The organism is Vibrio profundum (genome assembly GCF_050337555.1).
GTDB classification, from domain to species: domain Bacteria; phylum Pseudomonadota; class Gammaproteobacteria; order Enterobacterales; family Vibrionaceae; genus Vibrio; species Vibrio profundum.
The window spans coordinates 1-57,671 of record NZ_JAKJTA010000004.1 but is presented as its reverse complement, the minus strand read 5'-3'; the positions used below and the strand labels follow the sequence as shown (position 1 = coordinate 57,671).

Here is a 57,671-nt window from a genome sequence, read left to right as displayed (position 1 = left end):
AGCAACTACCATGCGCTGATACTGAGACAGGATCTTCACCTAGAATAAATCGAGCCATATCTAAATCATGAATGGTCATATCGCGGAACATACCACCTGACACCTTTACATAATCGGCATGTGGAGGCTCGGGGTCACGAGAGGTAATGGTTAAGGTGGCTGGCGCACCGATAACACCTTGCTCTAGCTTATTCTTTAGCTGGCGAAATTGGGGATCGTAACGGCGATTGAATCCCACTAAGAATGGCACTTCTTGACGGTCAACCACGGCAAGGCAATCACGCACTCGGCTCAGTTCTAGATCAATCGGCTTCTCGCAGAAAATGGCTTTGCCTGCTAACGCCGCCAGTTCAATCAGATTAGCGTGGGTATCTGTTGCAGAGCAAATACAAACCGCGTTAATGGAATCATCTTGCAGCACTTCTTCAACCGTCTGGCGCTTCGCATGGTATTGTTCGCAAATCAAATTCGCGTTGCCGTCAAATGGGTCGACAACGGCGCTCAGTGTGGTTTCTGGGTGGCTAGCAATATTAGCGGCATGCACTTGGCCGATTCTTCCTGCACCAATTAAAGCAATATTAAACATGTCGAGTTCCTTTATAAATATTATTCATTATTGGAAAAAACGTTGGATACTTGTCGTTTAGGTTACTGGTCGTTTAAGTAACCTGATTCTTTGTCTTGTGCGTAATTAGAGGTGTTAATCCATTCGTGATCTTTTTCCCACTTAAACAACCACTTCCTAGTGGGGCCAGCCATGACATTAAGGTAATAGCTGTTGTAACCCGCTAACGTTGCCACTGGGTGGTAGCCCTTCGGCACCATAACCACATCCTTGTTATATACGGCCATGCATTCGTCTAATTCACGGTCGTCGGTATACACCCTTTGCATACAAAAGCCTTGTTCTGGGTTAAGGCGGTGGTAATACGTTTCTTCAAGGTAGGTTTCATTCGGCTCTGCATCTTGGTCGTGCTTATGGCTTGGGTAAGAGCTAGTGCAACCTTCATCGGTGTACACTTCCACCACTAACAAGCTGTCTGCCGGTTTATCGTCGGGCAAAATGTTGTGCACATAACGCTGGTTATTCCCCTTACCGCGATGCTCAGCCTCGATGTCATTTGGAGTAATCAAGCGAGTGGGATAGCGGCCTTCACTCGGCGCTTCGCACACAGCCAATTCCAATTGAGTGTTGGCCACTACATTAATTTCTTCCTCAGGTGCAACATAAACCGCATAAGGTTTTTTCTTCTCGAATGGCGACATACGCTCGCCGATGTTTTCAAAATTTGCCGAGGGCGTTGAAATGCTGGCTTTACCCGCAACCAAAACCAAACACAACTCTCTGTCTGCCGAATTCAATTGCAACGATTCACCAGCAGACAATTCATACACTTTAAAGCCGACGTATTGCCAACCAGCGTTTTCAGGCGTAATAGCTTGAACCAATCCACTTTCTTTTGGAGAGTATTTAGACAACAAATAAGACATAGCAACGAGCTCCATGCTCAAAACGAATACCGTGGCCATCATCCTATTTTAATGGAATATTTATTTCATCAAGAATAACTGGTGAAATTTTTGTTTTGTGCGCTAACTAACAGTCAGTGGTTGGACCAAGATGTTGTAACTACAGGTAGTCAGAAAGCTCGAGCTTGTATCGAGGTCTGTTTGACTCACCTCCCCAAATACATGTAACTTCATGGCTTAATTCGGAATTTTACGCAAGCCTTGACGATAAAAGCAGGTTACCTGGACATGAATATTCTGCCCAATTATCGACTAGGACGACAAGTATGATTTTGTAAATTACCTAGCGTTCTGGTTTTTAGCACCAGCGAGTGTATCAAGATCAGCTTCATCGTAATCGAAGAAGAACCGAACAATACCGACACTTTTTACTTCCCTTCTAATGAGAATCGGTGCACAGCTGCAGGCATTACATTTGCGAGAGCATGCAGTTATGAGAAGGACACCAATCTGCGAGATAGTGATGAGTATCTCGTGCATCGTTGATAAGAACCCATGGGAGAATAGAATCATGATTCGGTTGAAGTACTCGACTTTTCAGTTCTTTACACCATTCGTAAGTAATCCGTAAGAAAAGGTCATCGAGTGTTGAGGTTTCTCACGTTAGCTATACTGGAGTAATGCAGTCTCTATAGGTTCGAATAAACAATGACCTTAACTAAATATGCGGCTTTTTTCTTTATCTCCTTTTTAGGCGTGATGGCTAATGCAGGAGACTATACTTTGAAAACCGCTGAAATTCCGCCCTATAGCAGTAAAAACGAAGCGTCAAGTGGCCTTATTTTGGATTTAATCGAAGAAATGTTTAAACGCGCTAAGCTAGATTTAGATGTTGAGTTCCATCCATGGGCACGAAGTCAAAAAATTGTAATTCAAGCAAAACAAGAACAAAAACTTCTGGCATCTCCCCTTACACGAACGCCGGAACGCGAGCCCCACTACGACTGGATTATCCCTCTTTACCAATATCAATTACAGTTTGTTACTAACGATATAACAATTCCTATTAAGAGCTTGGAATCTCTAAGAAAAATTTCGAGTATCTGTGTACTTAGAGAAACCCCCGCGGAGTACAAGCTAAAGAGCTTGGGGTTTACAAATATTCATAATATGGTGAATGAAGTAAAATGTATGAAAATGCTGAATTTAAAGCGCGTACAAGCGGTCTTGGTTCATGGCAGGATAATGGGCAACTATAATTACCGGATAATTGGCGCTAATCCAGAGGAACTAATCTACGGCTACAATTCCGGGGCCAACACTATATATCTGGGCAGCACCAAAGGCGTGATGCCTATCTCGGATAAAATTAAGCTTGAAGCGGCATTGCAGAGTATTAAATCTGATGGTACTTATGACAAAATAATTAGTAGATACCTTTAGCTGTTAATGTCGTTTTTTGTTCTCAGACTTACTCTGTCCAAAAACACGGACAGCACCCGAGAGGTATCCAGAGGTACCGTTGTTTAGAATGTAAACGGTGCTTCCTCCTCAATTACACTGCTTATGAAGCCTTGTTGTCGGCCAATGTCTCAACACAAGCTTCACAGGCTTCATCACAATCAAAGAAAAATTGCATGAAACCATCACTTTTTATACCCTTTTCTATTGCGAACTTTTGAATTTCTTTTGAGAAAACATAACAAAACAAAATACAGTTATGCTCATGCATCCAGTCGGTGATGTAGCTGATGTGCTCCCAAGAGTCCAAAGACGCCATATTCCAGCTTTGAACATCAATTAGGGCCACCCAAGGCTCAGAAATATTCCGTTCAGAGGCGAGAATGAGCGACTTTAGTTCTTCAAACCATTGTTCTGCGGTTTCTTTATTTGTAGAACCGTCCACTTTAGATCTGAAAATCTGGTTTTCAAAACACATGGTCCAGCTACCATGTGCTCTCATTCCGTCGGCCATATACGGTACCCTATCCAATATTTACTAATTTAAGTATATACCCAAGTGATTTAAACACGCGGTATACCGTACAGATTCAACCTTCCTGATAACACATCAAGCTCACTGCCAATGTTTGCGCCAAATACATCGAGCTGCTGAGGGAGCGAAACCCCATAATTTCGCCTTCTTGTACCTCAAAGCACACTTCATACTTATCACCAATATCCGTCATTTGATTATCAGTAATAGCAACAATCGGCACATCACTCTGATACGCATATCCAACGAGATCCGTGGTTTCAGTGGCGTATGGACTAAACGTGACACACAGCAACACATCCTTACGAGTCATCCGCTTCGCCATTGCTTGCAACATACCACCATGATCGTCGAGCAAAACGACGTTGGTCTCCGACTTCATCAACGCGTACCATAAATAAAACGATATTGGGTAAGCCCGCCCCATACCTTGGATATATATGGTTTCCGCAGAATCTAGCAATGCGATCGCTCTATCCAGTTTTTCCGGCGACACCGCGACCTGAAGCTGTTCTATTGCTTCTATATTCGCATGCCCGAAATCATGAAAAATGGTCATTGGCGACCCCGAGCCAATTCCTTCTTGATCACGGGCTTGCTTGACTCGCTCTTTGTAGTCTCTCGGTCGATTCAGGTATTGATCGCGAAATAAGGCCTGCATCTGACTAAAGCCCGAAAAGCCTAACGATTTCGAGAACCGGCTGAGCGTCGAGAGCGGCACGTTTGCTTGTTCAGCAAGAGTAGCCATCGTTTCCACCGCGACTAACATCGGCTGAGCCATGACAAAATCGGCGACCTGTTGCAAGCGCTGACTAAAGCCATCATAACGTTTCACGACCTTATCTCGCAGGGTATCTAAGTCTGCAGGGACCACATCAAACGGGCTATCTTTCACCGTAACCTTCTGTTGTTCATCTAAATAGCTGTAAATCATACCGTAATGCTCTGAGGCTGTGTATATCACAGGGGAAATTAGTGGTGTAAGGAATCAATGTAATGAGGTAAGGCCTTCCCTTACCTCATTGAATGTACGCAATCAGCCAATAGAATGTTTCTATTGGAAACTCACCGCTGAAGCACGTATCTGTTATTCAGTTAGAAATAGTATCACGACTTATAATCAACCCAAGCCGCTTTTTGATCTGCGGATTCAACGCATTTCTCACACAAACGCACACCTTCGATACCTGCATCCACATCTGGGTACCATAGGCTTGATAGCGCTTGTTGGTCGTCATTATCCGCGGCTTTAAACGCCAAGGCGAAACGATGGTAAAGATTCGCCCACGATTCAAAATACCCTTCTGCATGCCCACCCGACACTCGATTGGATGCGACACCGTCTACTTCGTTGTAGAGATAATCCATTCCTCGATCCAGAATGCGTGGCGGCTCACCCTGAATTTCATATTTCAGTTGATTAGGGTGCTCATCCCACCATTCAATGGAAGCCTTTTCACCGACAATTCGAATTTTTTGTTGATGCATGGCTCCCGCGTTCACGGCTGACGCCCACAAAGTACCGACCGCTCCGCCTTCAAACTCCATCATCACATGCGCGTTATCTTCTAGAGGCTCTCGAGATGAAATAAAGCTCTGCCTCATGCACGCCAAGCGCTTAACTTGAAGTCCAGTCATCATCTCACAGAGATAGTAAACGTGCGTACCGATGTCTCCCAACACGTAAGTTGGCCCCGAAACCTCTGGGCTTACACGCCATTTAAGGCCGGGGCTATTTTTTTCGTGTTCGACGTTGTGAAAACCATGCGCAAAAGTCATGTTCACCACTCGAATTTCTCCCAAGTCACCGCGCTGCACCATTTCACGAGCCTGCTGGACCATTGGAAAACCAGAATAGCCATACATCACTCCCAATACTCGGTTATGCTTAGCGGCAATCCTTTTTAGCTCTTGTGCTTGCTCAGTGGTAAAAGTGATCGGCTTTTCACACACAACATGTAAGTTGGCCTCAAGGGCAGCTTTACAGATTTCATAGTGCGTTGAATTCGGCGTGGCTATTGAAACCGCTTGAATCCCGTCTGCTCGCTTAGCTTCCTCGGCGAACATATCTTTATACGTTGCATAGCATCGTTCCGCGTCCAGCTTTAAATTCGCGCCAAACTCTTTACCGCGCTCTACATCCAAATCAAACGATCCCGCAACCAACTGAAACAGTCCATCGCGCTGCGCCGCGTTGCGGTGAGAGTAACCAATTTGGCTGCCACGCCCCCCGCCAACCATTGCCCATCGAATTGGTTGTTCAAAACGCTTCTCTTCATTAAACATGATTTTTCTATCCCCTCCAAATGCATCACTACAAAAATTCAATATTCCTATGCCCAGCCGAGATTAAGCAAACTTTGTCTTAATTTGAGGATTACCATAACCAAACAAAAATAAAATGAAAAATATTTTTCATAAAAACAAGAACCAAACCCAGTTGTTCAAAAAACACGCCAGCCCAATAGGCACTAAGTCTTAACGTGTAATTTGACCATTATCACAACAAAACACAACCCAATGTTTTTAAAGCAAAAAATAACAAACAAGGCATGATGTCTGAAATATTATTTACAATTTGAAGGAGATAACACTTCTTCGAGAAACGACAAAATCAGACTATCCGGATGCACTTCAAGCCTTTAGGATGAAAACACAAAATGAAAAATAATTATCAAACACAACATATAGGCGCAGTGAAAGCACGCTATGCAAACTGTAACTGCACCTCAATCACCAAACCTGCTGAAGTGCTCATATATGGGTAGTTCATGTGATCAATTCATATAGAAATACGTATGAGCAGCAGTAGCGTGGTCATCAATAAAAAGGAGTCAATACATGTCATCGGGCAATCCGGCGGAAACGAATCAAAGGAATTTACGCTATATCATCAAGATTTGCTGCGTCGCAGCGCTAGGGGGAATTTTATTCGGTTACGATACTGCCGTTATTTCTGGGGCAATTGATCCAATTACTCGCTACTTCCACCTTTCTTCAGCAGAAAAAGGCTGGGCTGTATCCAGTGTCGTACTGGGCAGTATCATCGGAGCCGTCAGTGCTGGGTGGTTTTCATCAAAATACGGCCGGCGCACAACGCTATTCATCGCTGCCATCTTATTCTCTATTTCCGCTGTCGGAGCTGCCCTTGCCACCACTTTTACCTTCTACATTTGGCTACGTATCGTCGGTGGAGTTGCTGTTGGTCTCGCTGCTGTAGTATCGCCGATGTATATGTCTGAGGTCGCCCCGAGAGAGTTCCGTGGCAGAGCAGTCAGTATGTTTCAACAGTCCATCGTTGTTGGGCAAACTGTCGTGTTTTATGTCAACTTTGTGATAGCAAAAGGTATGACGGAAATGTGGCTACAAGATCTTGGTTGGCGCTGGATGCTAGGCTCAGAAATTATTCCTGCACTTTTGTTCGGCGTACTGTTGTTTACTATTCCAGAGTCGCCACGTTGGTTAGTACTCAAAGGTAAAACCAAGCGAGCACATGAAATCCTCGCAAAGATCTCTGATGCAAACCATGCCCATACTGTCATCGCCGAAATCGAAAATTCTCTTGATGAAAGTCGAGGATCCGACGTAAAACAAGCCAGCCTGAAATCTCCTCTCATGCTGTCTATTGTGGCCATCGGCACCTTCATTGCAGCCGCTCAACAATTTACAGGCATCAACGTGGTGATGTACTACACTCCCGACATCTTAAAACCTATAGTCGGCGGAACACAGAACGCCCTATTCCAAACCACGTTCATCGGTGTCGTGTTTGTGATGGGGAACTTCTTAGGGATGTACCTAATCGACAAAGTCGGTCGTCTACCTCTGATGAAATGGGGTACGCTGGGATGCGCTGTCAGCATGAGCTATGTGGGTTTCGTAATGTACAATCACTCAACGGGCTATTCAGCCATGTTCGCTTTATGCCTATATGTCGTCTCATTCGCTACGTCTTGGGGCTGCGTATGTTGGACAATGATCGCCGAAATATTTCCAAACAGCATTCGCTCTCGCGCCATGGCGATCGCAGTCGGCGCGCAGTGGTTTGCAGGATTCATCGTCACACAATCTTTCCCAATGCTACACAGCAACGCGTTTCTCAAAGAGCATTTCCACGGCGCGTTTAGCTTTTGGCTATTTGCTGCCTTCTCGATGGCCTGCATGTACTTCGTGATCAAGTATGTACCGGAAACCAAGGGCGTGGCGCTGGAAGACATGGAGCGAGTGATGGCTGAAAAACTCGGCAAACGTCTGCCTTCCCCTTCAGCCAAACCTCAAGTTGAGAACGTATCGGTGTAACGCTTATCAGCATGACCAAGCGAGCGAAGATCCCGCTCGCTTTTTTCTACTGCCTTTATCCACTGACTATAGATGAAGCTTCATTCCTTGATGACTTGCGTTAAAGCCAAGCCGCTGATAAAAACGCATTGCCTCAGGACGCTGCTTATCTGTCGTAAGTTGTATCAAAGAGCAGCCTTTTTCCTTGGCTAAGACTATCGCACGTTCGAGCATCTCATTTCCCAGCCCCATACCACGGCACTCAGGATGAATACGAACCCCTTCAACCGTACATCGCCAGCTCCCAATATGAGTCAAATAGGGTGTTAAAGTTAATTGCAACATGCCTACGATTCTTTCTTTAACAACGGCGATAAGTAAATGGTTATTGGCATCCATCATTATCGCTTCAAACGCATCAATATAGCGCTGATTTAATGGCTGAGACACATCTTCACGTTGTTTGCCTAGGCTATCGTCAGCAAGTAAGTGCACCAGTTGCTCTAAGTCGCTTCTTTTTGCTTCTCTAAAATAAGCCGTCATATGATTACCCATTTTCCGAGGCACGAGTAAGCGCGTTCCATTCGCTTCTGAGCACACCATATTTTACTGAGTCATAGTAGTCACCATTGAAATAGCGCACCTTACGTAATCGGGCTTCCTGTTGAAACCCAAGCTTCTGCGCGCAAGCCATCATTTGTGGATTCCCTGACCAAGTTGTTAGCCCTACTCGATCAATTTCAAGTAATTGAAACAAATGATCGACCCAAAGTATTAACGCTTTTCGGGCGATACCACGCCCCCAATAACTCGAATCATAAATCACGACACCCGCCTCCAGCCAACGAGTGGACTCACACTCCCAGTAATAACTCACCGAGCCGACTGGCTGACCATCCAAAACTATCAACTGAGTTTTTACTCCTTGGCACAAACGAGTAAACGAACCAGCTTCGAACTCTGTCAACGTTGGCGTTAAGTATGGAAAATACGGCCCATTAAACTCTGTCCATGTTTCATCACAGGTCACCAAATGATAAATTTTTTCTAGTTCCTCTACCTTTGCTGCTCTTAAGCTAACACCACCACCATGCATACTATTTCTTCCCTATTCCATGTTCGGGCAAACCAAAGTCCCGTTATCGCAAGCAACACGTCATTAATGTTGCTTTCCAGCCACCGCATTTAATATTACACTTGCGCCAAGTTAAAGAAATGCGACAGATAAAATGAATGAATACGACGGTGACATTGATCACCAAGAAGAAGTCGAAATAGAAGCAATTGGTATTGAAGTTTCCTCTCAACCGATTGAACTGTACAAGGTTATGAAGATTGCTAATTTAGTCGGTGGTGGAGGCGAAGCCAAGCACGCGATCGCCGAAGGCTATGTGGCAGTTAACGGTGAATTAGAAGATCGCAAACGCCGAAAAATGTACGATGGCGACTTTTTTGAGTTTAATCAGGAATACTATGTCGTGCTCTGCGATGCGCCAGTGACAGAACCTGCTGACAAACCGGAAAAACCTGTCAAAGAAAAATCTAAGAAAGCTAATTCTGAGAAAACTACTCCGAAGAAAGCTACTCCTCAGCAAACTAAGGCTGAACCTACTAAAGCTGAAAAAACTAAAAAGCCGCACCAGCAAGCTGATAAGAAGCCAAAGAAAGCCAAATCTCCAACTAAGGCTAAAAAAGAGAAAGAAACGAAAGCACCAACTCGTGACGAAACGAGTGGACGTAACTCTATCGAATTCTTTTAATCTTTGTTATTTCGTTTCTCACAAATGGCCGTACTCTAACGCACGTTGCTAAATTATAACAAGCTAACGTAGACGGCCTTTTAAACCATACTCCGATAAAATCTCTCTGTATTGCTTTGAATCTAAGAACTGATTTAACGCCTTATTAAGCTCTGGGAGTTTCTCTACCAGCGGTGATTTTTTCGATACCATCACGTGCATTGCAAACGGGTCGAAATGAACTTCGGTCTGCACAATTTTATCCTGAAGCCCCAGTTCTTTTATCTGATAATCGGCGACGATGTTACCGCCAATATAAATATCCGCACGCTTTAACGCCACAAATTGAATCGCAGCGCCAATCCCATTCAAAAATGTTGTTTTCACTCCTTCTGGCACAAAGTGCTTTTTATACCAACCATTACCCAAATACGTTACGACCGTGAGATTGTTCGTTGCAACATCTTTTGGCTGTTTAATTTGGTTGATAAGCTCCAGCTTGTCGTGATCGGGGTGAGTATAAACGCTATTGTAAATATCATAGACTGCGCGCTCAGAAGCAATGGAATATTGACCGCGTTCCTCTGTAGGCACAGTAATCATAAAATCTATGTAGCCAATCGAGACATAACTTTGGCAGCGCTTCCACGGTAAAAGTACATACTCCACTTGCCAACCGAGCTTTTTCTCAAATAAAGCACGGACCACATCGATGAACACGCCTACAGGCTCGCCACTTTCAGCTATAGAATGAACAGGAGGCCAAGGATCAAAACAAAAAGAAACTTTTGACTCGGCATTGGCATAACCCGTCATAAACCATAAAAGCAAAATTGTAAGAGTAAGCTTTTTCCTCATATCCATACCCTACTTCCCTTTATTTAAAGGTATACGCATTTTCACCAAATTGGCAATTTCCGAGCCAAATACACCGACTTCTTCTTTCTTAATTTTCTTTTTAATTCTGAGACATAGTCAACTTGATGCCCATTAGCACTCAGCGTAGTCTTGAGGTCTTTTCAGAAACACCTCCATTCATCTATATCACCAAAGGGAAAGCTATGATTTATACACAGCCTAACTCCGCAGATTCCATCATCACATTCAAGCCTCATTACGATAACTTTATCGGTGGTGAGTGGGTTAAGCCGAGAAATGGAGAGTATTTCGCCAACACGTCCCCCGTAAACGGCGAGCGCTACTGTAAAGTCCCACGTTCAACACAAGAAGATATAGATTTAGCATTGGATGCAGCGCATCAAGTGCGCGAGTCGTGGGCAGCAACATGCGTCACTGAGCGCGCCAATACCCTACTAAATATCGCCAGTCGCCTTGAAGAGAATCTTGAATACCTTGCCCTCGCTGAAACATGGGAAAATGGCAAGCCGATTCGTGAAACCATGGCGGCAGACATTCCACTCGCTATTGACCATTTCCGCTATTTTGCTGGCTGTATTCGAGCTCAAGAAGGCACCGCTGCTGAAATCGACCAAAATACGGCCAGCTATCATTTTCCAGAACCCGTTGGTGTTGTGGGGCAGATCATCCCTTGGAATTTCCCGATCCTCATGGCAGCATGGAAACTCGCTCCAGCGCTGGCAGCGGGCTGCTGCGTAGTGCTAAAACCCGCGGAGCAAACTCCCACGTCGATTTTAGTCTTGATGGAGTTAATTGAGGACCTTATCCCTGCTGGCGTCATTAACGTTGTGAACGGATTTGGCAGCGAAGCGGGCCAAGCATTGGCGACCAGCGATCGCATCGCTAAATTAGCCTTTACAGGCTCAACAGAAGTTGGCCAACACATTCTTAAATGTGCAGCAGACAACCTGATCCCATCGACGGTTGAGCTTGGCGGCAAGTCACCGAATATCTATTTCCCCGACATCTTCAACCATGAAGACGAATACCTAGATAAATGTGTTGAAGGGATCTTACTCGCATTTTTCAACCAAGGGGAAGTGTGCACTTGCCCATCACGCGTCCTTATTCACGAATCTATCTATGACAAATTCATTGCTAAAGTCGTCGAACGCGCAAAAACCATCAAACAGGGTAATCCGCTCAATACTGACACTCAGGTGGGTGCGCAAGTTTCAAGCGAGCAGTTCGACAAGATCCTAAGCTATATCGAAGTCGGTAAAAATGAAGGCGCAGAAGTGCTACTCGGAGGGGAAGCTAAATCGCTATCGGGTGATTTAAATGATGGCTATTACATCCAGCCAACCATGCTCAAAGGCCACAACAAGATGCGAGTGTTCCAAGAAGAAATCTTTGGTCCTGTTATCGCCATTACAACCTTCAAAGATGAGGCAGAAGCGCTAGAAATTGCTAATGACACTGAGTTTGGGTTGGGTGCTGGCGTGTGGACTCGAGACACCAACCTCGCCTACAGGATGGGACGCAAGATTGAAGCGGGTCGTATTTGGATCAACTGTTACCACGCCTACCCAGCTCATGCTGCGTTCGGTGGTTACAAAAAATCTGGTATTGGCCGAGAAACTCATAAAATGATGCTCGACCACTACCAAAATACCAAAAACCTACTGGTTAGCTACGACACCAACCCACTGGGCTTTTTCTAACCCAGATTGCGCTTTCTAATCCGGACTACTTTGCCTAGTCCGGACTACTAGCCGAGTAACCCACGAACGAATAGAGGCCCGCTCAAGCAGACCTCTTTTTTCATCTATCTTAACCGTTAATATATGGCAGTAGCTCAGTCACTAACCCTGTTGTGATGGCTCCATCGTGAACATTAAATGTGCTCACTTTGTCGATTCTGGAGTTTGTTGCAACGGATACCACCATATCCTTTTGCTTGATATACAACACAATACTCGAATAGCCCGGTTCCAAGCCATCGTGCGAAATGACCTTACCTAAATTAGGGTACGTATGGACGGTCACACCGAGCCCATAACCCGCGTCATTGTATTTACCATTTGGCACCACATTCACTAACTCTTTGCGGGATGCTTCAGTCATCACACTGTGCCCTTTTAAAAGGACCTCATACCAATTCACCAGAGCAGGTGCGCTCGCTATGACTCCGCCTCCAGCGGGCGAAAATATGGTGTAAGCGTCTTTAAACTGATAATTTTGGGCTTTACTGCTAGGTAATTGTACGACCGGACTATTATCAAAAGCTTTAGTGATGCTATCGGTCGAGCTTACTGGTATATAACCGTTTGCTAGACGACTACTAAGCCCTTTAGGTATGATCCCACGATTGGCAAAATAGACATTTTCCAGCGATAGGCTTTCCATTAACTGGCTAAAATTATCGGCGAGAGAACGTCGTGTGACATCCTCTATAACCAAACCTACCAATACATAATCTGTATTCGTATAGCTCCATTTACCTTTCGCCCCCGGTTTAAAGTACACAGCGTGCTGCATAGCAATGTTCATCAGCATCTCCGGCGTATAATACTTATGTGGGTCTCGGGAAAACTCCGTTTTAAATGTCTTGGTGTTAATTGATTGCGGAATGCCACTAGTATGATTTAGCAACTCCCGAATCGTCATTCCCCGCAGCGAAGGGGATTGACTGACAAGGCGGCGAATATGACCTGGATAGACTTCAGCTATCTGCCCTAAACTCTCATCCAGAGATACTTTTTGTTGATCAACCAAATGTAAGACTAAAGCGGAAGTGAACGACTTAGTGATACTGCCGACCAAAAACAGAGTATCGTCCTTCATTTTCTCTTTAGGAGAGAGTGAAGCGTAACCAGCAGGGATCGTGACAATTGGCCCGTTACCAATTTTATAAGACAATACTGCTCCCGGGATATCATATTGAACAATGAGTTGTTGAAGTTTCTCCTGCAGCACCGCTTGGCTTTGGGGTGCTTTAGTTTGTGCACAAGCACGGCCACTTACTAATGATATTGCCGTGAATAACACCAGCCCAGTCAAGGTCATAGAAGACTTTAGGTTGAGTAAAAATTTCATATTTGTCCTTAAAGTAGGTTACATCTTCCATACACATCGAAATACGACAATGAGGGCAAAGCGCCCTCATTGTTTAAAGCCCATGTCGTTCAGGCTTATGTTGTCTAAACTTAATTTGTTTAAGCTTATCTTGCTTAAGCTAACGTAGTTTAAGCTAACCTAGTTTAAGCTAATATTGTTTAGCTCTTAGACGTTAGGCGTTGATTATTCGAATAACGCCAAGCGATGCCGCCACCGCACGTGTTTTATCTTCTGAACAGTCATCCAGTAGAATGATATTCGGATAATAATTCACATTGAGCGTTCCCTCATCGACCCATTGGCTAATAGTCGAGATCAAGGCAGCATTGGCCTCCTCCGCTAAGCTCAAAATAGATGAGCCTCCGGTAGGGTCCAACCCGCCAATGGCATTCTGGGTATCACTTAATGTGAGGGTCCAATACAACTCAAAGATAATATTCCGACCTCCTTGATGGGGATAACCAACCATTTTATCTTTCTGATCTCGCACCATATCTCCAAGCTCATTCGTGTTGGAATAAGATCCTTGAATATTTAATACATTCGCTCGATGAGTGCCTTTACTTGCGTCTAAGTTAGGACAATCATTTGGGAAAAGTGCGATAACTTGCCCATTAGAAACCAACCCGTCTAAAGGGGTGTTATTGAAGCTTTGTACATCCCCGATAAGAAGATCACTTAGCTCTTGCTGTACTTGCTCAACGAATGCCGCCTTTTGATCGTTACTCAGGCCATCCCCACTTTCCCAATCTAAAAAGTGACCAAAGTCTAGAATGCTCAACTCTTTGTGATTGGCTTGATTGGAATAGAACTGCCGAATCTGGGAGAACACGTCCGAGAGTTTGGCCCCAATCGCGCCTTGGCGACCTAGAACCGGTATATCTGAACTATGGTGGGTGTAAAAGCCGCCTTCATACAGCGCTGGACGAAGGTCAAAGAAGCGCACCCCGTTTTCTAATTGCTGTTGGATGTTGAGGCGTTGTGTTTGTGTTCGTCGATCAGAGCCCGTCGCTGAACGGTGAGTTTTCACGTAAGTACCCGTATCATGAGAACCAGGGATACATAACTGAGATAAGGTTTTATTGCCAACTAACGCCCAATTATCAGACATCCAGTGCGAAATAGTGACGATTGGCCGTGTTAGCAGCTGCTCGACGACTACATCTGTATGCATGGCTATCATAATTGAGGAGGTCGTTTCATTTTCAACCACCACCTTAATATTCTGCGCCAACGACACATCGCTCGGACCAAAAGTATCATCACCTTCAATTTTCGATACACTGTTCGACGCGCAGTAGTTCAAGCACTCGGTGAGGTGGTCTTGAGATTTAGATACCTTAATACAGTACACAAAGTTACTCAGATCGTGGTTCCAAGGGTTTTCCCAAGCAACCGCCACATAACCTTGAATAATATCGTTACGATCTAAAATTTTATAAGTCATTCCCGCTCGGCTGCCTGTCGCCGCACCGCTCGCGTGAACATGAAAGAACCCACTCGTACCTAGCGGGCTAACATGATTCGTTGGCTGTCGGCACACACTCGCATTCCACTCTTTGCCGCTTTCAACTGCATGATTGCATTTCGCTAAAAAGTACTGGGGACAAATATTAACAAGTACCCCTTTCACACTGACACCATTCCCGTATTCTTGTTTTGCTTGGTTGTTTTTCTCTACGCTTTCGGTGACGTTTTTAATCAGTTTTTGTTTTGTTGCAGGTTTAAAGCTTTGTGCGCCGAGAGCTTGAATCAATTGTTCGTTATTCATGGTGAATCCTCCGCATTGACAGGTTTAGGGGCTATAAGCCACCTTCCCAAATGGCTTTTTCCATGTCTGACGTTTTAATCGCCACCAATAGATATGCGGTCGTTTGGTCATCTTCGATAACACTAACAGTGATGAAATCTTTCAGGCGGTTATTATCCATCGGTAATTGGACGGAGCCTTCAATTTTGGAGGTACTGTTATCTGCACAGTAGTCCAGACATTCTTGAAGATGGTTTTCAAGCTTATCGACTTTAATAAAAGAGACAAAGTTACTAAAATCATGATTCCATGGGTTTTCCCATGCAATGCTTATCGTTCCTCCAATCTTATCTTCTCTATCAAGCACTTGGTATACAAAGCCCGCTCGGCTGCCCGTTGCAGCGCCGCTAGTATGTACATGAAAGAAATTGCAAGTTTCTAAAGGCGCGACATTATTGTCCGGACGTACGCAAACATCTGCATTCCACTCTTTTCCGCTCTCAACCTTCTCATCTATTTTGTGAAGAAAATGCTTATCCGCGACGTTGACTAAAATGCCTTTGACGCTCACGCCGTGGCCGTATTTGTCTTTGGCTCGGGTGTTCTCAGCATCAGCTGTGCGGATATGTTCAATAAGCGTGGCTTTAGTCTCTTCTCGATAGTCGTTTGCGCCAATCTCTCTTAGAATTTCCTCATCAGACATATTTCTGATTTTGTTGCTAATTCCCATAATCGTCGACCTTAGTGCTTGATAAAAAAGATTTTCCATTACATAGAGCCCCGCCAGCATCCATGATGGCAGGGAAAGACCCATACCAAACTAGGCTCATAAATAGGTAATTACAATAGCGACTTTGGTCTAAGAAAAAGGAATAGATTTTAGAAAGGAGTGGAACGAAAAAGAATAGAATATTATTTGCCACGAGCCTTACTTAGTGCGGAGATACAGGCTTGATAAGCTTCATCGTAATCGAAAAAGAATCTTAAAATCTGCTGTTCATTTAACCCTTGGTCAGCGGAGTAATGTTGGATTTTATTCGAAAATACGACCGCGGATAGCACGCAGTTATGTTCGCACATCCAATCTGTCAACTCGTTAATGGCTTCCCAAGCATCTTGTGAGGCGACACCCCACTCCCTAGAATCCGTGAGTAGAACCCAAGGCTGTGTATCACCTTCTGGAGATGAAAGGACAAGCCCTTTCATCTGTTCGAACCACGCTTGTGCTGCCTCTTTATTGGAAGCCCCTGTTATTTCAGAGTGCAAAAGCCTGTTTTCAAAACTCATGGTCCACAACCCATGAATATTACGTTTTGTCATCATGCCCACATAATGTCCGACCCCCTCGCTGATCGAGTTTGTTATTTATCAAGGATCTCAGCAATAAGCGTGACCCGTTCCGCTCTCTCGTAAGAGAAACAACGGGCCTAGCCTGAACCTAGTTTGTTCTTAGCTTGGCGACATCTTTTGCGTCAATGTCAGCCGTGCCCTGACCATAGGTTTTGGTCAGGAAATTCACCAAGGTTGCAATTTGTTCGTCCGAAAGGTGACGCTCAAACGCTGGCATCATCACTTCACCTTCACTGGTATTTCGATGAACGCCATGCAAAATAACCTGAATCAAGTTATCGACCTTATCGGTCCCCACCACACTATTATGATACAAGGAAGGATAGTAACCATCTGGTGAACCACTGCCGTCGGCATCGTGACACGTGCTGCAATTACCCATATATAAAGATTCACCCGGCATTTGCTGCTGAGCTCGCGTAACGGGTATGCCGCGCAGTTTCAAGTCCTGTGCTGCCGCTTGACCTTGCTCAAACCGTGACTTTTGGGAACCAGAAACCGCGGGAACCGAACGTAGATAAACCGCAATCGAGTTAAGATCTGCATTAGTTAGGTATTGGAAACTGTGCTCGACGGCTTCTCCCATCGGACCTGCAGCTTGCGCTTTACCTGCGACAGTGCCAACTTTGAGGTATTGGACAATTTGTTGATTACTCCAACCGCCCAAGCCATCTAACTTATCATTGGTAATATTAAAAGCATGCCAACCGGCTAGGTCTGCCCCAGAAAGAAAACCGGGAGTTGTATCATCACTGCCTTTAGTTTGCATAGCCAAACCTCTTGGCGTGTGGCAAGTACCGCAGTGAGCGGCTCCTTGTACCAAATAAGCGCCACGATTCCATTGTTCACTTTGACCAGATTGCATCTCATATGCTCCTTGAGATAGGAACATCCAATTCCATACCGCCATCGGCCAACGCATGGCAAGTATCGCAGGAATATCACTGTGACGATTTGGCTGCTTAACTGGTTTCACCGATTCCATGAAATAGTGATATAAGGATTCGATGTCCGTATCTGATAGCTTGGTGTATTCCGTATACGGCATAGCTGGGTATAAGCGGCTACCGTCTTTGCGTATGCCCTCTCGGAGCACTCGAGTAAAGTCAGTGAGCGAGTAACTGCCAATCCCCGTTTCTGTGTCTGGCGTAATATTGGTGGAATAAAGAGTTCCAATTGGCAAAGGCATACCAAGTCCACCCGCAAATGGTTGACCACCCGCCGTAGTGTGGCATGCAGTACAATCCGACATCCGAGCCACATATTCCCCACGGCTCATACCATCTGGAAAAACGGTCGTTTGCATTTGCTTGTCTTGAGGTGGGTTCGATGTTTTGGGCCCTAGGGCGCCACTAACGATGAGCCCGACTCCAGCGCCAGCGGCGATTATGATTAGCAGTGCAACTCTAACAATATTCATAGCTATGCCCCCTGCTTCAACGTATCCGCAATTCGTAGAGACAGTGCTGCAATTGTTAGCGTGCAATTCACCGTACCTACCGTCGGCATTGTCCCTGAACTGGCGATAAATAAGTTTTCGTGATCATGGCTACGACAGTCACGATCCACTACGCTATCTTTGGGGTTATCGCCCATTAGCACTGTGCCGCAAATATGCTGGTTGTTAGAAAACGCATCATTGTATTGAACTTCCGTCCCACCCATCAGTTTTGCAATTTTCGTATATGCCTTGCGTGTATACACTGCGCTGCGTTTAACGTAATCATCAATCGCGTAGTAAAATTCAGGTTTAGGAATACCCATTGCATCTTTTTCTGAGCTTGCCACAATACGGTTTTCTGGGTGCGGTAGTAGTTCATGGAAGCTATCAAACTGCACATAGCGTGCTGCCTTGTCACGAATTTCACTGCTCAGCGCCGAGCCCATAATTAAGTTATCTTGCGCTAGTATTTCTTGCGCCATTTGATCTGCGCGTGAGACATTAGAAAGGTGTATTTTTTTCCCCGCATACTTAGAACGAAATTTGCCATCGCGCCAACCAATAATGGACGTCATTTCCTGAGCTCCGCGTCCCGGCCACAACTTTTCACTGGCAAAAAAACGAATCCCTGTTCCCGGGTGATCCATTAGGTTACGCCCAACCATATCTGAGCTATTACCCACATCAGACATCAACATCAATTTTGGCGTTTCAATGCCATTAGCTGCCAGAACAAAATTCTGCCCTTCGACTTTCACCGATTCACCGTCTGGCGTTTTATAGTGAACAGCAACAATGCGGTTACCCTCACCTTTCTCAATCTTGTAGACCACGGCTTTGTCGATCACTTGAGCGCCCGCCGCTTCAGCTTTCTCGACATGCGTGATCCCGTTATACATCGCGCCAATCGGGCATATTGGCATACAGTTGTTATTGCCACAGCAGGTCGGTCGCTTATCATATGGGCGGCTATTTCTGGCAACAGGCTCGGTCACCACATAAAAACCATTTTTATTTAACCTGTCTTTGATGGTTTTCTCGCTGTACGAGATAGGAAGTGGCGCCATCGGATACGGTTTTTCTCGCGGTGACCCAAGCTCCTCATTATCGGGGCCCCAAACCCCAAGCTCTTCTTCCGCTCTTTGATACCAATGTTCTAACTCTTTGTATTCCAACGGCCAATCACGACCTACTCCATAAATGGATTTCAACTTAAAGTCAGCCGGGATAAAACGCCATGCAGAAGCAGCCCAGTGCCACGTCGTTCCGCCGACGGCCCGTATATACTGAGCATCGTAGGCCTGTTCACCCTTTTGGATTAGATAGCCATTGCTCGGATTGAACTCAGGATGCGGCGCATAAGGCGTTGAAGGGTATGGCGCCATAAAGTCCATTTTGTCAGGTTGGTTGCGAAAACGTTCAACAATTTCACCACGAGAATAACGTGGTCCAGCTTCCAAGACGATCACCGACTTGCCTGACATCGCTAATTGGTGCGCAACCAATCCTCCTGCGACTCCAGAGCCCACAATGACGACATCAGCTTTTTTGGTTGTTGTCATTATGATTTCCTCTCTATCGGTTTGTCAGCCCAGTAACCAGGCTTGTTTGGACAATAAGTTCGGATTTGCAATACATCATCGACCGCCTTGAATTCGAGCGCATGGCGATACGTGATCACTTGTGCGGTCGCTCCCTCACCCACGATGCCCGTATACCACGCAGAGATAATACTTTTTGCGGTTTTCTGCGCCGATGGACTCAGTGATTTGGCCAATGTCTTCGCATCAGACATCGCCATTTCTTTCGCAAGCACGACCAACTCAGTGTTGAATTTAGGATTCAAACTCTGTAAAGCAACATAGAAGCGTTCACCGAGGACCGAGTTTAAATCATCGTATTCAGTCAAACGCTTGGAGATAGAAACAAACACATCTTTACCCTGAGAAGCACCTCCATCAGCCATCACATTAAAAGGACTGACAAGTGCGACAACACCAAGATACGCCGCCCCCTCCAATAAGGTCCGCCGAGTAACCCCATGAGTGGAAATGGCTGTACTAATAGGTTTTTTATTCATAACTTACTCACATTCTTGGCATTCATGTGCCTTGTTAGAGCTGTTTTTTTGCCGCGGTAATTAGCCGCAATTTTTCTGCTTATTTTTAACTGCACGTTTAACTAAGCGCTAACTGCGCGACAACGCACCCAACAGCATTTAAGGCTGGGAGACCCGTGTTCAACGCTCTAAAAGTATTAGAACAGGATGTTGGGGAATACAAGATTCGACTAAAGCCGCTTCGCGCGTGATGGAAAGAGAAAGGAGGCTACACATTTCGGGACAACAAAGGCTATATTGGTAGGAGAAGCTGGACACTCTCCAGCCCAACACCTTGATATACATGCTTCAAATATACGTTATTTTTCTCCATTCGTTCTTCAAGGAACATCAAAGAAGAAAGCAGCGTGGCCATCAGAAAATGGCCATAGACGATTAGGTTATAAGAACACAAACCCTATATACAATAAGTTGGTTAACCTGATGAGTATCTAGGAAGATGCCATAATTGAACCATGGGCCCCAAACCTTGGTGATAGAGCAAATGAAAAATAAAGACCCTGACTACGGACTTTATACCTTCGAGATAAGATCGGAAGTGCTCATACACAGTTCATATGGTCAGTGGAACGCTGAGTCGACTTTGAATTACCATAATCTAATGATCAGATATGTTGATAGTATCTGCCACCAGCCTTGGGGCATTATTGCCGATTTACGGCAGTGGGAACTGTGTCCACCAGACTGTTGGGAAATATTAGATGAAACAATGAAGTACTGCGTTCAACATGGGCTATGCTGCCACGCGACATTGCCTAATAATCGAGTAATCGAAGTATTAGTCGATAGGCTCAAAGACCGCTCTCCGATCCCGGTGCCACACCAAAATTTCAACAACACAAGTGACGCATTAAATTGGTGCTCACAGCTAATAAAAGATGCGGAGCATCCTAAAGGCGATACGATTTAGTCGCTGAAAGTGATGCCCGACTTAACTTCCTAGGGTAATCGCAGCAGTGGGTATATCTAAGCTGGGTAGTCAAACACTATAATATTTTCCAACAAGGGCACGAAAGCTTCCTTTAACGCTTTATGCTCAGGATGAGGCAAATAATTCTGCCGCCCTTCTTCATCTGCAAATGTCATCAATACCGAGTGAGTAAACCCTTGGTTCTTACCCTCAGGACTATCATTCTCACCCCACTCAACAGACACAACCCCTGTGATTTTTTCAGGAATGGCCGCAAAATGCGCTCTCACCTGCTCCACCTCAGAAAGTGAAACCGAATCTAAAAACTTAATCAGCAAAATATGACGAATCATTGGTACACCTATAACGAAAACTTGAAAGATGAACATCATATTTATACGGAAAAGCATAGCATTTCAAGTGCCTGTCATCTTGAGCCAGCGCGAACCAACTACCCGCTCCTTCTGGAGAGGAGAATTACATCTATTCAGAGGAGGAATCCGGCAAAGTGTTGATTTGGTGACGGCACCAAACAAGAGCCTCTTCAGGCGTAGTAAAATTTTCAGTTTCAACGGGGCTTTGGTGCTTAACAGATTGATTAACCATCTCCATTTGAATCCTCATATCTGTCACTACAGCTCTATATTTGAAGTTGTTTTTTAAAAGCACTCGTATTCCTTCAACGAAAATGGCCACAACATCAGGCGGGCAAACTTCCCAGTAGCGCATATCTTCAATATATGCCCATGGGTGATGCTTCATTTTTTCAGAGTGAGCAATGAGTTGTGAGGCTCCTTCCTGCGCCGTCTGCATATTCCAAGGTCCTCGTACTCGCATAATGAGTATGTGCTCAGACACATAAGATGTATCGAACTCAAAATCACCGTGAGGATTCCGGTTAATCTTCATGAATTCTATCCCCATATGGCTTGTATAGTCTGAGTATATGACAATTTTTTGCGCATCATGCCCCCTTGAGCTCTGGAGTTTTTACATTACTCGCTGTCACCCTAGCCAGAGTTTGAAACTTTAACGCGATAAGACGCAGTTAGCATCAACGCAGAAATCACAACCAACGCAGTAAGCAAATACGATTGATCGACCGGCACAAATACAATCCCAAGAACGAGCGGAGGCAGAGATCTAGAGAAATTAAGCACCCCAGAATAGACGCCATTATAAAACGAAAATTGGTGTTGGAACGTCTCATTAATTAAGACTGGCTTAGCTATGGTAGAAATGCCCAACCCAGTACCAAACAGCAGTGAAAAGATAGCGATAAGGTAGATGTTGTAATGAATCGCACCGTACAGAACCACTACCCCCAGCAACATCAGCACAGATGACAACAATGTCATATCTTTACCCGTCATCTGTTTACGAGCAATAATCGCGATTCGACCGATAACCTGAGCAACACCGATTAAAGCGAAAGATAACAATATGTACTTGCGATGTGGCCCTGATTGATTCAATGATGTGAATACTTCAAAAAAGATGATTGTCTGAATAATTCCCTGAACACTAAAGATCAAGGTCATCCACAATGACGTGCCAGAGAATAGCTCTCGGTAGGACACTTCAGTCGAAGAAGCATGTTGTGCTGGAGAAAATGCCCCCTTCATGGATTGCAGGTAACCGACAAAGAACACGATTAATAAACCAATGACTATACCGTTAGCCTGTAACCAGCTAAATTGACTGTACACTGGGGTCAACACCAAGTAGGCGAAGGTACTAGCAAAGCCACTGAATAGGGTCAGTTCAATCACCCGTTGATTAAAGGTATCCGCTTGATAACCGACTTCTTTAAACCGTGCGATCACCGGATCCATAAAGAGAAATGACAGGCTGAACCCAACTAATACGCTAATCAAAATCAAACCATGATCACTGTGAAGAATGGTCAGCGGCACATAAGCGCTGAAGGCGATAAGAAAACCAATCGTCACCCCTAACCGGGTTCCGTAGCGGTTAAAAATCCACCCTGAGATAACGGAACCGACTCCCCAAGACAGCAGCAAAGCAATCAAAGACCATTGATAATCAGTGGTTAAGTGCCCTTGGTCTGTGGTGGGTAAGAAAGCCCCATATATAATTGGCCACGCGTAAAACAGGAAAGCTGGTAGCACCAGCTGTCCTGTATTAAGCACCAAAAGGTATCGGCGCTTAATCATGTTGACTCCTCAAGTAAGCATCAAAATAACGCTCACCAAATGTTCGTAATGATTTAGCGTCATAATGAACAATATCTGGATTTGCAGTTAAGCCTTGTGCGCTTACAAACTGATAATGAGGAACTTGATCACTGAGATCTCTCAGTGCTTGGTTAACGTGCTCGGTGTAACGGAACTTGTCCTCCTTTTGTAAAAAATGTGGTAGTTCACCCGCGATGAAAGGCAAATTAGGCTCACCAAGATCGCGTCGAATCTTTTCTATAAATCTGGTGAGCTTCTCGGCATAAGAGTTCGCCCGCTCAGGGTCGCCGCTATCACTTTCCCCCTGATGCCATAGAGCCGCTCTGAGTCGCCCTTGTGACATCGCCTCTTTAGCCGACCGTAGAGCGTGTTCATAAAGCGGTCCTTGTGACCACTCATCTAGGCTGGTACTGCCAACAGCAGTAGGTATTAGCGAGACAGCGCGTTCCGGTTTATCAAGGCGAGCTTGTTTCGCGAAGCTCATAGCCAAGCCAACTCCTGCGTCAGGTTTATCCTGATGCAAAGGCTCTACGGCAGGCTGCCACAACTGGTCACGTAGCATTCTAATCTTAGAATCGCTAATAGCAGAAACTTCCGTAACCACGCCTCGGCCAGCCATATTAGACTGGCCCATCAATAGAAATATGTCGTTGTTTTTCATCATGTCAAACTCTTAGCGGCGCTTTGGAAAGTAATTAACGGACGAGGTTCATCATCATCTTGCTGTGGAGCTTCACTCCAACGCGTCAGCAAAGTTGGCATACTGCTTCGCAATAACAAGGTGAATCGGAACAATTCTTCGAGTACATCGATGACCCTATTACGATAAAATGAATCTTTGAGAGTGCCGTCTTGATGGAACTGGTTGTAGGCAGTTGGTAGTGACGACTGGTTAGGAATCGTATAAGTGCGCATCCAGCGACCAAGTACTCGCATTTGATTCACCGCATTAAACGACTGAGAACCGCCGGAGATCTGCATTAGAGCGACGACCTTCCCTTGAGTTGAACGCTTTGCGTCAGTGCTAAGCGGTAGCCAGTCAATCAGGTTTTTGAAGGTTGCTGACATCGCACCATGGATTTCAGGGGAGATCCATACCATTGCATCGGACCAACTCACGGCGTCTCTCAACTCTATGACTGACTCTGGTAGTGCACTTTCATCTTTATTCTGTGTTAAGCCAGTATCGGCTAATGGAATTTCATGTGGGTGAAAGATTCGTGTTTCAGCACCAAAACTTTCCATCATTCGCGCCGCTTCGGTGGCCAGCATACTGCTGTATGAACCCTCGCGTTTCGAACCATAAAGGAACAGTACTTTAGGCTTAGTAGTTACTATGTTCTCTTTGCAGCAAAAAAGTTGGCTGAGTGTGTCATCTACCGAATGCGTGGGTAGCTTGCGCACCAAATTAAAACGCACTAGCTGTTTACGTTGCCCGCTGTCAGTTTCAATCGATTCGATATTTTCGACCAGCTCCGCACTGCAATTTAGAAACAGTTCTCTGTCTTGGCCTGCAATATAAAACGTACTTTGACGGATGCCGACTTCTCGCAATTTACCTTTTAGGTTTTTGATAACTTGCTTCCCCACATCCGTATCGCGATAAGCTGGGTCTACGGCAAAGACACCTTGCGAAACATCCTCTTTCTCCTGAGCTTCTAACCCCATGAAGCCAACAATTTCACCTTCAAATTCCGCAACTGTTGTAAGCCAGTTCTTCAACTCTTCTTTGCTGATAGCAACATTTTCATTTAGCCAATTAGACAGTTTTCCGTTCAGGAAAGTCACTTCATCTAAATGGGCATTTCTCATGGTTATGTTCATAGTATTCTTCTCTTGTTAATCGTATTTGTGCGATTTATCTAATCGTAAATATACGATTGTGTTTTAATGATGTCAACTTTATCGTAAAATATCGATTAGATAATTGGATAGGATCTGAGAGTAATCATGGCTAAATCTAAGAAAGGTGAATTCAATCAATCACATAACGACATTGCAAGTTTGGGGAAAGCCTTAGCTCATCCTGCACGCGTGATGATTTTAGAAATTTTGTCTGTAGAAAATCGTTGCGTCGGTGATCTAGTTGAACGCATACCATTGGCTCAATCGACCATTTCTCAGCACATTAAAGAACTACATAAGCATGGTCTTATCAGTGCGGAAATCCGAGGACAACAGAGCTACTACTGCATAAACCAAGACCGTTATCAGCAATTGAAGACTGCTATGAATGGACTATTTCACGGCAAACTCTAATATAAATATTATTTCGTATTCACCCCAGCGGATAGAGCCTATCTCTCTTTCAGGCTCTATCCGCTGGGGTGAATGACTCAAGTGCGCCGTCATTCCTAGCACGAAAATGTCGGGTGGACGACACTTGTTACCAAGTGCCGTCTCCCTAAAAACCCAGCGTGCAACTTTCACTGCACTAGGCTCAAGCCCAGCAAGAGTCATTAGCACAAGGTTGGGGAAATAATCCCGCCTTGTGGTGTGCCATCGCTGCTCTTTTCTGGTAAAGTCCGTATCGATTTTTCAATCCAATTGGTTTGCGAGAAAAAATTCAATGAAATCAGATATGTATTCGACATTCTCTGCTGAGTATGACGAAGTTATTCAAGACAATATTTACAATGCAAACTTGGAACGTCCAACACTTCAATCAATGTTACCTACATTGGTAAACCTTAATGTGATCGATCTTGGATGCGGGTCAGGCGTTTATGCTCAATACCTTCTTGCCCAAGGTGCAGCTAAAGTTACTTGTGTTGATTCTTCTGAAGAAATGATTCAACTGGTTGCTAGAAAAACTGAAAAAATTGGCGTGAATGATAAGAGTGTTGCCTATGCGCAGGATGTATCAAAAGGGTTGCCAAATGAAGCAGATGCAAGTGCTGACTTGGTGATCTCACCACTAATGGTTCATTACCTCGAAGATCTCAATCCGCTTTTTACCGATGTCCATCGTGTTCTCAAAACTGGCGGCTCATTTGTATTCTCTACCCACCACCCATTCGCAGACTTTGAGTGTTCCAAATCAGGAAACTACTTTGAGCGTGAGTTAATTCAGGAAGAGTGGGATACAGTGGGTAAACCTGTACAAGTTAAGTTTTATCGTCGCTCACTGACAGAAATTACTAGTGCTCTGACGGAAAATGGTCTAGCAATTACACAAATTTCAGAAGGTGAAGTAAATTATAAAGTGAAAGAAATGGACAGTGAAACTTACGAATACCTATCCAAGAACCCTAACTTTATCTTCATCAAGTGCCAGAAGATACAAAGTCTGAATAATTGAGGCTCATTTCGGTATTCAGTCAATAGTTTGGCTGTTCTTCTCTAGCCAGATTGGGCAATTCACTAAGAGACTGTTAGAGATTAAACCTCAAGTTGAATTCTGGTGTTTCCCATACTTACACGAATATCAAACCCGAACGTGACACAAAGATACTAAACGTTTTCTGTCCCAAGGTTACATTCGACCTTTCTTGTCTTATCTTTAACTCTTCTGTCAGGTATTTATCAAAAGTTTCAGGCTTTAATGCCATAACCAGTTCTAAATTAAACGATAGAATGCGGCTTAAACGGGTAATTGTGTAGAAAATTGGAGGTTAAATAAATTTTTCAACGGAACCATATTATTTCTTGTTATCTGCCGTTAGAGTTATCAGCTCTGTTGGGACGGAGAGTTTTCCATATTTGTCAAAGTTGTAATATTGTTCAATTATGCTTTTATATACGCCATTTTTCCAAATATTGGCCAAACCTACCCGAAAGCTATCATAGTATTGTGCGCACTTCGGAGCAAAAACCAGAGTTCCTTGTATTCGCATCAGCGAATTTTTTGCAATCCCAAACTTCTCCTTTTCTTGGGGATATAAGTGGGTAATATCGGATAACCCAGCAGCTAAAGTCATCACTGCAAGATCAATACGTTTTAAATACAGTTTTTGTATGTTGGAACGATTATTTCGTACGTACTCTACATCTGGGATTTGTTTCTCTTGCAATACTTTCGAAAATGAACCGCCTAGGATATATCCAAGCACATACCCTTTTAGATCTTCAACGTTACGAAAAGGCACTCCATTAGGGTAGCGATCTTTCATATAAAAAGCTCGTAGCCTAGGATCGTAGAAGTTCACGGATGAATACTGGTCGACATTGTTGAACCACCTTTTCCCCCCCATTCCGGCACAAACATCATCCGTTTCAAGGACCTTAGGTATACGCTTGGTTGGGTAAACTTTAAAACGAACAGGCAAGTTCTGGTTTTTAAAGGCTTCATATACGATACCAGTCATAATACCCTTGCCAACTTCTGTCGTCATGAGGGTATTGTATTGTATGATAGCGATAGTTAATGGCTCTTGAGCTTTCACATCAAAGCTATTAAGGTTTAAAAGGATAATTGATCCCAGTATTATATTGAAACTAATGTGTTTTTTGATCATTTTCATCTCTAGACAAGTAGGCCGTTTCGTTAATTTCATAGGATCAAATTGGTCTTCCTAGTGTGTTAAATATAGTGCTAAGAAGCACTATATGTAAGTTGGCATTTTCTAATTCCGATGATGCATCTCCTTAGCAAAAACAATGTCGAAATAGCGCTGCGAAAGGCTCCGTTGCAAAGTTTGGCCACTGTTCCCCTATCGAGGTTTGGCGCTCATTTCAAAGAAAAGTCCTGTTCAAATGCGTTTTTCGCAACAGTGATGTGGAAAGGTGCTGAATCGAGTTCGCCCAAAGTTAGGTAATCCAAGAAAATTTTTCAGGCAGTTCAGGCGCACAACATCTTGAGCCAAACAGAGTGCAGGAGTATTTGAAGTGCTCAAGCGATATGGCTCTCATGAAAGGACTTGCAATGGGTGTTCAGACAAGTAAGTTTTCCGAAAAAACCAGCTTCCTACGGCTGGTTTTTTCACATCTACATAATAATTATCTACAGAACGACTTGATCGCAATGATCAATTGCAATCTAATCCACCTTTCGATAATTAAAGATTAAACTCACGATACTAATGGGCACTTCGAATCAATGACATAATTCGTTTGGTCAAACTGCTGCCACGCTCCCGTACTGACACCATCTACGACTAGTATCGATACTATTCCGAAGTCGATAAGAACTCCCGGCAAGGTCGTTGCGTCAAAAGATTTGCTCGCAAGAATAGTTACTAATTCACGCCTTTTGTTAGAACCTTCAACCATAATTGTGTAGTTTTTATTTTTCTTAAAAGTCGTAACTATGTCACCCCGTCCCTTATAAGCTCCATTTACGTAGATTTTAGCCTTCGGGTCATGACTCCTAATTGTCACTTGTTCTGAAGTTCCATTAAACATCGCAGCGCAACCACAAAAGCAAAAAAAGCAAAAAAAAGCAAAAAAAAGCAAGTTATTGCATATTCATGGCATTTAACGTCCAATTAAGTCGCGGGCGACGATACCAATACACTCAAACTTACCCCCCAAAACCACTGAAGCAAACTAGAGGATTGTGACACCTTCAATTTCAATCACTGAATTGACGTTAGCTCTTTCGATTATTTTTAGCAAAGTCGTTTGTATGACCTCATTATCTCTAATTTCAGTTTCACAAGAAAAGCGTTCTTCTTGAACACTCTCGCCCTCACCCAGCATAAATTGAACCACTACTTCAGTTGCACAGTCCGTGGTCATACCGTAATACGCTAACGTTATTTTTGGATAGCCATTGAAGCCTTTATTAACCTGTTTAGCGATACGTTTTTTAGCTTTATCCAAATTCATACTACTTCCTTTTTTAAGGCTGAAACTCAAGAGAAATATAACGCCTAATTAACTTCCGAATCAAGACTATATGGTGGTTCTGTCTGTATCGCACCATAATCACTGAATCCGAACAAAAGTAAAACTGCCGAGACTGCAAGTCAGGTTGAATTGTTTGCTAGACACAAAATTCAACCGCTGCACTTACTTGGTAAAGGACTGCACTTCAATGCTAGTTAAGTAGCGCCACTGCCCAACATCGACATCAAGACTGACCGTTCCAATAGCCTCACGATGAAGTGACACCACACGGTTACCAACAGCAGAAAACATCCGCTTCACCTGATGAAATTTACCTTCAGTGATAGTTAAAAGAACCTCTTTAGGACTGATAACTTCTAAAATTGCTGGTCGTGTCAATTGCTGCTCGCCTTGCAACGGAATACCGTCTTTGAACTTTATTGCTACATCATCCGTAACCGGACGAGACAAACCCACGCGATAAACTTTACTGCATTCTTTCGTTGGTGTCGTGATATTGAAAGACCAGCGACCATCATCAGTAATTAACACCATACCTGTAGTATCGGCGTCCAAACGACCTGCAATGTGAAGTTCAGAAACGTTATCAACGTCTAGGTAATTGAACAAGGATGGGTAAATTTCATCAATATTAGAGCAAATAGTGCCCGCTGGTTTATGCATGAGAATGTAGCGGAAATCACGAGCCTTTAACTTAGCACCATTCAACACTATGGTATTATTTTCATGTACTTGAGTCGCTTCATTCGTTACAACATCGTCATTCACACGAACCTGACCAGAGTTGATCTGTTGAATTGCTTCAATTTTTGTTAACTCAGTGCTTTTACACACAAATTTATCAAGACGCATTATCAGTAACATTCAGAGTAAAGACAGCCAAACATTATCCTACCTCACTGCAATTTAGCAACAATTGACTGATCAATAGGTGGCTTATGAGATTAATCGTTTTAGAGTCATCCAAAGTGTGTGCGACCATCGCCAACCTCGAAGTGATACCTCAGAACTACTTGACTTCAGCGTTATACAAGTTCAACGTTTAATGAACCGCTTACGAGAGTTTTTACGATCTCGCAGGATAAGTGTACAGGGAGATCGTTGCCTTCACGTAAAGAATAAACTTTGCGACAGAATCGAATACTGGGGCCATTAGCATGACGGATAACACATCGAAGTTTGATGAATGGATTAGGACTGAATTTGTTCAACACAATAACGAACTTGAGTCTTTGTACTGGCAACAGCCTGACAAGGCCAATGTTGAAGGAATAGGCGAAAACACAAAGCAATCTTTAGTTCGTGAAGGTAACTTTTTTATCTCTAAACTTCTTCAGGAAGGCAATACTGATGAAGGTTTTGATGCGGATTTTGATTTATTAGGAAACGTGGGGCTGTTTATGGCCGCATGTCGTCGTCATGAAATAACTGAACCCTCGAGAGAAAGGGTATCGCCATTGCATGAAGCATCCGCACTCTCTATGCAGATAGGAGCTTCTATTGGTGTCACACCAAGGTTTGCGACAGCACATCTAACAACCCATAATTTTGCGGTGAATGGTCGCTATAAACGTTTTACAGATCTTGAAGCGGAAAAGCTGTTTGTTGATTACAACACACGTGGGATTTTAGCTTACAAACGTGCCGCTGATGCTTTATTAAAAATTAAGCCGCTGGGCCTCTCACACCCCATTGCCGCCGATTTATTAAAGGTGGCCTACCACGCTTTATCTGATGTTTTTGATTCAAATGAAATATTATTTTCTAAGTTAGAAGCTGATGCCTTTTTTTATCAAGTCCGACCATACTACAAGCCTTACCGCGTTGGGCAGCATGTCTATCGAGGCGCTAATGCCGGAGATTTCGCAGGCATCAATGTGATAGATCTTTTGTTGGGGCTTTGCCTCGCTAATGAATCGTCCTACTCGCAACTGTTGGTTGATAAGTTTCTCTATATGATGCCTGAAGATCAAAAGATTCTTCGCGATTGTATGCGTATGACTTCCTTCATGGATGAATTTATTTTAGCCCGTAATCTATGCAATACCGATACTTGGTATCAAGAACATCTGGTTTTGTTTTTAGATGTCTGTGCGATGCATGGGAAGACAGCAGCGCAGCATCACAACCAACTGGTCGAAAAATACATTGCTAATCCTGCAAAATCCATGAATGAGATACATATGGATAAATTGACTGCGAGTGGTCCCCCCTTGCCAATTTTACTCGGAGCATTGGAAAAGTTGAGGGATAGAAGAAATGCCGCAGAACGTGAAGATATATTGACTCGTTTTGCCGATATTCAGCAGCTACGAAGCTCCTTAAACTAAGGAGAATGACATGAGCTCGGTACTTACGAAAAATGACTTTCATTGCCCTGATGGTGCTTATTTATTAAGTCATTCGGTTGGGCGACCATTAAAGTCGCTACAGAAAAGCGTTCAAGATAACTTCTATTCGCCATGGGAGATCGGTAATACTGAACCATGGGAAGCATGGTTGAAAGTTATCTACAACTTTCAGTCAGAGTTAGCGACATTATTTTCTGGTGATGCCAAAGATTTCTGTCCTCAAGTAAATTTATCCTCATCACTTACAAAGTTGGTTCAGTCACACAAACGTCTTGCCCGTAAGCCTGTTATTTTAATGAGTGAACAAGATTTCCCTAGTATGGGCTTTGCATTACATAAAGCCCCATTAGATAGCTCATCAATAGTCATGATCCCTAAAGACCGTGATATGACTGACACCAATGTTTGGCAAGAATACTTGCGAGCTGAGATCGACCTTGTTTTTATCAGTCACGTTTATTCGAATACTGGGCAAAAGGCTCCTGTATCTAATATTATAAATTTGGCGAGAGAACTGGATATTATCTCTGTGGTCGACGTCGCTCAATCTGCTGGTATCGTTGACTTTAATTTGAAAAATGCAATGCCCGACTTTCTGATTGGCTCTTGCGTTAAGTGGTTATGTGGTGGCCCTGGTGCTGGTTATTTATGGGTAAATCCAGATATCCTTAGCTCATGTCAACCAAAAGATGTGGGGTGGTTTAGTCATGAAAACCCGTTTGAGTTTGATATTAATGATTTTCGCTATCATGACTCGGCACTAAGATTTTGGGGAGGGACACCTTCCGTTGCACCCTATGCGGTAGCCTCACACAGTATTGGCCAATTCAATAGGACTAATATTCATCATGTGTTTGAGCACAATTTCGACATGGTAAACTATCTAATAAACCAAATTGGTGATTTAGTGATTTCACCTCATGATATTGAAACACGTAGCGGAACAGTAATTATCGCCTCAACACATAGCGACCATCTCCTAGAAAGCCTCAAGTCGAACCATATCTGGGTTGACCAACGAAGTTTAGGTTTACGTGTTTCCCCTCATATTTACAATACCAAGCAAGATATTGACCTATTTGTTAAAAAGTATTTAGAGTTACGAAAATTTTAGAGAGAAGTCTGCAGCGTCTTTTGAAGAGCTCAATACATATGCTATCGTCATTACATCAATTACGACAGGCTGAGGCTACAAGCAAGTTGGTACTCCTTTTCGGAGTTATATCTACTTCTCAGTCAAGCTTTTCGTCCGCACAGCATTCTTCTCGTAAAAACTCGATGACTTTATCTAAGCATTGATATTCAGCTACGCAGTATAAAGTGCGACTTTCTCTACGTTGAGAAACTAGACCAGCAGAGGCAAGGCTAGAGATAGAGTGAGACAACGTCGATCCCGGAATATCCAACTCACGCTGAATCGCTCCTACCGGAATCCCTTCCAAGCCAGCCTTAACGATACCTTTATAGATCGCAATTTGTTGGGTGGCCACGCTCTTTCAATGCCTTGGCGACACTATGAAGATAAGCAGGTGAGCCGTTACCTATTTAATGTTGCTGTTCCATTATTCTTATACTTTGTGATCATCTGTTTCTTAGGTTTCTTTATCTCTAAAAAGCTAGGTTACAATTATGAGATGTCCGCATTATTGGCACTGACTAGTTCAAGCAATAACTTTGAGCTTGCTTTAACTACAGGTGTTGCAATCTTTGGTCATTATAACGTTTGGTAGGACTGAATCCGTTAGGCTTGATGGTAAAGAGCACGAGAGATAAAAACCCATCGAGTAGCTTTTCATTATAAATGAAACATCATATAAAAAAGAAGGCAATTCAAGTTGGAATGAATCAAATTCATAGCTAACATAACAAATGTAACTGGGATTATCGGTAAATACAGCACTGCAACGTTATGAAGAGGTAAATATTCATACTTGGAATTAATAAAATCAGCTAAAACATAGGATAACCAGATGAAAATATTGTTCTTTCTACTTATTTCAACAATGCTATCCGCCTGTTCTTCTACAGGGGAAGATTACTCAAATGTAAAAGACTGGAATAATTACGGCTACCAAAGTGGATTCTCTGGAGAATTAAAAAAATCACCCGATGAATTAGCTCACACTGACAAAAATAAATACAATCAATATTTAAATGGATATAAAAAAGGTCAACAAGCGTACTGCAAACAGGACGCCTATTTGTTAGGGCTGACTTCGCAAGTATATAATGGAGTATGTGACAAAATCGATCCTTCTTTTGCACTTGAATATCAACAAGGATTGAGCAAAATAAGTTCTTATGGCTCTCATTCAAAGGACAGCGCGATTAGTGGTCAATCTTCTTCGCCTTAATTGCTCTCTCTATAAATCATAAAAGCAATCGCTAATGAAAACAGTCACTCCTGAAAACAGTCGCTTATAAAAAAGAAGGGGGAACTATGTTGTCCCCCCTTTTTTATCAAGCAACTTTTGAGGCCGAACGGCGAGCTTCGGTGATCAAGCTTGTTAGTGACAATAGATCATCACGCTTCATCATATCTTCAATACAAGTGTTTAGCTTACGCCGCCAATTGGGGTACTCATCAACAGTGCCAGGAATGTTGACCGGTAAATCCATTTCCAGCCAGTCTTCAAGCTGCAAGCTCAGCAATGAAGATGAACCCGCCGCTAAATGGCATTGCATATTATGACTCAAGGCACGGTCCATCTCTAAGAAACGGGCGTCTCGAGTTAGCCCCGGTGGCAGCATACCGTGCCCATCCATGCTGTTGATGATCTGCTGTTTGGACTTCAATCGATCATCATAAAGCGCCTGCAGTTGAGTTTCATCCAAGTATAAACCGAGCTCTTTGCCCATCTTAAGATCTTCGCAATGCCAAAAGCCCTTCAACGTTGGCATATCATGGGTACACAGTGTTGCCATTGATTGAACTGGGTAATGCGCTGGAGAATAGAATCCACCGTCGTCAGCCGATTCAAAGAAAAAGACCTTATACGAATGCACACCAGCTTCTTGCAGCAAGCCCACAATCTCGTCAGGGACTGTTCCTAAATCTTCACCAATCACAGCACACTGGTGGCGGTGGCTTTCTAACGCTAACAGTCCCAATAACGCCTCAACTGGGTAACTCAAATACACCCCATCACAGGCAGAATCACCTTTAGGGATAAGCCACAAGCGGAGAAGTCCAAGCACATGGTCGATGCGCAACGCGCCGCAATGCCGCATGTTCGCTCTCAACATATCAATAAATGGTCGATAGCCTTGCTGCTTGAGTACAGTAGGGTTCAGTGGCGGCAGGCCCCAATTTTGGCCTTGTGGCCCGAGAACATCAGGTGGAGCGCCAATGCTAAGATCTAGAGAAAGTTCGCCTTCACTTGCCCAAGCATCGACCCCACCTTCACTGACCCCGACAGCCAAATCGCGGTACAAGCCGATCATCATGCCTTTTTCTAGCGCCAATTGCTGCGCTTCCTGCAGTTGGCACTCAGCATTCCATTGCAAATACATGTAGAAACGTACTTGCTCTTTGTGCTCGGCAATATAAGTCTGCACCGCACGGTGTGAGAAAGTTCGATATTGCTCAGGGAAAACTGGCCAGCCCCAAATGGAACTATCTTTTGCTATCAGATCTGCATGCAGCGCATCGAAGGCCGCTTGTTGCAACAAAGACTCGCCTCCCATCTCAATAAAATCTTCAAAAGACTGGGCGCGATCCGTCTGTTCGCCTAAATCACGCGAACAGAATTCTTGATAGAGCAGCGCCAACACTTCTAGTTTGGCCTCTGTGACCTTGCTATAGTCGATCCATTCTTTATCCCTAAGCACCTTAAGGTTTTGCTGGAAGCTAAGCTCAGAAACTTTTTCCTGCGCTTTTGCACAAACTGAGAACTCTGGGACAGCAGGGACATCTAAATAAATAATATTGAGCCAGCGGCGCGACGAAGGGCTATATGGGCTAGCCGCCTCTGGTTGTGCTGGGTATAGAGAGTGGATTGGATTCAGCCCAACAAAATCACCGCCTTGTGCGGCAATGCTCTCCACCAGTAACTTCAAGTCGCCAAAATCACCCACGCCCCAGTTATGGTGAGACTTTAATCCATATAGCTGAACACTGGTTCCCCAGCTTTTGTGACCGGCCATCATAGCTGGCTGCTTGAAACACGACTTTGGCGTTACGATCAAGTCCGCTTCATAAGGCACTTTTTTACGCTTACGATGAAGTAAAAATCGGTGGTAACCCATTTCCATTGCACAAGGTAGCGAAACCGTTAACGGACCATCCTGAACCCTTTTGTCAGCAACAACGTGCTGCTTGATTTCGCCACTGATTTTCTGACCCGATTCACTGATGATCTCCCAACAAAAATCTGCTGGACGGATGCTCCGGCCGATATACAAATCAACATAGATAGATTGGTTTTCCTTGGCAAGGATAACTGGCTCAATCAATCCTTTGCAACGATGGACCTTTTCTGCAGAAGAGAGCAAGGCTTCGTCACTGCCGGTTTGGTAACCCAGACCATCCAACACCTTGGAAATGGTAGATACATCAGCATTAGATTGCTCACCCCAAGAGTTTGTGTAGCGCCCTACTATTCCTGCTTGAACAGCCACCTGTTCCAATATGGTATTTTCACTCATCTCTAACTCCAATAACGACCTTCCCAGCCGATATACATTTGTTCTTTGCTGTTGGCGGTCAATCCACACGTATTGTAGATACAGCTCCCAACCTGCACGGCGGGTCTGAGAGCCAATGACTCAATTGTGGTAGTACCCGATGTACTACTACACTAATGGGTTAAGATGGAACAGAAAATACTCACAATATTAAATTGAGATCAGAATCACGAACAGTATGGATATTATTCAGGAGGCTTCACATATTATGTGATATTTGTTCAGGAGAGAGGCGACAAGAAGATCAATAACGGGGGGTTGGGTGACGACTTGCCCAAAGGCGATATTGAGACATTAGGTTGTCTAACGCCAGTGCGACCTTACTGGCGTCCTTTCATGATGACGTATAACTACCGATTTGATAACAAATCATATCGAATTATGATTGATAGCTAATCTTCACATGTGTTAAGCCAAATCTTATTTATAAAAGAAGTTCAACATGTCTGGGAAGCGCCGTGCCCAAGCAGACTCTGTATGTTCCGCTCCCTCTTCGACAACGTAGTGCAAGTTAATACGGTCCTTCTTTTCTAACAAGTGATTCACTTTATTGGAGCCATCCAAATAGATATTTTCGAAATCAACAGATCCACCGCTACTTTCTTTCGTTCCCATATCCATATAAACCTTGATATTTTCATCAAGTCGGCGTTGCTCTAGATAGGCGATCATTTCAGGTTGATTGAACCAGAAAGCGGGGGAAAATACGCCAGCCATTGAGAATATATCCGGACGCTCCATCACCCCATACAGGCTGATTAAACCGCCCATTGAGCTGCCCGCAATCGCGGTGCTTTCGCGCTCTGGTTTAGTTAGGTACATTTCGTCAATATAAGGCTTTAATGTGTTGACAATAAAATCAATGTAATGCCCTCCTTCTCCGCCACTCTGGTATACCGAAGGGTCCCAGTCTGGCAAATTGAAGCTCTGATCCATCTTCCATGGCGAGTACTCATACATACGGCACAAGCCATTAAACTCAGCGCCATTATCAATCCCTACTACGATGACCCCTTCATCGAGATCAAACAATCGGTCAACCGCTTGAGGGATTTGCCAAGTGTCACCACCGTAACTAATAGAGGGATCAAATAGGTTTTGACCGTCATGCATATAAATAACAGGGTAGGTTCTCTCAAACTGGTAGTACCCTTTTGGCAGGTAAACACGAATACTTCTTTCGCGTGGTAATGGGTGCATTTCGAAGTTATTTATAATGTGATAACGATCATTGGTAAGCATAGTAAGCCTTAGTTTTTGCGCGTTTTTAGATCATCCTGAACCATTTCATTGGTTTGCTCATGAATAGTTCGGATATGAATTGGTTCAAGGTCTGAGGATTTCTCAAATTCAGTTAGGTAAATATCGTTATGAATATGCTCAGCCGTTATTTTCACTATCAGGCTATTGTTGGTGTACAAACCTTCACTTGCCCCACTTTGAGAAAAAATAAGTGCTTGGGCCATATCCACAACCATCATGAACCTTTGTGATGGGTAGATTTCTTCTTGTTTATCGAAACGGGAATAGAGCTCGACTTTCTCATGGGGTACGTCAACACGGTTGAAAGAGAAACAAATAATACGCACTCCTCGCTCGATCGCCTGACAGATTTCATCGCTGAATATCCCCAGCCTAAAATCTGAATTCAGGTAGATCTCAACCTCGGCCTGATTAATCAGCTCACGAGCCCTCTGCACAAGGTTGTCGTATCCGGTCATGTTGTAAATGAATTCTTTCTCTTCCTGCAGCATCATCTTGGAAAGCTCTTTTTTCAAGATGCCGATGTTTTCAACGGTTTTCTTCTCGATCTGGCTGAAGATCAGCTCCGGTAACTTAGCCTCATACTCCTTGGTATCTCCTTCTGACATGAAGATATAACCGTTGTTGTAGAGGTTATCGATTGAGGAGTAAACCGACGAACGGGAAAGTGAAATTTCCTTGGCTATTTTATAACCACTGGCACGGCCGTTTTTCAGCAGATTGATATACACAAGAGCATCAGTTTTAGTAAAGCCGAAGTCCATTAACTTAGTCACGAGATCTGGCACAATTTGTCCTTTAAAACTATTCACAATCAGCCCTTTAGATTATCACTATGTGATAGCGACGTCTAAGCCGTACCACGTATTGTCGGTTCGACTATCACATTCAACTGCCTATCTTGATAGCAGTAGGGACTCGACAAAATCCATAATGCTATCAATTAGGGGGAGGCCTCCCCCTAACCTGTTTACTGTCCTAAAATCTGGTAGCCGTATGGTGCAAGCTCTAGCTCTTGCGAGCCCAGCTTCACTGACTTTTCACCATCAGAATTGTTCAGTACAAATGTCAAACCGCCACGTTGATACGCGATACAGTCCTTATCATCAACGTTAGTCCAAGAGATAGAGGCTTCGTTTAGCTCAGGGTGATTGAGACGAAGCTGAATCATCTGCTGGATGAAGGCACGAAACTCTAGATCCTGCTCTTCTTTATCCCAAGTCATACAGCGACGATTCTTCTCATAGCCCATACCACGCACACCATTCATGCCAACTTCACCACCGTAATAGATACAAGGTGAACCGACTTGGGTAAACATAAACAGATAGGCCAGTTTTGCCTTGCCTTTATGGTCACCACATTGAGAGAGAATCCGCGACGTATCGTGACTATCAAGCAGATTAAACATCGCCTTGTTCACATTGGCCGGATACGACATATAAGAGCGACTTACATCATTAATAAAGCCCTGCTTATCCGACAAATTATGAGCAAAGAAATCTGTAATAGCCTGAGTCATTGGGTAATTCATCAATGAATCATATTGCTCACCACGTAGCCAAGCCATGCCTTCATGCCAAATTTCACCCAAGATATAGCAATCTGGCTTCGCGCCTTTGACGACCTTGCGGAAGTCTCGCCAGAATTCATGGTCCACTTCGTTGGCAACATCTAAGCGCCAGCCATCGATATCAAACTCTTCTACCCAATGGCGGGCGACATCGAGCAAATAAGCTCGGCACTCTTCGTTCTCAGTGTTGAGTTTTGGCATCTCAATAACGTTACCGAAGGTTTCGTAGTTAAAGTTCCAAAAATCCCATTGATCTTTCGGGGTCTCTGGGTAAACCGGGAATTTATTGATCCAGAACCAGTCGGCATACTTTGAGTCTTTACCTTTTTCAACCACGTCTAACCACAGCGGCGACTTATCACCAATATGGTTGAAGACCGCATCCAGCATGACTTTCATACCGCGGTTATGGGCTTCTTTTACTAGAGCTTTAAAGGCTTCATTACCACCAAAGTGTGGATCCACATTGTAGTAATCAACGGTATCGTATTTATGGTTACAATTAGCAGTGAAAATCGGACAAAGATACAAGCCGTTCACGCCAAGATCTTGCAAGTAATCCAGATTATCTATGACTCCCCATAGATCCCCGCCCATAAAGTTACGCTCAGTAGGCTCTGTTCCCCAAGGCTGCACATTTTCCGGTGAGATTTCCGGACGCCCATTAGCAAAACGTTCTGGGAATATCTGGTACCAAACAGTGCTTTCCACCCACTTTGGCGTTTCTAAAACATCGCGAGGATTAATATATGGAAAACAGTAAAAGTTACTAAGGTTACTCATCTCTACTTCTTCTACCGTAGGATCTGAGATATCAACAATACGCTTTTCACCATACACCAACTTCTCGCCTGTCTTTCCATGCAGGATAAAACCATAGCGTGAACGGCGCTTAGGTGGCGTAAATTCAGCAAACCAATGGTCATGGTGTTCGGTCTGGCCTTCCAGCACCATTTCCACGTCACTTCCACCGATCCAGCCATGGGCTTCGCTGCCGCCAAGGTTACCACCATCGAGTCCCCCTTCCGCCCAGCGATATGGGTCACCAATCCACAGAGTTACCCGCTCGACTTCATTCTTTGCCGTACGGATCCTTAAATGTAATGTCTCTTTATTGAAGGCGTAAGCATCCGCACTCTTTGGCGTATGCACAATAGAGCTTTTCGTTATCATTATTTATCCCTAAATTATTTTAATAGGCATTTCAATTTCAACATTAATACCAATTTCGATATTAATAAAAGAGCTTGATATGCCATAGAATTATTCTTTTACTGCACCGCTAACTAGGCCTTTAGCAATATGCTTTTGTGTTGCGACAAACAATAAGGTAATAGGTACGGCAACTAATAAGGCACCAGCAGTAAACAAGGTAAAGTTCTCTGCCGTTCCGGTTCTAATCCAACTGAATATACCAATTGCCAATGTCATTTTATCTTCACTTCTCAGGATCAAGGTTGGTAAGATAAAATCCATCCAAGGCGCGGTAAATGACATGAGTGCCACGAAGACGAGAATAGGTTTAGCCAAAGGCAATATAATCTCAAAAAATATCGTAAAGTGACCTGCACCATCTATTTTAGCGGCTTCATCTAATGACGTAGGTATCGCATCAAAATAGCCTTTTACCAACCATGATAAAAATGGTAAAGACCCCGTTACGTAGACCAATAGCAGGCCCCAATAGCTGTCAATGAGATCTAGCTTAGATAGCAACACATAGATTGCTGTCATCGATAAAAAGGCCGGGAACATTTGTAGCACTAAGATCCCAACCATCACATTGCGCTTACCTTTAAAGCGGTAACGTGAAAAGGTAAAGGCGGTAATAGTTACCAAGACCAAGCAGATGATCATATTGGCTAAAGCCAACCAAAAAGTATTTTCATACCACTGAATGTAAGGCGTATCCTCAAGCAGCGTCCGATAATGATCTAGAGTAAAATGAAAGCTGCTGAAAGATGTTGTGAATAAATTGTTTCCCGATTTAAATGAAGCGAGCACTGTCCAAAGTACGGGAGCTAGCACAATCAACGCATTTAGGGCCAAAAATATATAAACAAATACCGTACTCATTTTAAGTGGTTTATGAGTTGCCATAATTACATACCTACATCTTCTTTAAATGACTTCATTCTTCTAAACTGCCAAATAGCAATCGTTGACAAGAATAGGAAAATTACAATCGAAACCACAGCGGCAATATTATATTGTTGAAAATCTAGCGTTAGTTTATATATCCAAGTAATCAAAATATCGGTATGACCAGCAAATCGATAATCTGGATTAATTGGGCCGCCTTCGGTAAGCAAGAATATTGCGCCAAAGTTATTAAAGTTATTGGCAAAGGCCATCACTAGCGACGGTGCTAACTGATTGAGTACCATAGGCAACGTGATTTCCCAAAACTGCTGTAATTTATTCGCGCCATCGACTTCAGCTGCTTCATAAATTTCAGCTGGTATGTTGGTCATCGCACTTGAAATCATCAACATGAAGTATGGCGCACTAACCCACACACTAACCAGTATTACGGTAACCTTGGCCGTAATTGGGTTCGATAAGAAGCCAATAGAATCAATGCCTAATCCATTAAGGAGATTATTGACCGGCCCCACCCCATTTAACAACAAACGGAACACTAACAAAGTAACGAAAGACGGGATGGCATAAGGCAAAATAAAAATTAACCGCCAAACTTTTTTAAATTTTATATCTCTATGCTCAACCGCGAGTGCCAATACAAAGCCAAACGCAAAATTCGCGGCGGTTGCACAAACCGCCCAAGTCACTGTCCAAGTGGCCACTCCAAAGAAGGTGCCAGACCAAATCTCCATTTTGAACAGAGAAACAAAGTTTCTTAGCCCAACCCAATCAATCAAGCTTCTCGGTGGTATATGGTTTGGCGCTGAATAGTTGGTGAACGCGACCATGACCGTGATAGCGATAGGAAGGATTATAAACAGAAAAGTCGCAGCGGCTGACGGTGTGAGCATCAAAAAAGCAAAATGCTTCTCATACGCGCTTTTCACCTGATGCTTCAAAGAAGTTCTTTCTGGCACAAAACTTAGAGCGTCTTTCACATTGGCTATGTAAACCAAAGCAAATAACCCAATCAGTAGGACAGCGATGACTCCATCTACCAGCATAAAGATTGAATTATCTCCTTGGATAATATCAAACCCTCTGCGCTGCTGCGCAATCTCGCCCAAGGTTGCCAATCCTTTTACTGCGGTCAATAAATCAACAGCAAAGTACAAGAAAGCGAGTTGTATTATAAGAAATATAAACCCTCTTAAATACGCGCCACCTTTTATTTGGCTGCCTCCCATGACAACAAGGGAGAGGGGCGAATTAAACGCCCAAATTCTAGCAATTAATTGCATTTGACTACCTAATGTTATTACTGCTGCATTGAGATCTGCTGTTGGATAATGTTTTCCGCCTTATCTAAAGCACCTTTAATATTTTCATTACCATTCCAGATCCCTGATAGTGCCGCGTCCATTGGTTGCCAGAGGTAGCCCATTTCAGGAATAGATGGCATCGCATCCGAATATGCGCCCTGTTCAATCATCGCATGAGTAATAGGCTCGGCATTCGTATCGCTAGCCGCTTCTTTCATCACAGATTTAATCACTGGAACCGACCCTGTCATTTCAAAGCGTTTCTTTGCCATCTCTTTCGAAGAGATGAAATTTGCAAAAAGCTCCGCAGCGCGTGGATATTGAGTGAAAGCCGACACGACCGCTAAGCGCACTGTCGCGAAAGTTCGAGGATGATGTCCATCAAGAGTTGGGATAGGTGCGACACCATAGTTCAGCCCTGCACTCTTGAATGCTTTCACGGCCCAAGGCCCATCAATGATTGCGGCGACTTTACCTTCTTCAAACAAAGCTCGGCGTACCTGTGGGTCGCTAATATCAGCAGAGTTGGCGCTATTGGCTGCTTTCAGTTTGAGCATTGAGGTTAAACCAGCAACCGCTCCCTTATTCGCAATCCCTAAGTCTTTGGCATTAGTGCCATTATTGCCAAATTCATAACCGCCTTCCATTGCCAAGAACATACGCGACTGGTAGTAGTTTTGAATGTTCCACAACAAGGTGTATTTATGTTTATCCGGGTTATTGAACTTCTTGGCAAATTTAATAAGTTGCTCAAACGTTGCAGGCGCTTTAGGCAATAGATCCTTGTTATAAAACATAACGACGGTTGAAAACGACAGCGGGAAACCGTAACTCTTACCATCGATTTTGGCCGCAGCAGATGCACTCGATATAAAATTATCTTCGATACGCTTCGCACTGACTAAGTTTTCCATCACACCGCCCGCCACAACAAGGCGACCTAAAGTGTCATGCTCGATTTCAACAACATCACCAACTTTTGTGGTGCCACCATCCTGGATAAGGCGAGTCGCCGTATCCACCGGCGATAAAGAGCGGAAAGAGAACTTTACATGATAGTGATTATGTTGGTCGAATTGTTTGGCTGCATACCGCATGAACTGTGTGCTGACACCATGGTCTGCCCAGATCATTAAATTTGCATCTGGTTCTGGCACTACATCTTGGGCAAATACGGAGCCACTAATACACGCTGAAGCAATTAATGCGGATAAGAGAGCACTTTTCATTTTTGTTCCTTTTTTTGCATTTCACGGCTAGTAGTACATCCTGTACTTCCAATTAGAGCGTATTGATAAGATAGAGGTCAACTACTCATATGAGCGGTATTCGTTTTTTGTGATTCCAATCATTAATTAACATGCCTTCATATACTGGTTTAGAACGAATATATCCATATGCAAACAGTGTTTAGCCTCCCCCGCCGCTTATTACAATAAACTCACTAATAACAAGCCATCCGCTATTACCGCACCCACTTCAATGAGAGATTGCTCAAACTTCACCGTTCACAATGCAGATGTAGATCACATAATTTCACTGGGAAAATGACGGGGAAATAAACATCAGCAAATATAGTCGTACGTCCTGTACCACCAAAACAAAAATTACAATTATCTAGCAAGGACTCTTTAGAATGAACAAAACAATCTTGTCAGTACTCATTGCGAACGCAATGTTTACCTCAAGCGTGATGGCGGCAATTCCCCCATCAGATACAGGATCTACTGACACGAATGAACACGACTTCTTCTCAACGGTTGTTGACGGTACAGGAGGAAATATAGGTGGCTTGGTCTCGCAAGAAGACAAGAAATCCTACGACGCAAGCGGCAATTTAATCGGAAAAAATGAATATACTGAAATCAGTATCATTAGCGGTTTTTTATACAACAAACACCTTCCGGTATCATTGAACTACTCGTTAGAAAAAACCCGAAATAAGTGGAGCCCTGCCGGTAACTCATCTCCAGTAGTTGATAACGGTTATAAGCTTTCAACGAACCTTCGTTATAACAGAGGGATTGGCGGAGGATTTAGCTCAGGGTTTGGCTGGGCCAATGAAACTGATCGCAATGACCGCACCCAAAAAGACGACAAACAAGTCAGCCACAAAGGTAAAGTGAAGCAAGACATCAATGAGCTCTACACCTTCCTCGGCTACTGGAATAACGACTGGCAAGGTGGGTTTTATAATCAGTTCAACTACGGAATGAGCAAAGAAACCAACTCATTGGACTCTACTAGCAACTGGGGAATCCTGAACGATACCTATTACGAGATTTCAATCAAACCATACAAGAACTTTGGCAAGTTTTTTGGCGGTATTGAATTCTACTACGAAGATAAAGATACCGATGGGCGTGATGGCACTTACCTGCAAAATTACAACGAGTGGTATATCGAACCAGAACTTGCATACACCTTTGACTTCGGTGGCCGCTTGTCCATAAAACAGCGCTATGGTGTTGAAACCACCAAGATGGCAGCCACCAAGGTATCCAAAGAAGCGAATTACTTTGGCGAAATCAATAAAACCACCATTGGTTACCAGCAGAACTTCAAAAACTGGTCAGTTAACACAGAAGTCGAACTATTCAAAGAAGACAAAGAACAAGAAACCGTGAACAACAGTTACCAAAGAGAATCGAACGGCTGGGACGAAACCAAGAAAATCAAGATAACAGCTGAATATCGCTTCTAACGCCAACAGGAAAAATCATATGATAAAGGTCGCGGAGATTGCTGATGTGATAGGTGGTATTGTCATTGGCAACAAGGAGCTGCACGTTGAAAACATAGTGGAGCTAGACAACCCCTCTTCTGGAGGACTTGCCATTGTCCGGCAGCCCAGCGACCTCAAAAAAGTTTCCGCGAGTTTAGCTGACGTTATTGTTGGACCACAATCTATCTGCAAAGATATCAAGGCAACAGTGATTGCCATTGAGCAGTTAAACGCCCAGCTCATTAACCACTTTCTGACTTGGTATAAGGTGAATAAATACCGATTAGATGACCAAGACAATACCTCTGACATTGATGATGTCTACATTGGAAAATACACCTCAATTGGAACAGGCTGCCACTTTAAATCTGGTGTAAAAATCATGAACGGTGTGACCATCGGCAACAACGTTGCCATTCATGCCAACACGGTTATTAAGGAAGGGACTGTAATCGGTGACAATGTCACTATTGATTCCAACTGCTCGATTGGCAATTACAGCTTTGAGTATCTAACCAATGAACACGGAGAATACATCAGGCTAGAGAGCATTGGTCGAGTCATCATCGAAGACAATGTCGAGATTGGTTGCAACAACGCCATTGACCGCGGCACCATTGGCAATACCATCATCGGCGCGGGCAGCAAGCTGGATAACCTGATTCAAATTGGCCATGACGTCAAAATAGGACGCCATTGCTTGCTGGTATCACAAGTCGGGGTTGCCGGTTGGACAGAGATTGGCGACAACGTCATTATCCACGGCCAGGTTGGGATCACCGGTGGTGTGAAGATTGGTCACAATACCCGTATTAAAGCGCAAGCTGGGGTGACGCGCTCTTGCGCACCTAACAGCCACTTGTCTGGTTACCCAGCTCGTGACACTACAGAATACTTAAGAACTCTCGCTTCACTTAACTCTCTGATTAAGCGAGAGAACCAACCAAAACAAAAAAACAACCATTCAGGTAGATCCGCTGGAAAAACTAGCTGGTTCAACAAGGTTTTAAATTTTAAATGAGATTCTCGGAGTAACTCATGGCCACAGTCAGCCTACGAAAAGTAGAAAAAGAATACGAAAATGGCTTCAAAGCAGTGCATGGCATCGATCTCGATGTCAAAGACGGTGAATTTATGGTTTTTGTTGGCCCATCCGGTTGTGCAAAATCGACTACCCTACGCATGGTTGCAGGACTTGAAGACATCACCGATGGAGAGATTCGTATCGGCCAAAAAGTGGTCAATGACCTAGCGCCAAAAGACCGTGGGATCGCGATGGTATTTCAGAACTACGCGCTCTACCCTCACAAAACCGTTTTCGATAACATGGCTTTCGGTCTAAAAATGCAGGGGAAATCGAAAGAAGAAATCAAACTTCGAGTGACAGAAGCGGCCGAAAAACTTGAGATCACTGATTTGCTTGACCGTAAGCCAAAAGAGATGTCTGGCGGCCAACGCCAGCGAGTCGCGGTTGGACGAGCGATTGTTCGCAAGCCAGACGTTTTCTTATTTGATGAACCACTTTCAAATCTAGACGCCAAACTCCGAGTTTCCATGCGAGTTAAAATCGCACAGCTGCACCAGTCGCTTAAAGAAGAAGGTAATCCAGCGACCATGATCTACGTCACCCACGACCAAACCGAAGCACTTACACTAGGCGATCGTATCTGCGTGCTGAACAAAGGACAGATCATGCAGGTGGACACACCAACCAACCTTTATAACTTCCCAAACAATAAATTCGTTGCGGGCTTTATTGGATCCCCAGCGATGAATTTGGTGGATACTGCACTAAGAGAGCAAGGCGGGAACTATTTTATTGAACTCGCTCCGGGCCAAAAAGTGGTCATTCCAGAGAATAAAACCCACGGTCTTAAACAAAGTATTGATACAAAAGTCTGCTTCGGCATCCGCCCAGAGCATATCACGCTTGCAAAAAACTCTACCGATCTCAACGTGATTGAAGGTAAGCTTTCCGTAGTCGAAAACATGGGTAATGAGAAATACCTACACTTCAGAGTCGGATCCAATATCATTATCGCCCGAGTCTCCTCTGTGGATCTATCGACATCAGATATCGGAAAGAATTTCCATTTCAACTTAGACACCAGCTTCTGCCACGTATTTGACGGTGTCACTGAGCAGAATATCTCGTTGTAGCTTTTCGGTATCTAGAAAGTTCGGTATTTAAAAAAAGAGAGCAATTTTGCTCTCTTTTCGTTTTTCAGTAATACCTGAGCTATGGATATTCGGGCGAATCGCTCAAAGCCTGCACTAGAACATCCTAGATCTCAACAACAAACTAAATTCACTAAAATAAATTAGCCCCAACCCACTTCAACTTATTCCAATACGTTCCCAAATATTCGTGAAAAGCGGTCTTAGTTTTTGCTACGTCACTTCCATTCGGCATAGATAAAAGGCTACTGTTTCTATGCATAAAGTCTGTAGTCGCTGGAATTGGTTTTAGTCCTTCTTTTTGAAAAAGGGTCATCGCTCTTGGCATATGGGATGCCGATGTGACTAAAACAAACGGCGCATTTCTGATTAATGTTTTAATACTTTGCGCTTCTTCTTGAGTATCTTTAGGACTGCTCTGTATTAGAATATCGCTTTTCGGGATCCCTAAGCTCATAAGCTTGTTCGCATTTCTAACTGCTTCAGGAACTTCGTAACCCGGACCGGGATAACCAGAAGTGATGATTTTTGCACCATGTAACATATGAAATAATCTTATCGCTTCATACGCTCGGCCATTAAAGTCACCACCGAGAAGCAAAATATACTTTGCGTTAATATCACTGTTGGCACTTAGCGCTGGGTAAGTCGACTCCAACGGCTCTATTATCCAGTTAGAAACAGGTGGATAACCTATCAAAAACATCCATATAAATGAGAAAGTCAAAAACACTTTCGCCTTCTTGTAACTTTTTCTATATAAAAAGAAAAGCCCGACTCCAAACGAAAGCAACCCTATAGCAAAAGGCATTAAAAATGCTGATAGTATTTTCTTGAGAACAAACCCCATTTATTCCTCGACATAACATTCTCTGAATCTGGCACGAATATGCCTAAGTGAAGGCTAGTTTACTACCTCCTTCCAACTACAAGAAAGTATTTCAATGAGTATTACACCCTAATTCACTGAATCCCACACTCTGGTAAGACCCCAGATCTCTATACACTCTCAAGCTTTTTAAGACATGTTTACGTTTCCAGACCTTGGTATAGGTGATCGACTACGTCAGCCCAATGACCTTTCTGAGAATCGACGTCATTGAAGAGTCAGCACCGATCCTCTATCAATGATCTCGGGTTCAAAAATCGGATTTTTTGAACCCGAGTGAATAAGTTGATAAGTCGCCGCCTTTGCCATGGAAGTAATCGGGAAATGCAAACTCGTTATTTTAGGCGTCACAAACTCCGCTCGTTCCCCACTGTCATAACAAATTAACGAAATATCCTCCGGAACATGCAACCCATGCTCAGAGATCGCGAGAAGTGCACCTACTGCCATTTCTTCATTGCAACAATAAATAGCAGAAGGCGGGTCGTTTTTCAGAATTTGGCAGGTTAAGCGGTAGCCACTTGGCAGGTCATACTCTCCAGATAAACAGTGTGTGGGCGTCAGGTTTGCGCGTTGCATTGCATCAAGAAACCCATCGCGCCGAAACTGGCTAGAATAACGGCTTTCTGGGCCACTAATGCAGGCTATCTTAGTATGCCCTTTGTCGATGCAATGTTGAGCCGCCAGTCGGCTCGCCAATTGGTGGTCAAAGAAGACACACCTCTCTTCGAGACCTTCAACAAATCTATCTAGCAAGACAAACGAACGTTCTTGCTCCGCAAGCTCAATCAATTGTTGATCAGACAGGGCCCGTACATGCAGTATCAGTCCGTCACATCTCATGTTATAGAGTTTGTGAATGGCGCTTAGCTCTTTTTCGGCACTTCCTCTTCCCTTAGTTACCAGTAGCTGTTTGTTATGTAACTCCGCCTCAGTTTGGACATTATCCATCAAAATACCAAAAAAGGCCCCCAAATAGGATGTCGTGACTAATCCAAGCGTCTGACTTTGGCTGGAAGCTAAAGCTCGTGCTGCGGGATTAGGAGAATACCCAAGCTCCGCGATTGTATTTTCAACCAATTGCTGCGTTTTAAGCCTAACTTTTTTTTCGCCATTCACCACCCTAGAAACAGTTGCTCGCGAAACTCCTGCGGCGGTGGCTACGTCTTCCAATGTGACCATGACATTGCTTTCCAAACTCGTTAAGGTTTATCGGTATTATGTTCTAAATGAAAAGAGGGGAACACTCTCCCCCTATCAGAATTAAGCAAATTTCGGCAAATATTCTTGGTTGCATGAAATGACATCCGCTAATAGTGACTCTGCGAGATTCGCATCACCAATCAGCGGATTAGTGACCAGCGCCAGTAGCGCAGCCTCTTTATCTCCAGACACTGCCGCTTGTATAGTCAACTGCTCAAAGCTTTTTATTTGTGCAGTTAAACCATGCATTGAGTTAGGAAGCTTGCCAAAAGCCAACGGGTGCGGTCCTTGGCTATCTACAATACAATCTGTTTCAATAACCGCGTCATCTGGAAGCCCTGTGATGGCACCATTATTTTGGGTATTCAGCGTAAGACGGGTTCCGGAATTATTTTGAATTGCACAGATCAACTCAACAGCCACTTCTGAATAAAAAGAGCCACCTCTGAACGTCAATTGTTCCGGTTTTTCAGATAGATTTGGATCGGCGTAAATTTCAAATAACGCTTTCTCAACCTGCATGACCTGTTCTGCTCTTGTCCCTTCGTTACTGGCTTGTTTAATTTCATCTTTAAGCATGGTTTGCGTTTGATAAAAATAGTGATGGTATGGGCAAGGTATCGCATTGAGCGCCCGCAAAAAGGCCGGGTTCCATGGCGCTTCTTTGATATTATTCATCGTCAGTTCTGCACCGTCACACAGACGGTCGATAACAGTTTGGGTGATATCTTCACCTTTATGGATAACATTGTGAGCCCAAACCATATGGTTAAGGCCACCAAAACGTATCTGAAGGTCGTCAAACTCTACTTGCAGCATGTTCGCTATCATGTGATGCATAGTAACAGGCACATTACACACGCCAACAATTTTCGCGTTGGTGTAACGTGTGACCGCTTCCGTGACAATACCAGCAGGATTGGTGAAATTAATGATCCAAGCATCGGGAGCAAGCCTTTCAACTAAACGTGCAATATCTAGCATGACCGGAATCGTTCTAAGCGCCTTTGCAAAACCGCCAACCCCTGTCGTCTCTTGACCTAGAATATTGTACTTGAGCCCGAGACGTTCATCTTTAGCTCTTGCTTGCAACCCGCCCACCCTTAGTTGAGTGAGGACGTAGTCCGCACCAATAATGGCAGTATCCGGTTTGTAGTGAACCGTGATTTTGACTTGTTCTAACCCTTCTCTTGCAAACATCCGCCGTGTTAACGCGGCGATAGTCTCAACTTTCTCACGACTAGACTCTATATCAACCAATGCTAACTCATGTAATGGGAGGCTTCGCCAACGTTTGATGATCCCTTCAATTAATTCAGGGGTGTAGCTGCTTCCGCCACCAATGACCGCGATTTTTGCCGTTTTCATTGCGCGTCTCCTTCTGTAATTGAGGTCCTGCGAAATAATTCGATCATGTCGTTAGCTAAATCTTGAATCAACATGGCATTCATCAAATGATCTTGAGCGTGAACCAAGATTAGAGTAGTCGGCAGTTTGCCGCTACCTTCATCAAGCCCGATCAATTGAGTTTGCACCTTATGTGCCTGCGATACGGCCTCTTTGGAATCACGCAATAGTGTTTCTGCTTGGTTGAATTCATCTTTTCTCGCTTCCTGTATCGCCATTAATGCGCAGCTACGTGCGTGACCAGAAGTAACAAGCAACTCCATTACAATAGATTCAAAGTCAACACTATCAATGTCTTCCGCTTTTTGAGCAAGCGGTTGGCTAATCGTTTCCATAAAAATTCCTTTCAAATTCCGTTAATAAATGTACTTAAAATCATTCGGGTTACGCATTGGCCGAAGCGGTCAGCGGGCTTTCATCATTGCTAGGTTGCGTCGCGTTTTCCTCTTTGCAAAGCTGCTTCTCGTATGCTTTGAAGAATGGATACCAAATGAGGTAGTCCACAGCAATCAAGACAAACACCAAAATAAACGCGCGATAATCCCAAGAGGCAGAAATCATGGCTCCAATAGGAGCAGGAGTTGTCCAAGGCGCCATTGCGATCATCTTTTGGACCAATTCTAGATTCAATGCAAAATAACTCACCAACACATTAACGATTGGCACCACCAATAAAGGGAAAAACATAATTGGGTTCATCACCACTGGAGAACCAAAAATTAGCGGCTCGTTAATATTGAATAGCGCTGGCACCACGCTCAGCTTACCAATCGTTTTCAAGTGCACTGAACGACTTCGTAAATACATAAACGCCAAGACGAGCGTTGAGCCAGATCCTCCGATGCACAGGTAAAATGACCAATAAGGAGCCGTTAGAATATGAGTTGCTTGCGCGCCGTGGGTAATAAGTGCAGCGTTTGCAGCAACATTGGCCATAAAAATAGGATTCAGTAACCCTGTGACTATGTTGTCTCCGTGGATACCTGCAAACCACAACAGATTCGCGATGGTGACGGCTAAAAGGATTGCAGGTAGGCTGTCTCCCATTGCAATCAAAGGATGAAAAGCTTTCATGATTGCAGCAGGCAATAACATGCTGTATTCACTTTGCAGAAACAGACTGACTGGATATACCGTCAGCATAATTCCTATCACTGGGTACAATAATTCAAACGAACGGGCAATGGCTGGGGGTACCTGCTCTGGCATCTTTATCGTGATATTGTACTTTTTGAGCCTATATATGAGCTCAACAGACCAGAAAGCGCAAATAATGGCGGTGAATACACCTTGCCCGCCTAAATACTCCATCGACATAGTATTGTGTACTTGAGGGGCTGAGGCCAACAAAAAAGCCATTAAAGAAAGCATGGCCGACGTCAGCCCATCCAACTTATAATGCTTCGCTAAGCTGTAGGCAGCACCAATACTGACAAAGACGCTCATCAGCCCCATCGTCATGAAATAAGGCATGGTAATCGTGCCCCAATGTGCTTTCGCTATATGCACCCACAATTGACCTAAAGTGGATGTGGTGTCGGCATTAAAGGGGGGATTGGCAACAATCAGCATGATACTGCCGACAATTAGAAACGGCATTGCCGAAATAAAGCCATCACGAATGGCGATGATATGAGGTTGAGTCCCAATTTTAGTCGCAATCGGCGCAACCCGATTTTCAACGACGTCCATTATGGATGTATAAAAGCCCATACAAAACTCCAAAGTGCCGCAGCTCGCCAAGCAACACGTGGCGAGTGTGGTAAGTTAAGGGGAAAATCTACGAAATAAAGTAACTACACTAAGAAATCAGAGCCAAAGCGCTGTCCAGGACTTTGTCTCCACGCATTGTGCCATAATCCATCATATTGATGACCGATACCTTTTTGTCTAAAGGAGTGGCAAGATTAGTAATTCGAGTTTGTTCATATTTCACTTGCGGGCCAAGTAAGACCACGTCATAACTTTCAATGTGATCGGCAATGTCGGCAACAGAGACGGCATTTATTTCTACCTCTATCTGCCTGCTTTGTGCAGACTCAATCATTTTCTTCACCAACATACTTGTCGACATTCCCGCAGCACAACATAGCAGTATTTTGTTCATCGTATTCCCCTGTAAATTCATCCTAAAAGTACCAATGCCGTTAAGTGGCCCACAAATGAGAGCGCTCTCATTTGTGGCTACGGTAAGTTTTTTATAGGAATAACAATGAGATCTTCGTTGGGTTTATCCTGAGTCAAGAATTTTAATGACCAATTAATGAGAACTACATCTCGTCGTAAACAGAAATACTATCAAAAGAGACAATGGGATGAATTTTTTCATCACAAAAAGTTAACCAATGTTCCAGGGCCTAGCAATGTTCCAAACTGTGTTTGGTTTCGCGTTCCCTGCTGGGGCCTTACTAAGACATTGAATATCGACAGCGCGGTAGTCAGTTTTTTGGGTCGTGACGCCAAGTGGTTGAGTTAGTGTATAATCTTTCTTTTTCCAAGGATTGAATGATGGCTACCATTAACGTGAAATGTCGTTTTTGTTCTCAAACTGACCCTGTCAAAAAGCACGGACGGAACCCAAGAGGTATCCAGCGATAGCGTTGTTTAGAAATGTAAACGGTGCTTCCTCCTCGATGATGCTTATGAAGCCTGTAAGCCGGGAGTTAAGGAAAAGATTGTCGATATGGCCATGAATAGCGCCGGCCTTCGAGACACAGGGCGAGTGCTGAAAGTCGGTTACAACACCGGTTTGCGCACTCTAAAAAACTCCAACCAAGACAAGTAACCACGATCCCGTTTGATGCCGCGATTATTGAACTGATTTGTGAAGTCGACTAACAATGGTCTTTTGTGGGAAATAAAAAGAATCAGCGCTGGTTGTGGTATGCATGGGAGCCGAGGTTTAAACGTATTATTGCTCACGCATTTGGCAAGCGGAACAGACAAGCATTTAAGCGTTTCCAAAGCTTGCTGACTCCCTTTACCGTCAATTTCTTCTGTACGGATATTCAGTGTTTACACAGCAAATTTACCACATGAAAAACACATCGTGGGTAAACGATACACACAGAGAATCGAGCGAACCAATCTCACTTTACGCACTCGACTAAAGAGATGAGTGAGAAAAACGATCGGCTTTCCACTTCACCCGATAGCTATACAATACCTTGAGTATCTTTGATCGACTTCCGTGATTGGGGCATAACCTCATTAGATACTTGGGGAGATGCGAGTGACAACATTGCTTGGATGTCTGAAAACCAATGTATTTTATTGGTCAACGTGTTCTCTAAAAAGATCCAGCATTTCGCAATGGAAAAAGGGATTATTAATAAAGATATTGTGCAGTTTTTTTTCGACTACGATGAAGCCTACCAAGCCTGCCTAGATAAACTTGCCGATTTACGCCGTCACCAACTATGAGAGCATTTACCTAGCTCGGAAGCCAACTTTTCATAGATATGTCCATGATGGAAAATCACCCAAGAATATACTAGTTTTTAAGTACCCTAAATTTTAACTAGCAATCTAGAATTGGTAAGATCATGATATTACGAATAATTTCCTTAATGGCAATTACATTAATACCCACTACATTTAGCTATGCGAAGGAATTTAAAGTAGCCATGATTTATCCTAGGGATGCTCCATTTTGGCGTACAGTAATTAAGCTATCTCAGGAGAGTGCTAATGATTTAGGGATAGAGCTCACTGCGTATAATGCTAAAGATAGTCATGTCAAAATGAAGAAAATATTACAAACAGTTGTTGCCGGTCCAGACAAAGTCGATGCGGTAGTTTTTAGTAATTTTAAACACATGGCACCTAAGTTAATAGAGATTGCTGATGCGGCAGGTGTCTACTCGTTCCTATTCAACAGTGCTATGAATTCAAAGGATGCCAAATCTGCTGGCTCTCCAAGAGTGAAATACAAAAATTGGATAGGTGAGATGTTACCAGATGAAACCTCGGCAGGCATAAAACTAACCAACCTGTTAATAGATGCTGCGTTAGCTAACGGTAAAGTTAACGCTGATGGTCAGGTAGAAGCAATAGGAATCAACGGTCCTAGAGCATCTGGATCAGCAATCGTCAGAGAAAAACTTCTAGAACATGCGGTAGGAATGAGAAACGATGTTGAATTGCTGCAGATCGTGCACTCTGAAAAATGGGATGAAAAAGATTCCAAGCAAAAATTTATAGGCTTAGCAAATCGATATCCCGCCGTTTCAGTGTATTGGGCAGGCAACGATCGCCTTGTAAACGGTATAATACAAGGTGCTAACGAGCTAAAACTAAAACCTGGAACTGACATTTTCACGGGAGGGTCTGGGTTGAATGAGACAACGCTTAAACAAATCCAAGCTGGTCATGTAGTAGCTAGTTATGGTGGACACTATATTGAAGGTGCTTGGGTAATGGTATTACTTTATGACTATTTAAATGGAATTGATTTTGCACAAGAAAGTCTTGAAATGAAGACTCCAGTCGGAGTGGCGACAAAAGAAAATGTAGACTTGTACTTAGGCAAATTAACCGAAGAAAAATTAAGTGAAAGTAATCTCAGAAAAATCGATTTCACTCAGTACTCAAAAAAATATAACCCTAGTGTATCAAAATATAATTTCGATTTTGATTCAGTCTTAGATCAACTTTAACCACTTATTACTAGGTGAGGTAATTGCGCAGATTGGTCTTGTTCGACCCCCGAGTGTGGGTACCGTTTTATTGAAATTCCCCGGGAGCCTCGCATTGAGGATCTCGGAATTTTTAACGGTATTGGAGGTATTCACACACATCATAGTTAACACAGCTACTAAATGCACCACCCCCCCTCCTTGTTATAATTGTGAATCTAAAGGTATATTATGTTTTTCAGCTAATTGTGACAGCGTGCCATCTTCTTTGAGAATATTGAGTCCCTTGTTAAAAGCTTTAGCTATTTCTTGATGGTCATCAACTTTCTTGGAAAACATATTAAATAACATATTTGTTTTAAGTGGAGGGGTTAATTTTACAAATTTCCCTTGATACTCTGGAAGATCTTTCATAATAGTATAATTTATTATTACCTCCGAACTTAAAATAAGGTCAACTCTTCCACGGTCTAATTTTAGTAATTTTTGTTTAATGTTTTTTGACTTGCTCTTTTTTAAGAAATCTGCATTATCGAAAGATTCGCCGTAAGAAGACCCTCGTAAGTAATCTATCGAGTACTTTTTAAGGTCTGTCAAAGATGTATAACTATTGGGAGAAGACGACCCCTTTTTTTTGAAAAATGAATCTGAACTCTTCATTATAGGGTCACTGTATACTGAGTAAGCTGCTCTTTCTTGTGTATAATATGCTCCCAACACAGCATCGGCCTTACCATCCTGAACCATTTTAAGAGCTCTAGCCCAAGGGACAAAGTCAATTGTTGTCTTATACCCTACACGTTTTAATGCTTCTTTTGTTACTTCACTGACATAACCTTGCTGAGGTAAGCTAGAAGCAAAAAAAGGAGGCCAATCTACCGTAACAAAACGTACTACCCTCTCTTCTGCACTTAATGAAAACACAGGGAATAATAGTAAGAAAAATAGATACTTTTTTATGGAATTCCATTTTAGTATTTTTTTCATAAATCGTTCTCGTATAATATACGTGTAGAATATATTATAGTCGGTTATCGTGTATGAGATATGATTTTCTTGGGTCGTGACAAAAAGTGAGTTAGCGACTACCGCTTCCCCTTCCGAAACAGAGCACTACTGTGATAAACAAAGGCATAGATTCGAGTTAGCCCGTTAGAGAAGCGCGTGAGTGGCGTAACACATATCGGAACGAATAATTGAACAACGATGCCTATAGTACCTCCTATCAAGCATCGTATATATTTGTTTAGGTTCTTCATTAAAAATGATCCCAGCCTAACTCGTCTTAAATATTCCCACGCCCTACCTTTACGAGAATTTAATTTCTCAAGTGAGTTAGCAATAAATCCCCCTCTATTATCCCCTTCGCCCCAGAAGCAGTTACATATATATTGTTTATTTTCAATGTATACACATCTAACAGTCATATCTAGATTACCGGATTTTTTCCTTACTACATCTCCAACACAAAACATGTATGTTCCCTTATTAGAAATGGAACTCTGAAACATCAATAAAAATATTATGTTTTTATAAATCCCGATAAAAAGCAGTAAATTATAGACTATTAACTAGGGAAGAATGATACCCATGAACAACTGTAAGCAACTGCTTTTACATTGAAGTTCCATTGCGTTATTTAGAGTAATTATTCAACCAAAAGGATTCGGTCGACATGTAATGGTTTCACCTTAGACAGGCGTTGTTGAACAAATCAGGTTGAAGACAGATCTTACCTACGCTTAGCTTCCGTTAGTGTCTAACAGGCATACCTAGTCCTATGACTTTGTTCATGGCTTTGACATTAGCGAGTGCCTCACCGACTTGAGCGTTGTAATGCCTTAAGCTCAATTGACCGCTAGTGAGTCCTTTGTATCGAGACATGGCCGTCTCAGACAGGGAGCGGTCATGGTAACCAGAGTCGATTTTCCATTGGGTTAACGTGTCATTTTTTAACGCTTTAACYGCTTCGTTTCTTGGGTGCCCATCATCCCAAAAGGCCGCATTTTTACGTGGGGGTATTAATGGCGTTATCCCTTTTTGTTGCAACACGTTATGGCACTCCTTTGTGTCGTACGCTCCGTCACCCGATACCGCCTGCACCTTTCTTCGAAGAGGGTTGAGGAGTGTGGGSAACACTTCACTGTCTCCGACATTAACGAGGCTGACTTCAGCGCTGATGACTTCATGGGTATCCACATCAACAGCGAGGTGTAATTTACGCCAAGTTCTCCGCTTTTCATTGCCATGCTTTTTAACTTTCCACTCCCCCTCACCAAACACCTTAAGGCCTGTAGAATCAATCGCGATATGACGAATACTGCCACGAGATT

Annotated in this window: 54 protein-coding genes and 2 pseudogenes (1 of these 56 running past the window's edge); 17 read left to right on the top strand and 39 right to left on the bottom strand. The window is 43.5% G+C overall.

Going from position 1 to position 57,671, the window contains the following annotated elements:
- Together iolG and iolB are read right to left on the bottom strand one after the other, a co-directional pair.
- Positions 1 to 586 carry the 5' portion of an inositol 2-dehydrogenase gene (gene iolG, locus L4C34_RS02805; RefSeq protein WP_428787833.1) on the bottom strand. Its footprint begins 398 nt before the window's first position, so 586 of the gene's 984 nt are visible here — the first part of the coding sequence; it begins with the start codon at positions 584 to 586; the stop codon falls past the left edge of the window.
- 62 nt (positions 587 to 648) lie between these two features.
- On the bottom strand, positions 649 to 1,491 hold the full coding sequence (gene iolB, locus L4C34_RS02800; protein ID WP_428787832.1) for a 5-deoxy-glucuronate isomerase: 843 nt from the start codon (positions 1,489 to 1,491) through the stop codon (positions 649 to 651).
- A gap of 687 nt (positions 1,492 to 2,178) precedes the next feature.
- On the opposite strand from iolB, the gene L4C34_RS02795 reads away from it, so the two are divergent.
- Positions 2,179 to 2,913 carry a substrate-binding periplasmic protein gene (locus L4C34_RS02795; protein WP_428787831.1) on the top strand — a complete coding sequence of 245 codons (735 nt, stop codon included), beginning with the start codon at positions 2,179 to 2,181 and terminating at the stop codon, positions 2,911 to 2,913.
- A complete protein-coding gene (locus L4C34_RS02790; protein ID WP_428788128.1) occupies positions 2,904 to 3,152 on the top strand; it encodes an IS1/IS1595 family N-terminal zinc-binding domain-containing protein in 249 nt (82 codons plus the stop codon). The genes L4C34_RS02795 and L4C34_RS02790 overlap by 10 nt, the downstream gene beginning before the upstream one ends.
- On the opposite strand, the gene L4C34_RS02785 is transcribed toward L4C34_RS02790, so the two are convergent.
- From L4C34_RS02785 to L4C34_RS02775, 3 genes are all read right to left on the bottom strand, one after another.
- Positions 3,035 to 3,445: a hypothetical protein gene (locus L4C34_RS02785; protein WP_428787830.1), complete on the bottom strand. Its 411-nt coding sequence runs from the start codon at positions 3,443 to 3,445 to the stop codon at positions 3,035 to 3,037. The genes L4C34_RS02790 and L4C34_RS02785 overlap by 118 nt on opposite strands.
- Before the next feature lie 76 nt (positions 3,446 to 3,521).
- Positions 3,522 to 4,400, bottom strand: coding sequence for a MurR/RpiR family transcriptional regulator (locus tag L4C34_RS02780; RefSeq protein ID WP_428787829.1), 879 nt, complete (start codon positions 4,398 to 4,400; stop codon positions 3,522 to 3,524).
- A gap of 173 nt (positions 4,401 to 4,573) precedes the next feature.
- A complete protein-coding gene (locus L4C34_RS02775; RefSeq protein ID WP_428787828.1) occupies positions 4,574 to 5,752 on the bottom strand; it encodes a Gfo/Idh/MocA family protein in 1,179 nt (392 codons plus the stop codon).
- 555 nt (positions 5,753 to 6,307) lie between these two features.
- Between L4C34_RS02775 and L4C34_RS02770 the strand changes: the two genes are divergently transcribed.
- Positions 6,308 to 7,765 carry a sugar porter family MFS transporter gene (locus L4C34_RS02770; RefSeq protein WP_428787827.1) on the top strand — a complete coding sequence of 486 codons (1,458 nt, stop codon included), beginning with the start codon at positions 6,308 to 6,310 and terminating at the stop codon, positions 7,763 to 7,765.
- 66 nt (positions 7,766 to 7,831) lie between these two features.
- Here the strand turns inward: L4C34_RS02770 and L4C34_RS02765 are convergent, their stop codons facing one another.
- Together L4C34_RS02765 and L4C34_RS02760 are read right to left on the bottom strand one after the other, a co-directional pair.
- A complete protein-coding gene (locus L4C34_RS02765) occupies positions 7,832 to 8,287 on the bottom strand; it encodes a GNAT family N-acetyltransferase (protein ID WP_428787826.1) in 456 nt (151 codons plus the stop codon).
- A 4-nt stretch (positions 8,288 to 8,291) separates the two neighbouring features.
- A complete protein-coding gene (locus L4C34_RS02760) occupies positions 8,292 to 8,840 on the bottom strand; it encodes a GNAT family N-acetyltransferase (protein ID WP_428787825.1) in 549 nt (182 codons plus the stop codon).
- Between the two features lie 133 nt (positions 8,841 to 8,973).
- On the opposite strand from L4C34_RS02760, the gene L4C34_RS02755 reads away from it, so the two are divergent.
- Positions 8,974 to 9,504: an RNA-binding S4 domain-containing protein gene (locus tag L4C34_RS02755; protein WP_428787824.1), complete on the top strand. Its 531-nt coding sequence runs from the start codon at positions 8,974 to 8,976 to the stop codon at positions 9,502 to 9,504.
- A gap of 63 nt (positions 9,505 to 9,567) precedes the next feature.
- Here the strand turns inward: L4C34_RS02755 and L4C34_RS02750 are convergent, their stop codons facing one another.
- The gene (locus tag L4C34_RS02750; protein WP_428787823.1) at positions 9,568 to 10,347 is read right to left on the bottom strand and encodes a substrate-binding periplasmic protein; all 780 of its coding nucleotides are present in this window, start codon (positions 10,345 to 10,347) and stop codon (positions 9,568 to 9,570) included.
- 197 nt (positions 10,348 to 10,544) lie between these two features.
- Between L4C34_RS02750 and exaC the strand changes: the two genes are divergently transcribed.
- A complete protein-coding gene (gene exaC / locus L4C34_RS02745) occupies positions 10,545 to 12,065 on the top strand; it encodes an acetaldehyde dehydrogenase ExaC (RefSeq protein WP_428787822.1) in 1,521 nt (506 codons plus the stop codon).
- A gap of 109 nt (positions 12,066 to 12,174) precedes the next feature.
- Here exaC and L4C34_RS02740 read toward each other — a convergent pair whose 3' ends face one another.
- From L4C34_RS02740 to L4C34_RS02710, 7 genes are all read right to left on the bottom strand, one after another.
- The gene (locus L4C34_RS02740; RefSeq protein WP_428787821.1) at positions 12,175 to 13,440 is read right to left on the bottom strand and encodes a serine hydrolase domain-containing protein; all 1,266 of its coding nucleotides are present in this window, start codon (positions 13,438 to 13,440) and stop codon (positions 12,175 to 12,177) included.
- Positions 13,441 to 13,633: 193 nt separating this feature from the next.
- A complete protein-coding gene (locus L4C34_RS02735) occupies positions 13,634 to 15,232 on the bottom strand; it encodes a PI-PLC domain-containing protein (protein WP_428787820.1) in 1,599 nt (532 codons plus the stop codon).
- Between the two features lie 31 nt (positions 15,233 to 15,263).
- On the bottom strand, positions 15,264 to 15,941 hold the full coding sequence (locus L4C34_RS02730) for a hypothetical protein (RefSeq protein ID WP_428787819.1): 678 nt from the start codon (positions 15,939 to 15,941) through the stop codon (positions 15,264 to 15,266).
- Between the two features lie 182 nt (positions 15,942 to 16,123).
- Positions 16,124 to 16,498 (bottom strand): hypothetical protein, encoded by a 375-nt coding sequence (locus tag L4C34_RS02725; RefSeq protein ID WP_428787818.1) that lies wholly within the window; start codon positions 16,496 to 16,498, stop codon positions 16,124 to 16,126.
- 151 nt (positions 16,499 to 16,649) lie between these two features.
- On the bottom strand, positions 16,650 to 17,981 hold the full coding sequence (locus L4C34_RS02720) for a c-type cytochrome (RefSeq protein ID WP_428787817.1): 1,332 nt from the start codon (positions 17,979 to 17,981) through the stop codon (positions 16,650 to 16,652).
- Positions 17,982 to 17,983: 2 nt separating this feature from the next.
- Positions 17,984 to 19,564, bottom strand: coding sequence for a GMC family oxidoreductase (locus tag L4C34_RS02715; protein ID WP_428787816.1), 1,581 nt, complete (start codon positions 19,562 to 19,564; stop codon positions 17,984 to 17,986).
- Positions 19,564 to 20,082 carry a sugar dehydrogenase complex small subunit gene (locus L4C34_RS02710; protein ID WP_428787815.1) on the bottom strand — a complete coding sequence of 173 codons (519 nt, stop codon included), beginning with the start codon at positions 20,080 to 20,082 and terminating at the stop codon, positions 19,564 to 19,566. The genes L4C34_RS02715 and L4C34_RS02710 overlap by 1 nt, the downstream gene beginning before the upstream one ends.
- A 523-nt stretch (positions 20,083 to 20,605) precedes the next feature.
- On the opposite strand from L4C34_RS02710, the gene L4C34_RS02705 reads away from it, so the two are divergent.
- On the top strand, positions 20,606 to 21,031 hold the full coding sequence (locus L4C34_RS02705) for a hypothetical protein (protein ID WP_428787814.1): 426 nt from the start codon (positions 20,606 to 20,608) through the stop codon (positions 21,029 to 21,031).
- Positions 21,032 to 21,087: 56 nt separating this feature from the next.
- Here the strand turns inward: L4C34_RS02705 and L4C34_RS02700 are convergent, their stop codons facing one another.
- The 5 genes from L4C34_RS02700 to L4C34_RS02680 all read right to left on the bottom strand — a co-directional run bounded on the left by L4C34_RS02700 (position 21,088) and on the right by L4C34_RS02680 (position 25,053).
- Entirely contained in the window at positions 21,088 to 21,384 is a 297-nt protein-coding gene (locus tag L4C34_RS02700; RefSeq protein ID WP_428787813.1) for a Dabb family protein, read from the bottom strand.
- 130 nt (positions 21,385 to 21,514) lie between these two features.
- A complete protein-coding gene (locus L4C34_RS02695) occupies positions 21,515 to 21,940 on the bottom strand; it encodes a hypothetical protein (protein WP_428787812.1) in 426 nt (141 codons plus the stop codon).
- Positions 21,941 to 22,041: 101 nt separating this feature from the next.
- Positions 22,042 to 23,208, bottom strand: coding sequence for an MFS transporter (locus L4C34_RS02690; protein WP_428787811.1), 1,167 nt, complete (start codon positions 23,206 to 23,208; stop codon positions 22,042 to 22,044).
- Entirely contained in the window at positions 23,201 to 23,893 is a 693-nt protein-coding gene (locus L4C34_RS02685) for a sialate O-acetylesterase (RefSeq protein WP_428787810.1), read from the bottom strand. The genes L4C34_RS02690 and L4C34_RS02685 overlap by 8 nt, the downstream gene beginning before the upstream one ends.
- On the bottom strand, positions 23,890 to 25,053 hold the full coding sequence (locus tag L4C34_RS02680) for a GNAT family N-acetyltransferase (protein WP_428787809.1): 1,164 nt from the start codon (positions 25,051 to 25,053) through the stop codon (positions 23,890 to 23,892). Before L4C34_RS02680 ends, L4C34_RS02685 begins: the two co-directional genes overlap by 4 nt.
- 126 nt (positions 25,054 to 25,179) lie before the next feature.
- Here L4C34_RS02680 and L4C34_RS02675 point away from each other — a divergent pair, with 126 nt between their 5' ends.
- Positions 25,180 to 25,488, top strand: a complete 309-nt coding sequence (locus tag L4C34_RS02675; protein ID WP_428787808.1) for an ArsR/SmtB family transcription factor — start codon at positions 25,180 to 25,182, stop codon at positions 25,486 to 25,488.
- A 310-nt stretch (positions 25,489 to 25,798) separates the two neighbouring features.
- Positions 25,799 to 26,530, top strand: coding sequence for a class I SAM-dependent DNA methyltransferase (locus L4C34_RS02670; RefSeq protein ID WP_428787807.1), 732 nt, complete (start codon positions 25,799 to 25,801; stop codon positions 26,528 to 26,530).
- Positions 26,531 to 26,870: 340 nt separating this feature from the next.
- Here L4C34_RS02670 and L4C34_RS02665 read toward each other — a convergent pair whose 3' ends face one another.
- The 3 genes from L4C34_RS02665 to L4C34_RS02655 form a co-directional block, all read right to left on the bottom strand.
- Positions 26,871 to 27,686 carry a hypothetical protein gene (locus L4C34_RS02665; protein ID WP_428787806.1) on the bottom strand — a complete coding sequence of 272 codons (816 nt, stop codon included), beginning with the start codon at positions 27,684 to 27,686 and terminating at the stop codon, positions 26,871 to 26,873.
- A gap of 1,030 nt (positions 27,687 to 28,716) precedes the next feature.
- Positions 28,717 to 28,998 carry a hypothetical protein gene (locus tag L4C34_RS02660; protein ID WP_428787805.1) on the bottom strand — a complete coding sequence of 94 codons (282 nt, stop codon included), beginning with the start codon at positions 28,996 to 28,998 and terminating at the stop codon, positions 28,717 to 28,719.
- A 183-nt stretch (positions 28,999 to 29,181) separates the two neighbouring features.
- On the bottom strand, positions 29,182 to 29,871 hold the full coding sequence (locus L4C34_RS02655; RefSeq protein ID WP_428787804.1) for a pseudouridine synthase: 690 nt from the start codon (positions 29,869 to 29,871) through the stop codon (positions 29,182 to 29,184).
- A gap of 305 nt (positions 29,872 to 30,176) precedes the next feature.
- Here L4C34_RS02655 and L4C34_RS02650 point away from each other — a divergent pair, with 305 nt between their 5' ends.
- Complete coding sequence (locus L4C34_RS02650; protein ID WP_428787803.1) at positions 30,177 to 31,349, top strand: PrnB family protein; 1,173 nt, start codon at positions 30,177 to 30,179, stop codon at positions 31,347 to 31,349.
- A gap of 10 nt (positions 31,350 to 31,359) precedes the next feature.
- On the top strand, positions 31,360 to 32,484 hold the full coding sequence (locus L4C34_RS02645; RefSeq protein WP_428787802.1) for an aminotransferase class V-fold PLP-dependent enzyme: 1,125 nt from the start codon (positions 31,360 to 31,362) through the stop codon (positions 32,482 to 32,484).
- Between the two features lie 118 nt (positions 32,485 to 32,602).
- Here L4C34_RS02645 and L4C34_RS02640 read toward each other — a convergent pair.
- Positions 32,603 to 32,915, bottom strand: a pseudogene (locus L4C34_RS02640) (ArsR/SmtB family transcription factor).
- A gap of 425 nt (positions 32,916 to 33,340) precedes the next feature.
- On the opposite strand from L4C34_RS02640, the gene L4C34_RS02635 reads away from it, so the two are divergent.
- On the top strand, positions 33,341 to 33,724 hold the full coding sequence (locus L4C34_RS02635; RefSeq protein ID WP_428787801.1) for a DUF2799 domain-containing protein: 384 nt from the start codon (positions 33,341 to 33,343) through the stop codon (positions 33,722 to 33,724).
- Between the two features lie 106 nt (positions 33,725 to 33,830).
- On the opposite strand, the gene malQ is transcribed toward L4C34_RS02635, so the two are convergent.
- The 7 genes from malQ to L4C34_RS02600 form a co-directional block, all read right to left on the bottom strand.
- Positions 33,831 to 36,017 (bottom strand): 4-alpha-glucanotransferase, encoded by a 2,187-nt coding sequence (malQ, locus tag L4C34_RS02630; protein WP_428787800.1) that lies wholly within the window; start codon positions 36,015 to 36,017, stop codon positions 33,831 to 33,833.
- A gap of 459 nt (positions 36,018 to 36,476) precedes the next feature.
- Positions 36,477 to 37,298 (bottom strand): alpha/beta hydrolase, encoded by an 822-nt coding sequence (locus tag L4C34_RS02625; protein ID WP_428787799.1) that lies wholly within the window; start codon positions 37,296 to 37,298, stop codon positions 36,477 to 36,479.
- A gap of 8 nt (positions 37,299 to 37,306) precedes the next feature.
- Positions 37,307 to 38,107 carry a TrmB family transcriptional regulator gene (locus L4C34_RS02620; RefSeq protein WP_428788127.1) on the bottom strand — a complete coding sequence of 267 codons (801 nt, stop codon included), beginning with the start codon at positions 38,105 to 38,107 and terminating at the stop codon, positions 37,307 to 37,309.
- A 182-nt stretch (positions 38,108 to 38,289) separates the two neighbouring features.
- A complete protein-coding gene (locus L4C34_RS02615; RefSeq protein WP_428787798.1) occupies positions 38,290 to 40,065 on the bottom strand; it encodes a glycoside hydrolase family 13 protein in 1,776 nt (591 codons plus the stop codon).
- Between the two features lie 90 nt (positions 40,066 to 40,155).
- Complete coding sequence (locus L4C34_RS02610) at positions 40,156 to 40,992, bottom strand: sugar ABC transporter permease (RefSeq protein ID WP_428787797.1); 837 nt, start codon at positions 40,990 to 40,992, stop codon at positions 40,156 to 40,158.
- Between the two features lie 2 nt (positions 40,993 to 40,994).
- The gene (locus L4C34_RS02605; RefSeq protein WP_428787796.1) at positions 40,995 to 42,278 is read right to left on the bottom strand and encodes a carbohydrate ABC transporter permease; all 1,284 of its coding nucleotides are present in this window, start codon (positions 42,276 to 42,278) and stop codon (positions 40,995 to 40,997) included.
- Positions 42,279 to 42,295: 17 nt separating this feature from the next.
- Positions 42,296 to 43,528: a sugar ABC transporter substrate-binding protein gene (locus L4C34_RS02600; protein WP_428787795.1), complete on the bottom strand. Its 1,233-nt coding sequence runs from the start codon at positions 43,526 to 43,528 to the stop codon at positions 42,296 to 42,298.
- Between the two features lie 407 nt (positions 43,529 to 43,935).
- On the opposite strand from L4C34_RS02600, the gene L4C34_RS02595 reads away from it, so the two are divergent.
- The 3 genes from L4C34_RS02595 to L4C34_RS02585 are packed head-to-tail and all read left to right on the top strand — an operon-like array spanning position 43,936 to position 47,184.
- Positions 43,936 to 45,003, top strand: coding sequence for a hypothetical protein (locus tag L4C34_RS02595; RefSeq protein WP_428787794.1), 1,068 nt, complete (start codon positions 43,936 to 43,938; stop codon positions 45,001 to 45,003).
- A 19-nt stretch (positions 45,004 to 45,022) separates the two neighbouring features.
- Positions 45,023 to 46,045: a UDP-3-O-(3-hydroxymyristoyl)glucosamine N-acyltransferase gene (locus tag L4C34_RS02590; protein WP_428787793.1), complete on the top strand. Its 1,023-nt coding sequence runs from the start codon at positions 45,023 to 45,025 to the stop codon at positions 46,043 to 46,045.
- Positions 46,046 to 46,062: 17 nt separating this feature from the next.
- Complete coding sequence (locus L4C34_RS02585) at positions 46,063 to 47,184, top strand: ABC transporter ATP-binding protein (protein ID WP_428787792.1); 1,122 nt, start codon at positions 46,063 to 46,065, stop codon at positions 47,182 to 47,184.
- A gap of 151 nt (positions 47,185 to 47,335) precedes the next feature.
- Here the strand turns inward: L4C34_RS02585 and L4C34_RS02580 are convergent, their stop codons facing one another.
- From L4C34_RS02580 to L4C34_RS02555, 6 genes are all read right to left on the bottom strand, one after another.
- A complete protein-coding gene (locus L4C34_RS02580; protein WP_428787791.1) occupies positions 47,336 to 48,052 on the bottom strand; it encodes an ElyC/SanA/YdcF family protein in 717 nt (238 codons plus the stop codon).
- A gap of 246 nt (positions 48,053 to 48,298) precedes the next feature.
- A complete protein-coding gene (locus L4C34_RS02575) occupies positions 48,299 to 49,273 on the bottom strand; it encodes a LacI family DNA-binding transcriptional regulator (protein ID WP_428787790.1) in 975 nt (324 codons plus the stop codon).
- 81 nt (positions 49,274 to 49,354) lie between these two features.
- Positions 49,355 to 50,662, bottom strand: a complete 1,308-nt coding sequence (locus L4C34_RS02570) for a 6-phospho-beta-glucosidase (RefSeq protein ID WP_428787789.1) — start codon at positions 50,660 to 50,662, stop codon at positions 49,355 to 49,357.
- A complete protein-coding gene (locus L4C34_RS02565; protein ID WP_428787788.1) occupies positions 50,659 to 51,036 on the bottom strand; it encodes a PTS lactose/cellobiose transporter subunit IIA in 378 nt (125 codons plus the stop codon). The genes L4C34_RS02570 and L4C34_RS02565 overlap by 4 nt, the downstream gene beginning before the upstream one ends.
- Before the next feature lie 49 nt (positions 51,037 to 51,085).
- Positions 51,086 to 52,414 carry a PTS sugar transporter subunit IIC gene (locus tag L4C34_RS02560; RefSeq protein ID WP_428787787.1) on the bottom strand — a complete coding sequence of 443 codons (1,329 nt, stop codon included), beginning with the start codon at positions 52,412 to 52,414 and terminating at the stop codon, positions 51,086 to 51,088.
- An 88-nt stretch (positions 52,415 to 52,502) separates the two neighbouring features.
- A complete protein-coding gene (locus tag L4C34_RS02555) occupies positions 52,503 to 52,808 on the bottom strand; it encodes a PTS sugar transporter subunit IIB (protein ID WP_428787786.1) in 306 nt (101 codons plus the stop codon).
- A 401-nt stretch (positions 52,809 to 53,209) separates the two neighbouring features.
- Here L4C34_RS02555 and L4C34_RS02550 point away from each other — a divergent pair.
- The 3 genes and pseudogenes from L4C34_RS02550 to L4C34_RS02540 all read left to right on the top strand — a co-directional run.
- Positions 53,210 to 53,816, top strand: a pseudogene (locus tag L4C34_RS02550) (IS1 family transposase); the annotation flags it as partial.
- A gap of 62 nt (positions 53,817 to 53,878) precedes the next feature.
- Entirely contained in the window at positions 53,879 to 54,124 is a 246-nt protein-coding gene (locus L4C34_RS02545; protein WP_428787785.1) for a hypothetical protein, read from the top strand.
- A 122-nt stretch (positions 54,125 to 54,246) separates the two neighbouring features.
- Complete coding sequence (locus L4C34_RS02540; protein ID WP_428787784.1) at positions 54,247 to 55,359, top strand: ABC transporter substrate-binding protein; 1,113 nt, start codon at positions 54,247 to 54,249, stop codon at positions 55,357 to 55,359.
- Between the two features lie 183 nt (positions 55,360 to 55,542).
- On the opposite strand, the gene L4C34_RS02535 is transcribed toward L4C34_RS02540, so the two are convergent.
- The gene (locus L4C34_RS02535) at positions 55,543 to 56,325 is read right to left on the bottom strand and encodes a substrate-binding periplasmic protein (protein ID WP_428787783.1); all 783 of its coding nucleotides are present in this window, start codon (positions 56,323 to 56,325) and stop codon (positions 55,543 to 55,545) included.
- Between the two features lie 765 nt (positions 56,326 to 57,090).
- On the bottom strand, positions 57,091 to 57,671 hold a 581-nt coding region (locus tag L4C34_RS02530), incomplete at its 5' end, for an IS5 family transposase (RefSeq protein WP_428787782.1).

Excerpts from the sequence above, each read along its gene's own strand:
- iolB (WP_428787832.1), bottom strand. The coding sequence starts at position 1,491 with ATGTCTTATTTGTTGTCTAAATACTCTCCAAAAGAAAGTGGATTGGTT.
- L4C34_RS02795 (WP_428787831.1), top strand. The coding sequence starts at position 2,179 with ATGACCTTAACTAAATATGCGGCTTTTTTCTTTATCTCCTTTTTAGGC.
- L4C34_RS02785 (WP_428787830.1), bottom strand. The coding sequence starts at position 3,445 with ATGGCCGACGGAATGAGAGCACATGGTAGCTGGACCATGTGTTTTGAA.
- L4C34_RS02780 (WP_428787829.1), bottom strand. The coding sequence starts at position 4,400 with ATGATTTACAGCTATTTAGATGAACAACAGAAGGTTACGGTGAAAGAT.
- L4C34_RS02775 (WP_428787828.1), bottom strand. The coding sequence starts at position 5,752 with ATGTTTAATGAAGAGAAGCGTTTTGAACAACCAATTCGATGGGCAATG.
- L4C34_RS02770 (WP_428787827.1), top strand. The coding sequence starts at position 6,308 with ATGTCATCGGGCAATCCGGCGGAAACGAATCAAAGGAATTTACGCTAT.
- L4C34_RS02765 (WP_428787826.1), bottom strand. The coding sequence starts at position 8,287 with ATGACGGCTTATTTTAGAGAAGCAAAAAGAAGCGACTTAGAGCAACTG.
- L4C34_RS02760 (WP_428787825.1), bottom strand. The coding sequence starts at position 8,840 with ATGCATGGTGGTGGTGTTAGCTTAAGAGCAGCAAAGGTAGAGGAACTA.
- L4C34_RS02755 (WP_428787824.1), top strand. The coding sequence starts at position 8,974 with ATGAATGAATACGACGGTGACATTGATCACCAAGAAGAAGTCGAAATA.
- L4C34_RS02750 (WP_428787823.1), bottom strand. The coding sequence starts at position 10,347 with ATGGATATGAGGAAAAAGCTTACTCTTACAATTTTGCTTTTATGGTTT.
- exaC (WP_428787822.1), top strand. The coding sequence starts at position 10,545 with ATGATTTATACACAGCCTAACTCCGCAGATTCCATCATCACATTCAAG.
- L4C34_RS02740 (WP_428787821.1), bottom strand. The coding sequence starts at position 13,440 with ATGAAATTTTTACTCAACCTAAAGTCTTCTATGACCTTGACTGGGCTG.
- L4C34_RS02735 (WP_428787820.1), bottom strand. The coding sequence starts at position 15,232 with ATGAATAACGAACAATTGATTCAAGCTCTCGGCGCACAAAGCTTTAAA.
- L4C34_RS02730 (WP_428787819.1), bottom strand. The coding sequence starts at position 15,941 with ATGGGAATTAGCAACAAAATCAGAAATATGTCTGATGAGGAAATTCTA.
- L4C34_RS02725 (WP_428787818.1), bottom strand. The coding sequence starts at position 16,498 with ATGAGTTTTGAAAACAGGCTTTTGCACTCTGAAATAACAGGGGCTTCC.
- L4C34_RS02720 (WP_428787817.1), bottom strand. The coding sequence starts at position 17,981 with ATGAATATTGTTAGAGTTGCACTGCTAATCATAATCGCCGCTGGCGCT.
- L4C34_RS02715 (WP_428787816.1), bottom strand. The coding sequence starts at position 19,564 with ATGACAACAACCAAAAAAGCTGATGTCGTCATTGTGGGCTCTGGAGTC.
- L4C34_RS02710 (WP_428787815.1), bottom strand. The coding sequence starts at position 20,082 with ATGAATAAAAAACCTATTAGTACAGCCATTTCCACTCATGGGGTTACT.
- L4C34_RS02705 (WP_428787814.1), top strand. The coding sequence starts at position 20,606 with ATGAAAAATAAAGACCCTGACTACGGACTTTATACCTTCGAGATAAGA.
- L4C34_RS02700 (WP_428787813.1), bottom strand. The coding sequence starts at position 21,384 with ATGATTCGTCATATTTTGCTGATTAAGTTTTTAGATTCGGTTTCACTT.
- L4C34_RS02695 (WP_428787812.1), bottom strand. The coding sequence starts at position 21,940 with ATGAAGATTAACCGGAATCCTCACGGTGATTTTGAGTTCGATACATCT.
- L4C34_RS02690 (WP_428787811.1), bottom strand. The coding sequence starts at position 23,208 with ATGATTAAGCGCCGATACCTTTTGGTGCTTAATACAGGACAGCTGGTG.
- L4C34_RS02685 (WP_428787810.1), bottom strand. The coding sequence starts at position 23,893 with ATGATGAAAAACAACGACATATTTCTATTGATGGGCCAGTCTAATATG.
- L4C34_RS02680 (WP_428787809.1), bottom strand. The coding sequence starts at position 25,053 with ATGAACATAACCATGAGAAATGCCCATTTAGATGAAGTGACTTTCCTG.
- L4C34_RS02675 (WP_428787808.1), top strand. The coding sequence starts at position 25,180 with ATGGCTAAATCTAAGAAAGGTGAATTCAATCAATCACATAACGACATT.
- L4C34_RS02670 (WP_428787807.1), top strand. The coding sequence starts at position 25,799 with ATGAAATCAGATATGTATTCGACATTCTCTGCTGAGTATGACGAAGTT.
- L4C34_RS02665 (WP_428787806.1), bottom strand. The coding sequence starts at position 27,686 with ATGATCAAAAAACACATTAGTTTCAATATAATACTGGGATCAATTATC.
- L4C34_RS02660 (WP_428787805.1), bottom strand. The coding sequence starts at position 28,998 with ATGAATTTGGATAAAGCTAAAAAACGTATCGCTAAACAGGTTAATAAA.
- L4C34_RS02655 (WP_428787804.1), bottom strand. The coding sequence starts at position 29,871 with ATGCGTCTTGATAAATTTGTGTGTAAAAGCACTGAGTTAACAAAAATT.
- L4C34_RS02650 (WP_428787803.1), top strand. The coding sequence starts at position 30,177 with ATGACGGATAACACATCGAAGTTTGATGAATGGATTAGGACTGAATTT.
- L4C34_RS02645 (WP_428787802.1), top strand. The coding sequence starts at position 31,360 with ATGAGCTCGGTACTTACGAAAAATGACTTTCATTGCCCTGATGGTGCT.
- L4C34_RS02635 (WP_428787801.1), top strand. The coding sequence starts at position 33,341 with ATGAAAATATTGTTCTTTCTACTTATTTCAACAATGCTATCCGCCTGT.
- malQ (WP_428787800.1), bottom strand. The coding sequence starts at position 36,017 with ATGAGTGAAAATACCATATTGGAACAGGTGGCTGTTCAAGCAGGAATA.
- L4C34_RS02625 (WP_428787799.1), bottom strand. The coding sequence starts at position 37,298 with ATGCTTACCAATGATCGTTATCACATTATAAATAACTTCGAAATGCAC.
- L4C34_RS02615 (WP_428787798.1), bottom strand. The coding sequence starts at position 40,065 with ATGATAACGAAAAGCTCTATTGTGCATACGCCAAAGAGTGCGGATGCT.
- L4C34_RS02610 (WP_428787797.1), bottom strand. The coding sequence starts at position 40,992 with ATGGCAACTCATAAACCACTTAAAATGAGTACGGTATTTGTTTATATA.
- L4C34_RS02605 (WP_428787796.1), bottom strand. The coding sequence starts at position 42,278 with ATGCAATTAATTGCTAGAATTTGGGCGTTTAATTCGCCCCTCTCCCTT.
- L4C34_RS02600 (WP_428787795.1), bottom strand. The coding sequence starts at position 43,528 with ATGAAAAGTGCTCTCTTATCCGCATTAATTGCTTCAGCGTGTATTAGT.
- L4C34_RS02595 (WP_428787794.1), top strand. The coding sequence starts at position 43,936 with ATGAACAAAACAATCTTGTCAGTACTCATTGCGAACGCAATGTTTACC.
- L4C34_RS02590 (WP_428787793.1), top strand. The coding sequence starts at position 45,023 with ATGATAAAGGTCGCGGAGATTGCTGATGTGATAGGTGGTATTGTCATT.
- L4C34_RS02585 (WP_428787792.1), top strand. The coding sequence starts at position 46,063 with ATGGCCACAGTCAGCCTACGAAAAGTAGAAAAAGAATACGAAAATGGC.
- L4C34_RS02580 (WP_428787791.1), bottom strand. The coding sequence starts at position 48,052 with ATGGGGTTTGTTCTCAAGAAAATACTATCAGCATTTTTAATGCCTTTT.
- L4C34_RS02575 (WP_428787790.1), bottom strand. The coding sequence starts at position 49,273 with ATGGTCACATTGGAAGACGTAGCCACCGCCGCAGGAGTTTCGCGAGCA.
- L4C34_RS02570 (WP_428787789.1), bottom strand. The coding sequence starts at position 50,662 with ATGAAAACGGCAAAAATCGCGGTCATTGGTGGCGGAAGCAGCTACACC.
- L4C34_RS02565 (WP_428787788.1), bottom strand. The coding sequence starts at position 51,036 with ATGGAAACGATTAGCCAACCGCTTGCTCAAAAAGCGGAAGACATTGAT.
- L4C34_RS02560 (WP_428787787.1), bottom strand. The coding sequence starts at position 52,414 with ATGGGCTTTTATACATCCATAATGGACGTCGTTGAAAATCGGGTTGCG.
- L4C34_RS02555 (WP_428787786.1), bottom strand. The coding sequence starts at position 52,808 with ATGAACAAAATACTGCTATGTTGTGCTGCGGGAATGTCGACAAGTATG.
- L4C34_RS02540 (WP_428787784.1), top strand. The coding sequence starts at position 54,247 with ATGATATTACGAATAATTTCCTTAATGGCAATTACATTAATACCCACT.
- L4C34_RS02535 (WP_428787783.1), bottom strand. The coding sequence starts at position 56,325 with ATGAAAAAAATACTAAAATGGAATTCCATAAAAAAGTATCTATTTTTC.